The organism is Paraflavitalea sp. (genome assembly GCF_059502485.1).
In genome coordinates this window covers 2,364,534-2,422,204 of sequence record NZ_JCACET010000008.1, presented here as the reverse complement: position 1 = coordinate 2,422,204, position 57,671 = coordinate 2,364,534, and the positions used below count along the sequence as shown (strand labels likewise).

General features: G+C 47.8%; 55 protein-coding genes (2 of these 55 cut by a window edge). 22 read left to right on the top strand and 33 right to left on the bottom strand.

Annotated features, from left to right (window positions below):
• The 5 genes from AC5JBY_RS12295 to AC5JBY_RS12275 form a co-directional block, all read left to right on the top strand.
• Positions 1–369, top strand: the 3' portion of a protein-coding gene (locus AC5JBY_RS12295; RefSeq protein ID WP_495904891.1) for a hypothetical protein. It extends 90 nt beyond the left edge of the window; the window shows 369 of its 459 coding nt (coding positions 91–459); its start codon lies beyond the left edge, outside the window; its stop codon occupies positions 367–369.
• Positions 370–434: 65 nt separating this feature from the next.
• Positions 435–758, top strand: a complete 324-nt coding sequence (locus AC5JBY_RS12290) for a hypothetical protein (protein WP_495904890.1) — start codon at positions 435–437, stop codon at positions 756–758.
• A gap of 12 nt (positions 759–770) precedes the next feature.
• Entirely contained in the window at positions 771–1,640 is an 870-nt protein-coding gene (locus AC5JBY_RS12285; RefSeq protein WP_495904889.1) for a hypothetical protein, read from the top strand.
• Between the two features lie 4 nt (positions 1,641–1,644).
• Positions 1,645–2,319, top strand: a complete 675-nt coding sequence (locus tag AC5JBY_RS12280) for a response regulator transcription factor (RefSeq protein ID WP_495904888.1) — start codon at positions 1,645–1,647, stop codon at positions 2,317–2,319.
• Between the two features lie 2 nt (positions 2,320–2,321).
• A complete protein-coding gene (locus tag AC5JBY_RS12275; protein ID WP_495904887.1) occupies positions 2,322–3,629 on the top strand; it encodes a sensor histidine kinase in 1,308 nt (435 codons plus the stop codon).
• Positions 3,630–3,698: 69 nt separating this feature from the next.
• Here the strand turns inward: AC5JBY_RS12275 and AC5JBY_RS12270 are convergent, their stop codons facing one another.
• From AC5JBY_RS12270 to AC5JBY_RS12250, 5 genes are all read right to left on the bottom strand, one after another.
• On the bottom strand, positions 3,699–4,067 hold the full coding sequence (locus AC5JBY_RS12270; RefSeq protein ID WP_495904886.1) for a hypothetical protein: 369 nt from the start codon (positions 4,065–4,067) through the stop codon (positions 3,699–3,701).
• A 238-nt stretch (positions 4,068–4,305) separates the two neighbouring features.
• Entirely contained in the window at positions 4,306–6,600 is a 2,295-nt protein-coding gene (locus AC5JBY_RS12265; RefSeq protein WP_495904885.1) for a Tex family protein, read from the bottom strand.
• 113 nt (positions 6,601–6,713) lie between these two features.
• Positions 6,714–7,358 carry an alpha/beta fold hydrolase gene (locus AC5JBY_RS12260; protein ID WP_495904884.1) on the bottom strand — a complete coding sequence of 215 codons (645 nt, stop codon included), beginning with the start codon at positions 7,356–7,358 and terminating at the stop codon, positions 6,714–6,716.
• Positions 7,359–7,389: 31 nt separating this feature from the next.
• Positions 7,390–8,292: a hypothetical protein gene (locus AC5JBY_RS12255; protein ID WP_495904883.1), complete on the bottom strand. Its 903-nt coding sequence runs from the start codon at positions 8,290–8,292 to the stop codon at positions 7,390–7,392.
• Between the two features lie 57 nt (positions 8,293–8,349).
• Entirely contained in the window at positions 8,350–8,514 is a 165-nt protein-coding gene (locus AC5JBY_RS12250) for a hypothetical protein (RefSeq protein ID WP_495904882.1), read from the bottom strand.
• A 392-nt stretch (positions 8,515–8,906) separates the two neighbouring features.
• Here AC5JBY_RS12250 and AC5JBY_RS12245 point away from each other — a divergent pair, with 392 nt between their 5' ends.
• Both AC5JBY_RS12245 and AC5JBY_RS12240 read left to right on the top strand, forming a co-directional pair.
• A complete protein-coding gene (locus tag AC5JBY_RS12245; RefSeq protein WP_495904881.1) occupies positions 8,907–10,268 on the top strand; it encodes a pyridoxal-phosphate dependent enzyme in 1,362 nt (453 codons plus the stop codon).
• A gap of 156 nt (positions 10,269–10,424) precedes the next feature.
• Positions 10,425–10,949 (top strand): hypothetical protein, encoded by a 525-nt coding sequence (locus AC5JBY_RS12240; RefSeq protein WP_495904880.1) that lies wholly within the window; start codon positions 10,425–10,427, stop codon positions 10,947–10,949.
• Between the two features lie 1,033 nt (positions 10,950–11,982).
• Here the strand turns inward: AC5JBY_RS12240 and AC5JBY_RS12235 are convergent.
• Positions 11,983–14,355: an ABC transporter permease gene (locus AC5JBY_RS12235; protein WP_495904879.1), complete on the bottom strand. Its 2,373-nt coding sequence runs from the start codon at positions 14,353–14,355 to the stop codon at positions 11,983–11,985.
• An 82-nt stretch (positions 14,356–14,437) separates the two neighbouring features.
• On the opposite strand from AC5JBY_RS12235, the gene AC5JBY_RS12230 reads away from it, so the two are divergent.
• Positions 14,438–15,226: a helical backbone metal receptor gene (locus tag AC5JBY_RS12230; RefSeq protein ID WP_495904878.1), complete on the top strand. Its 789-nt coding sequence runs from the start codon at positions 14,438–14,440 to the stop codon at positions 15,224–15,226.
• A gap of 21 nt (positions 15,227–15,247) precedes the next feature.
• Positions 15,248–16,339 (top strand): hypothetical protein, encoded by a 1,092-nt coding sequence (locus AC5JBY_RS12225; protein ID WP_495904877.1) that lies wholly within the window; start codon positions 15,248–15,250, stop codon positions 16,337–16,339.
• Between the two features lie 24 nt (positions 16,340–16,363).
• Here the strand turns inward: AC5JBY_RS12225 and AC5JBY_RS12220 are convergent, their stop codons facing one another.
• Genes AC5JBY_RS12220 through AC5JBY_RS12210 form a run of 3 tightly spaced genes read right to left on the bottom strand, consistent with a single transcriptional unit; the run spans position 16,364 to position 18,100 of the window.
• Positions 16,364–17,170 (bottom strand): tetratricopeptide repeat protein, encoded by an 807-nt coding sequence (locus AC5JBY_RS12220; protein WP_495904876.1) that lies wholly within the window; start codon positions 17,168–17,170, stop codon positions 16,364–16,366.
• Between the two features lie 40 nt (positions 17,171–17,210).
• Positions 17,211–17,729 carry an exonuclease gene (locus tag AC5JBY_RS12215; RefSeq protein WP_495904875.1) on the bottom strand — a complete coding sequence of 173 codons (519 nt, stop codon included), beginning with the start codon at positions 17,727–17,729 and terminating at the stop codon, positions 17,211–17,213.
• 23 nt (positions 17,730–17,752) lie between these two features.
• Entirely contained in the window at positions 17,753–18,100 is a 348-nt protein-coding gene (locus AC5JBY_RS12210) for a VOC family protein (protein WP_495904874.1), read from the bottom strand.
• A 267-nt stretch (positions 18,101–18,367) separates the two neighbouring features.
• Between AC5JBY_RS12210 and fbaA the strand changes: the two genes are divergently transcribed.
• The 3 genes from fbaA (at position 18,368) to AC5JBY_RS12195 (ending at position 22,236) form a co-directional block, all read left to right on the top strand.
• Positions 18,368–19,435 carry a class II fructose-bisphosphate aldolase gene (fbaA, locus tag AC5JBY_RS12205; protein WP_495904873.1) on the top strand — a complete coding sequence of 356 codons (1,068 nt, stop codon included), beginning with the start codon at positions 18,368–18,370 and terminating at the stop codon, positions 19,433–19,435.
• Between the two features lie 191 nt (positions 19,436–19,626).
• A complete protein-coding gene (locus tag AC5JBY_RS12200; protein WP_495904872.1) occupies positions 19,627–20,685 on the top strand; it encodes a class I fructose-bisphosphate aldolase in 1,059 nt (352 codons plus the stop codon).
• Between the two features lie 162 nt (positions 20,686–20,847).
• Positions 20,848–22,236, top strand: a complete 1,389-nt coding sequence (locus AC5JBY_RS12195) for a glycosyltransferase family protein (RefSeq protein ID WP_495904871.1) — start codon at positions 20,848–20,850, stop codon at positions 22,234–22,236.
• Positions 22,237–22,278: 42 nt separating this feature from the next.
• On the opposite strand, the gene AC5JBY_RS12190 is transcribed toward AC5JBY_RS12195, so the two are convergent.
• From AC5JBY_RS12190 to pafA, 5 genes are all read right to left on the bottom strand, one after another.
• Entirely contained in the window at positions 22,279–22,761 is a 483-nt protein-coding gene (locus AC5JBY_RS12190; protein WP_495904870.1) for a hypothetical protein, read from the bottom strand.
• Positions 22,762–22,927: 166 nt separating this feature from the next.
• Positions 22,928–23,731 carry a M57 family metalloprotease gene (locus AC5JBY_RS12185; RefSeq protein ID WP_495904869.1) on the bottom strand — a complete coding sequence of 268 codons (804 nt, stop codon included), beginning with the start codon at positions 23,729–23,731 and terminating at the stop codon, positions 22,928–22,930.
• A 339-nt stretch (positions 23,732–24,070) separates the two neighbouring features.
• Positions 24,071–26,944 carry a M16 family metallopeptidase gene (locus AC5JBY_RS12180; protein ID WP_495904868.1) on the bottom strand — a complete coding sequence of 958 codons (2,874 nt, stop codon included), beginning with the start codon at positions 26,942–26,944 and terminating at the stop codon, positions 24,071–24,073.
• Between the two features lie 132 nt (positions 26,945–27,076).
• Positions 27,077–29,461, bottom strand: a complete 2,385-nt coding sequence (locus AC5JBY_RS12175; protein ID WP_495904867.1) for an ABC transporter permease — start codon at positions 29,459–29,461, stop codon at positions 27,077–27,079.
• A gap of 282 nt (positions 29,462–29,743) precedes the next feature.
• On the bottom strand, positions 29,744–31,393 hold the full coding sequence (gene pafA, locus AC5JBY_RS12170) for an alkaline phosphatase PafA (RefSeq protein ID WP_495904866.1): 1,650 nt from the start codon (positions 31,391–31,393) through the stop codon (positions 29,744–29,746).
• 230 nt (positions 31,394–31,623) lie between these two features.
• Between pafA and AC5JBY_RS12165 the strand changes: the two genes are divergently transcribed.
• Entirely contained in the window at positions 31,624–32,883 is a 1,260-nt protein-coding gene (locus tag AC5JBY_RS12165; RefSeq protein WP_495904865.1) for an aminotransferase class I/II-fold pyridoxal phosphate-dependent enzyme, read from the top strand.
• Between the two features lie 197 nt (positions 32,884–33,080).
• Complete coding sequence (locus AC5JBY_RS12160) at positions 33,081–33,509, top strand: hypothetical protein (protein WP_495904864.1); 429 nt, start codon at positions 33,081–33,083, stop codon at positions 33,507–33,509.
• Between the two features lie 524 nt (positions 33,510–34,033).
• Here the strand turns inward: AC5JBY_RS12160 and AC5JBY_RS12155 are convergent.
• Complete coding sequence (locus tag AC5JBY_RS12155; RefSeq protein ID WP_495904863.1) at positions 34,034–34,561, bottom strand: thioredoxin family protein; 528 nt, start codon at positions 34,559–34,561, stop codon at positions 34,034–34,036.
• A 42-nt stretch (positions 34,562–34,603) separates the two neighbouring features.
• Here AC5JBY_RS12155 and AC5JBY_RS12150 point away from each other — a divergent pair, with 42 nt between their 5' ends.
• On the top strand, positions 34,604–35,200 hold the full coding sequence (locus tag AC5JBY_RS12150; protein WP_495904862.1) for a UbiX family flavin prenyltransferase: 597 nt from the start codon (positions 34,604–34,606) through the stop codon (positions 35,198–35,200).
• Positions 35,201–35,263: 63 nt separating this feature from the next.
• Here AC5JBY_RS12150 and lolA1 read toward each other — a convergent pair whose 3' ends face one another.
• Positions 35,264–35,938, bottom strand: coding sequence for an outer membrane lipoprotein periplasmic chaperone LolA1 (lolA1, locus tag AC5JBY_RS12145; RefSeq protein ID WP_495904861.1), 675 nt, complete (start codon positions 35,936–35,938; stop codon positions 35,264–35,266).
• A gap of 114 nt (positions 35,939–36,052) precedes the next feature.
• On the bottom strand, positions 36,053–38,593 hold the full coding sequence (locus AC5JBY_RS12140) for an FtsK/SpoIIIE family DNA translocase (RefSeq protein ID WP_495904860.1): 2,541 nt from the start codon (positions 38,591–38,593) through the stop codon (positions 36,053–36,055).
• Between the two features lie 93 nt (positions 38,594–38,686).
• Here AC5JBY_RS12140 and AC5JBY_RS12135 point away from each other — a divergent pair, with 93 nt between their 5' ends.
• Positions 38,687–40,663 carry a sensor histidine kinase gene (locus tag AC5JBY_RS12135; protein WP_495904859.1) on the top strand — a complete coding sequence of 659 codons (1,977 nt, stop codon included), beginning with the start codon at positions 38,687–38,689 and terminating at the stop codon, positions 40,661–40,663.
• A 92-nt stretch (positions 40,664–40,755) separates the two neighbouring features.
• On the opposite strand, the gene AC5JBY_RS12130 is transcribed toward AC5JBY_RS12135, so the two are convergent.
• From AC5JBY_RS12130 to AC5JBY_RS12115, 4 genes are all read right to left on the bottom strand, one after another.
• The gene (locus tag AC5JBY_RS12130; protein WP_495904858.1) at positions 40,756–41,142 is read right to left on the bottom strand and encodes a DUF423 domain-containing protein; all 387 of its coding nucleotides are present in this window, start codon (positions 41,140–41,142) and stop codon (positions 40,756–40,758) included.
• Positions 41,135–41,647, bottom strand: coding sequence for a shikimate kinase (locus AC5JBY_RS12125; protein ID WP_495904857.1), 513 nt, complete (start codon positions 41,645–41,647; stop codon positions 41,135–41,137). The genes AC5JBY_RS12130 and AC5JBY_RS12125 overlap by 8 nt, the downstream gene beginning before the upstream one ends.
• Before the next feature lie 9 nt (positions 41,648–41,656).
• The gene (locus AC5JBY_RS12120; protein WP_495904856.1) at positions 41,657–42,148 is read right to left on the bottom strand and encodes a GNAT family N-acetyltransferase; all 492 of its coding nucleotides are present in this window, start codon (positions 42,146–42,148) and stop codon (positions 41,657–41,659) included.
• 120 nt (positions 42,149–42,268) lie between these two features.
• Positions 42,269–43,453: an acyl-CoA dehydrogenase family protein gene (locus AC5JBY_RS12115; protein ID WP_495904855.1), complete on the bottom strand. Its 1,185-nt coding sequence runs from the start codon at positions 43,451–43,453 to the stop codon at positions 42,269–42,271.
• 216 nt (positions 43,454–43,669) lie between these two features.
• Between AC5JBY_RS12115 and AC5JBY_RS12110 the strand changes: the two genes are divergently transcribed.
• The 4 genes from AC5JBY_RS12110 to AC5JBY_RS12095 all read left to right on the top strand — a co-directional run bounded on the left by AC5JBY_RS12110 (position 43,670) and on the right by AC5JBY_RS12095 (position 46,530).
• Positions 43,670–44,236: an RNA polymerase sigma factor gene (locus AC5JBY_RS12110; protein ID WP_495904854.1), complete on the top strand. Its 567-nt coding sequence runs from the start codon at positions 43,670–43,672 to the stop codon at positions 44,234–44,236.
• On the top strand, positions 44,229–44,855 hold the full coding sequence (locus AC5JBY_RS12105; protein ID WP_495904853.1) for a hypothetical protein: 627 nt from the start codon (positions 44,229–44,231) through the stop codon (positions 44,853–44,855). Before AC5JBY_RS12110 ends, AC5JBY_RS12105 begins: the two co-directional genes overlap by 8 nt.
• Positions 44,830–45,819 (top strand): DUF4097 family beta strand repeat-containing protein, encoded by a 990-nt coding sequence (locus AC5JBY_RS12100; RefSeq protein ID WP_495904852.1) that lies wholly within the window; start codon positions 44,830–44,832, stop codon positions 45,817–45,819. The genes AC5JBY_RS12105 and AC5JBY_RS12100 overlap by 26 nt, the downstream gene beginning before the upstream one ends.
• 276 nt (positions 45,820–46,095) lie before the next feature.
• Positions 46,096–46,530, top strand: a complete 435-nt coding sequence (locus tag AC5JBY_RS12095; RefSeq protein WP_495904851.1) for a YciI family protein — start codon at positions 46,096–46,098, stop codon at positions 46,528–46,530.
• 3 nt (positions 46,531–46,533) lie between these two features.
• Here AC5JBY_RS12095 and pyrF read toward each other — a convergent pair whose 3' ends face one another.
• The 7 genes from pyrF to AC5JBY_RS12060 form a co-directional block, all read right to left on the bottom strand.
• Positions 46,534–47,334 carry an orotidine-5'-phosphate decarboxylase gene (pyrF, locus tag AC5JBY_RS12090; RefSeq protein WP_495904850.1) on the bottom strand — a complete coding sequence of 267 codons (801 nt, stop codon included), beginning with the start codon at positions 47,332–47,334 and terminating at the stop codon, positions 46,534–46,536.
• Between the two features lie 278 nt (positions 47,335–47,612).
• Positions 47,613–48,905 (bottom strand): kynureninase, encoded by a 1,293-nt coding sequence (kynU, locus tag AC5JBY_RS12085; RefSeq protein WP_495904849.1) that lies wholly within the window; start codon positions 48,903–48,905, stop codon positions 47,613–47,615.
• 297 nt (positions 48,906–49,202) lie between these two features.
• Positions 49,203–49,991 carry an SDR family oxidoreductase gene (locus tag AC5JBY_RS12080; protein ID WP_495904848.1) on the bottom strand — a complete coding sequence of 263 codons (789 nt, stop codon included), beginning with the start codon at positions 49,989–49,991 and terminating at the stop codon, positions 49,203–49,205.
• A gap of 79 nt (positions 49,992–50,070) precedes the next feature.
• Positions 50,071–51,000, bottom strand: a complete 930-nt coding sequence (locus tag AC5JBY_RS12075) for a glycerophosphodiester phosphodiesterase family protein (protein WP_495904847.1) — start codon at positions 50,998–51,000, stop codon at positions 50,071–50,073.
• 21 nt (positions 51,001–51,021) lie between these two features.
• A complete protein-coding gene (locus AC5JBY_RS12070) occupies positions 51,022–51,657 on the bottom strand; it encodes an FMN-binding negative transcriptional regulator (protein WP_495904846.1) in 636 nt (211 codons plus the stop codon).
• 83 nt (positions 51,658–51,740) lie between these two features.
• Positions 51,741–51,929: a hypothetical protein gene (locus AC5JBY_RS12065; protein WP_495904845.1), complete on the bottom strand. Its 189-nt coding sequence runs from the start codon at positions 51,927–51,929 to the stop codon at positions 51,741–51,743.
• Positions 51,930–52,072: 143 nt separating this feature from the next.
• Entirely contained in the window at positions 52,073–53,176 is a 1,104-nt protein-coding gene (locus tag AC5JBY_RS12060; protein ID WP_495904844.1) for an Mrp/NBP35 family ATP-binding protein, read from the bottom strand.
• A 100-nt stretch (positions 53,177–53,276) separates the two neighbouring features.
• Between AC5JBY_RS12060 and AC5JBY_RS12055 the strand changes: the two genes are divergently transcribed.
• Positions 53,277–53,918, top strand: coding sequence for a carboxypeptidase-like regulatory domain-containing protein (locus tag AC5JBY_RS12055; RefSeq protein ID WP_495904843.1), 642 nt, complete (start codon positions 53,277–53,279; stop codon positions 53,916–53,918).
• Positions 53,919–54,083: 165 nt separating this feature from the next.
• Here the strand turns inward: AC5JBY_RS12055 and AC5JBY_RS12050 are convergent, their stop codons facing one another.
• From AC5JBY_RS12050 to AC5JBY_RS12030, 5 genes are all read right to left on the bottom strand, one after another.
• Positions 54,084–54,455, bottom strand: a complete 372-nt coding sequence (locus AC5JBY_RS12050) for a hypothetical protein (protein WP_495904842.1) — start codon at positions 54,453–54,455, stop codon at positions 54,084–54,086.
• 404 nt (positions 54,456–54,859) lie between these two features.
• The gene (locus tag AC5JBY_RS12045; RefSeq protein ID WP_495904841.1) at positions 54,860–55,072 is read right to left on the bottom strand and encodes a hypothetical protein; all 213 of its coding nucleotides are present in this window, start codon (positions 55,070–55,072) and stop codon (positions 54,860–54,862) included.
• A 340-nt stretch (positions 55,073–55,412) separates the two neighbouring features.
• Positions 55,413–56,174: a hypothetical protein gene (locus tag AC5JBY_RS12040; RefSeq protein ID WP_495904840.1), complete on the bottom strand. Its 762-nt coding sequence runs from the start codon at positions 56,172–56,174 to the stop codon at positions 55,413–55,415.
• A gap of 105 nt (positions 56,175–56,279) precedes the next feature.
• Positions 56,280–57,047, bottom strand: a complete 768-nt coding sequence (locus AC5JBY_RS12035; RefSeq protein ID WP_495904839.1) for a hypothetical protein — start codon at positions 57,045–57,047, stop codon at positions 56,280–56,282.
• Between the two features lie 169 nt (positions 57,048–57,216).
• Entirely contained in the window at positions 57,217–57,357 is a 141-nt protein-coding gene (locus AC5JBY_RS12030) for a hypothetical protein (RefSeq protein WP_495904838.1), read from the bottom strand.
• A gap of 207 nt (positions 57,358–57,564) precedes the next feature.
• Between AC5JBY_RS12030 and AC5JBY_RS12025 the strand changes: the two genes are divergently transcribed.
• Positions 57,565–57,671: the 5' portion of a hypothetical protein gene (locus AC5JBY_RS12025; RefSeq protein ID WP_495904837.1), read on the top strand. 571 nt of this gene lie beyond the right edge of the window; only the first 107 of its 678 coding nucleotides appear in the window; the start codon lies at positions 57,565–57,567; the stop codon falls past the right edge of the window.

Here is a 57,671-nt window from a genome sequence, read left to right as displayed (position 1 = left end):
AGTACACAGGTTAATACCAATGTGCAGGTAACCAAACCTGCCCAACCCAATGGCCAGGCATCTGCCCAGGCAAGCGCCAGCTCAAGCTCTCAGGCATCGATCAACAACAACAAAGTAAGTAACGACGCGTTTGTTCATACACAGGCTGCAGCTTCCTCTGAAACCGCTGTTACAGCGGCTCAACAAGTAAAATCAGCCAGTGTGAAAAAGGTTCACCAAACAGTTGCCACTGTCCAGGAAACAGGCAGCGCGGTAAAGACCAGGGTGAAAACCAGCGTGCAGAAAGCAGGCAACATGGTGAAGCCTGTACAAGTCAATACCCACGTGCAAACAAGGATCACCAGCGTGGCAAGACTTGGTATTCAATAACAAACGTGGTAACAGATTTTTGCCTTTGCGAAGGTAAAAATCTGTTACTTTTATAAATGGCTATCATGCTGACACGAAGACTCATTTTCATTGTGCTGCTTTTCATCATCCGGCCGCTTACCGGCTTCGGTAATGATGGGGGCATGAAAGGTTTCCGTAACCTGGCAGGCATCTATAAAATGAGGAGTGTTGCTGATACCCTTCCGGAAGTGAAAAAGCCTGAAGAAGAATCGCCATCCCCCACTACCAGGCCAGACAAAAAAATAAAGGAAGTTCCGAAATCCCGCAGGCAGGTCAAACCGGTTCCCTTACCAACTGTTCCGGTAAAACCGATCAAGGTCATCAGGCCGAAGATCATAAAGCCTATTACGGGACTCATCGGGCATTAAATCCGCCTGTTTATGAAATCTATTATTGCCCTTTTAACAACCGCGCTCCTGAGCTCGTATTGTTTTGCGCAAGCCGACAGCGCCCAGGTAGCTCCGGATACAGCCATCGTCAACAAATCCACACTTACGCTGGGTGTATCGTATGCCAACAATGCCAGCTATTATGGCCAGCGTGCGCAGGAAAGCATGCCTTATATCGCTGCCAGCGCTACGTATCAACTACGTTCCGGTATTTACTTTAGCGGCATGGGATATAAATTACTAAATGACTCCGGCGCTGCTGTTTCTGCCACCAGCCTTGGCGCAGGTATATCTTTCAACCTCAGCAAAACGCTTGCTGCCGATATCAGCTATAGCCATACTTTCTTTCCTTCCGGTTCGCCTTTTATACAGGCTGCCAATGCCGACAATGTGAGCGCTTCGCTTACTTTGACTAACTGGCTGAGCACTTCCCTCAACGCTGATTATGCTTTTGGGAAAACGCAGGATGTATTCGTTACACTCGGCACCAGTAAGTTTATCAACCTCGGTAGTTTATTCAGCCCTAAAGATTTTGTGTCAATAACACCTGGTGTCAATGCAGTGGGCGGCACGCAGCATTTTTACGAGACGTATGTGAAAGAAAAGCGTTTAAGGGATAGCTTGCTGGGCGTGCTGCTGCCACCGATATTAGGAGGTGGTCAGAATGGTAGTGAAACGACTACTACCACTAAAACCAGTTTTGACCTGCTTTCCTATAACTTTAAGCTGCCGCTTGCTTACAACCGGGCCAGCTACCTGTTTGAAGTAGCTTATCAATTGTCAGTGCTGGGCAAGAAGCCGGCTGCAGGCACAGAAAGGACGAACTCATTTTTCACCCTTAGCTTTTACTACCAGTTTTAAGCTTATGAAAGTACTGATCGTTGAAGATGAAAGATCGCTGGCGCTGGAAATGGAAGCATTTCTACAGAAAGCCTTCTATCTCTGTGATCTTGCCTTTACAGCGAGGCAGGGGCAAAAGATGATGGAAGAAAACCAGTATGATTTCATTCTCCTCGATCTCGGGCTTCCGGATAAAGATGGGCTGCATGTGTTGCAGGAAGCCAAAAAATGTTGCCCCCATGCTTCTTATATCATATTGACTGCCCGTGGTGATCTCGAAGACAGGATCAAGGGGCTGGACCTGGGTGCTGATGATTACCTGCCCAAGCCTTTTTCGTTACTTGAGTTGCAATCGCGTATGCACGCCATTTCGCGCAGGAAATCGGGCTTGAAGGATTCTCTGGTTGCATTGGGTGATTTTATGGTTGACCTTAGCAAGCGGGCGATCCTTTTTGAAGGACAGGAGATCGAGCTGTCGCGTAAGGAGTTTGACCTGCTCAACTATATGTTGCTGCACAAGAACAGGCCGCTCACCCGCTCACAATTGAGTGAACATATCTGGGGTAATTTCTCTGATGACGATTATGATTCTAATTTTATAGATGTGCATATCAAGAATATTCGTAAAAAGCTGACTGCCTATGCGCCGGCCGAATGGCTGCAAACGATCCGTGGCATTGGTTATAAAATAAAGATCTAAGCTTGAAACTATTTACCAAACTAACCCTTTTCATTACGCTCTCGAAGCTGGCGATTGTAGTACTCTTCGTGCTGCTGCTGCCGCTATTGGTAAACAGGGTCGCTTCTGAATACACCAACTATAACCTGCGCGAACAAAAGAAGAAAGTGCTGAAGGCCATCAACAGCAATGGTATCGATTACTACTTGCAGGGGGAGGACAGTTATGGCAGCTATACCATGCTCAAGGAGGAATATATTTCCCTGGAACCCGACTCTACCGGCTTTTTTAGAGACACTATAGAAACCTCCCGCCGACTTGTAGAAGGCGACACTTTAAACTACAGGATATTACGGCATGTATTTACTTACCAAAACAAGCATTATATCCTTGAAGTAGGCAAAACAACTGCCACCATCAGCCAGTATAACCGGCCTCTGCAGCGGGTGGCATTGTATGTATTGATCGTTCTTATCATTCTTACCATCTTAGTCGATCTTACTTATACGCGCCTGGTATTGCGGCCGCTGGGCACAATCATCCGCACCCGGCTCATCAATACACGGTTTCCTTTTAAGGAGCATGCGCCGCCTGTTAAAACCAGCACTTCCGATTTTCAATACCTCGACCACTCCCTGCTTGAACTGATGGGCAAGATCAAGGAGGCGTTCGATAAGGAGCGGGAGTTTACTTCCAATGCTTCGCATGAGTTGATGACGCCCATCAGCATCCTGCAAAACAAGATCGAGAACCTGATGGTGGATAGCGAGATGGATGAGGAGTTGCAGCAAAAGCTCACGGGCATGATGAAAACCCTGAACAGGCTGAAGAAGATCGTCCACTCTTTGTTGTTGATCTCCCGCATCGAGAATGACCAGTTTGCCCGTACAGATACCATCGATATAAAAGCACTGATAACCGATGTAATGGAAGAGTTGGAGCACAGGGCCACATCGCGGGACCTGCAGGTTACCATAGCTATTCCTGCCGATGTTGTTATAGCCAGGATGAACCATGACCTACTCTTCCAGTTGTTTTATAACCTCATCAATAATGCCATACGGTATAATAAAGAAGGGGGAGTCATTACCATCGCTGCCCGGCGGATCGGCGCTTCCTGGACTGTAGCTATTGAAGATACCGGCGTAGGTATACCACATGAAGAGATCGACACCATATTCAACCGCTTTAAAAAGGCCAACCGCACGGAAGGGGAAGGTTATGGGCTGGGGCTGTCTATTGTGAAGAGTATTGCCCAATACCACAGCATTCGTATCGATGTGCAATCAACAACAGGTAAGGGAACAGTATTCAGTGTTGTTTTTCCGTAGTCATCTTGTTAAAAGGGGTAAACCTGCTGTGCAAGTTTACCCTTTATTATTATGGTCTATCATTCTACATTATGGGCACTCCAAAGTATATGCTCCACCGGTGTAGTTATTCCAAACACTGGCTGAAGGACAGAGATAATTGAAGTTTACAGAAAATACGTTTGCCCCAAAAGAAGGCGTGATAGAAATGACAGAGAAAGGTATTGAACTACCGGCTACTGTGACCTGCTGCAGATAAGCAGTGGTGCCATCACTGGCAATCACTACTTCAATAGGGCCGCCCGGGCTGGTTGGCGTGCTGCCACAGCCAACACTAACATAGCCACAGTAGGTTGTCCAAACTAATTTTTTAACCGCCTTTGCCTCGTATGACTTAGCAGACTGAAGGAAGGGCGTTACAGATAATAGCATAGCGATCAGAAAAATCCTGGTTTTCATGATAAAATTTTTATGGTTAAACATAATGGCAGGATCGATCCGTGCAAATACCCTATATATAGAAGTTATTAAAAATAACTATATCTCTTTTATCTCAGCAAAATATAAGCGGTTATCTGTTAACGGTAATTCACCAGTATTATACCTCAATTATCACCGCTATACTTATACGTGCGCATAAAAAAAAGCCGGTTATACAACCGGCTTCGATACGTAGATATAATTCAGCACTTATACTCTAATCATTGAACTTCTTCTTCAGTTCCATCAGCTTGGCCTGGAAAGGATTGAGCGGCTCCTGCTTCTTAGGCTGTCCTTTACCGCCACCAACGGCAGGCCTGTTGCCACCACCACCTGAGCCTTCGTTCCTGCGTTGCTGACCGCCGCCACCACTGCTTTTCTGCTGATCCTTCATCGTAAGGGCAATGCGCTTGCGGGCAACATCTACTTCCGTAACGGTTACTGTTACTTTCTGGTTCAGCTTCACTACCTGGTTAGGGTCGGACACGAAGGTGTTGCTGAGTTGAGAAATGTGTACAAGGCCATCCTGCTTTACGCCGATGTCTACAAACGCACCGAAGTTGGTGATGTTGGTCACGATACCTGGCACCGTCATACCCGGCTTCACATCTTCGATGGATTTGATCGTATCATCGAAGCGGAACTCTTCAATCTGAGCACGTGGGTCACGGCCCGGCTTTTCCAATTCCTTCAGGATATCAGCAATGGTGAACTCACCAATCGTTTCGCTGATGTATTGCTTTTTATTGATCCTCTTGCGCAGTTCGGATTGCTTGATCAGGTCTTCCAGGGAAGCCTGCAGGTCTTTGGCCATTTGCTCTACCACGAAATAGCTCTCGGGGTGAACGGAGGAGTTGTCCAAAGGATTTTCTGCGCCGGAGATACGTAAGAACCCTGCACACTGTTCGAAGGTCTTTGGTCCCATCATGGGTACTTTCTTCAATTCTGCACGGCTTTTGAAAGCGCCATTTTGAGCACGGTATTCTACAATGTTTTTAGCCAGTGTATTGTTGAGGCCGGATACATACAACAACAGGTGCTTGGAAGCGGTGTTTACATCCACGCCTACATAGTTCACCGCACTTTCTACAACTCTATCCAGTGCGTCCTTCAGTTTGGTCTGGTTCACGTCGTGCTGGTACTGCCCTACCCCGATGGATTTGGGATCGATCTTTACCAGCTCACTCAACGGATCGAGCAACCTGCGGCCAATGCTCACCGCACCACGTACGGTTACGTCCTGGTCAGGAAACTCCTCACGCGCTACTTCAGAAGCGGAATAGATAGAAGCACCGCTTTCATTGACCTGGAACACGCTTACCGGGCGGCCAAAGTCAATGCCTCTTACCAGTTGTTCTGATTCACGGCCGGCAGTACCGTTGCCTACACCAATGGCTTCGATACCATATTTTTCAACGAGGAATTTTATTTCTGCTTCACTCTTCGACCATTCATTTTGTGGTGGGTGCGGATAGATCACGCCATTATATACCAGGTTGCCTTGTGCATCGAGGCACACTACTTTACAACCTGTACGGAAACCCGGATCGAGGGCCAGCACTTTCTTGGACCCCAGCGGAGAGGCCAGCAACAGTTGGCGCAGGTTTTCTGTAAATACATTGATCGCTTCTTCGTCGGCCTTATTCTTACTTACGAGGCGGAACTCGTTTTCGATGGACGATTTCAGCAGGCGCTCAAAGCTATCTTCGATGGCTTTCTTTACTTCCGTGCTGTTGGGATTGGATGCTTTGATAAAGATCCTGTCCAGCTCATCTACAGCCGTCTGCTTATCGATATTGATATCCATCACCAGGTAGCCTTCTTTTTCACCACGGCGAATAGCCAGTACACGGTGAGAAGGGCTGTCCGATAACGGCTCATTAAATTCGAAGTAGTCGCGGTATTTCTGTGCTTCTTCTTCCTCTTTCTTGCTGGTAAGCACCTTGGAGGTGAACACAGCTGTTTCGGTAAACAACTGGCGCACTTTATTGCGTGCCTGCTCATGCTCAGATACCCATTCTGCAATGATATCGCGCGCTCCCTGCAATGCTTCTTTGTTGTCCTTCACCTGGTCGGTAATGAACTTCGCCGCTTCGGCATTGGGATCTTCATTGCCTTGTTCGAACAGCACTTTAGCCAAGGGCTCCAATCCTTTTTCGATGGCCTGGGTGGCTCTTGTTTTACGTTTGGGTTTATAGGGCAGGTAAATATCTTCTAATTCGGTAGCGTCGTAGCAATTCTCGATACGGTCTTTCAACTCGGGTGTCAGCTTCCCCAATCCGTCGATCGTTTTGATCACGGTGTCCTTGCGTTTGTCGAGCTCGTTGAAATAATTGATCTGCTCCACCACATTACCAATCGCCACTTCATCAGCATTGTTGGTTGCTTCTTTACGATAACGTGCCATAAAGGGGATGGTAGCTCCTTCGGCGTGCAGATCGTGGATATTGGTGACCTGTTTTTGTGTAAGGCTTAATTTTTCGGCAATCTTTTGTACGTACTTTACTTCCATGGTCTATTTTTTACTCCTGACATAAATCAGGGTCGCAAATGTAAGTGAAGGAATGAAAGAAAAAACTTTGTTTTATCAACAGGGATTACTGTTCTAAATATGATTTTTAAGTACTATACTGCCAATGCGTTGTGCAATATCCTGTTTACTTCTTCCGGCTGGGACATCACCATCAGGTGACCGGCTTTGGGTATTATATGCGTGGGTGTAGTATACCGGGCAGGCAACACTTCATCGCGGGTGCCATGAATATGCAGTATTGTCTTCGGCATTTCTTCATTCTTCCAGCTCAATACTGCCTCCATGCTCCAGCGGATAAATTTAGAATCACTGCTTTTGATGATCTCCCACAACAGCTTTTTATCTTCCGATTTCTCATTGGTGATGTAGCGTTTCAGACGGGCGGCTGTTTTAACCAACCCGATGGGTACTACTTTGTGCAGCCGCATCTTAGCCACTACCCGGAAATAGCCTGGCAGGTGTGCCGACAGGGGAATGCTGGCAATGAGGATGGTTTTTACAGGTGGGTAGCGCTTGGCAATTTCAGTGACCAGCATGCCGCCGAACGACAGGCCTACCAGTACAAACGGTTCGCTGATATCGATCCTTTCTGCCATTCGGATGGCGTAGGACGACAGGGATTCTTCCTTCTGCGGTGTAATCCACGTAAGGTGTACAATTTCATATCCTTCGGGCAGACGGACATATTTGAATACCCGCTCATCGGCTGCCATCCCACTGATAAAATACGCTTTCAAATGATCAGAAGTTAATCCAACAAAATTACGATTAGTGATATAAAACCGGCTTTATAGAGGTGGATTTTAATGGCTGGTGTGCCTTGTAAGTATCTACCAGTTTTTGAACGGAGGCCGCAGTGGCCCAATGGCTCACGCCAGGCCCTTTGGGAATTTCTTTACTATACTTTTCTGTAAGCACCTGCGCCTTCTTCACTTTTGCCTGCAATGCCTCTGAACCGGCAGGCGAAAAAACCTGTGCCATTGCATAGAGATTCCAGGCTTCCGATACTGATATACCCATTAAAATATCACCAAACTGTTCCAGCAGTTTCGATACTGCCAGATCGGGCGCGGCTGTAAAAGGCAGCCGCTCATGCAACTGGTATGAAAACGAGTTGATAAGTTGAGCCTGTGTTTTTCCGGTCAGTTGTTGATCAGGGATCACCGGGTGAGTTTGCAACCAACCAGGCTCTTTAGCTTCCTGTATTTTTGCTTCCAGTATGGCCAGGTGTATCCATTCGCTGTTGTGGTGTGAATCGGGCCTTATAACGAGGGCTTTGCGCAACCATATAAGGGCGCTGTCGGTTTGTCCGTTCAACTCATAGGCCACGGCAAGATTGGCAATCACATTGTATTCCTCACTCTTTTGTTGTACGAGATAGCGGAATATATTTAGTCCTTCTTTGTAAAACCCCAACTTAAGCAGGTTGGCCCCATAGTTGGAATAATGAGAATGAAAGTAATATTCTTTGTGTTGCCATTTGGTTTTCTGAAACTCCCTACATGCTTTCTTTAAATCCTTTTCATCATGGAACCGGTAAAAATAAGCGAGGTTATCTACGCCACCATTACCGTGTACTCCATGTTCGCTTACATGGTAATAATTAAGACAGGCTGAAAGGGGATGGCTGTAAAAAACAATTAATATGACGGCGGTAATTAGCTTTCGCATAAGAGAGTTTCCTAAATTTACGATCTCTACTCCACACTAAGTAAAGATTGTATGCTACTACTTACCTGACGAAGATTTCCCGGCTGGTTGTATCGCCTTAAAGTATTCGCTGATCAATGCAGTGTACAACTTATTGCTTGTTACGTCCAGCCGTACCTGTGCTGCATGCCTTTGTTCCTCATCTGCCATTATTCTTTGTGCTTCCTCATTGGCTTCTCTCATGATGGTATTTACCCGTTTTTGCTTAGCACTAAGCTTACGGCGACTCATATTCGGGTAGGCGCTAACCACGGTTTTTCGCCATATTGTTTGAACACGATCTGTTTGCCCAGGTGTCCGGACAGCTTTTTCAATAATACATTTTCGCTGATAGCCATAAAAAGTTTTTTATTGTTTAATGCTACTATCCAGCAGGCCTGCTGATATTAGTAACATACGTAATATCTAGGCTTTAGATTGGGTTATCCTATAATTATTTTAGGGTACGAAGCCCTACAAAAGCCTAAAAATACCCTAAGAAAACCCCAGGATGACCCTAAGATGACAGGTTTCTTAATGTAAGGATAAGCCAGGAAGGCAGCCTCTTCACCTCGCTATTTCCTTAACTTTATATAATGAACATCAAGAATAACATCCTGGAAACGATTGGCAATACGCCATTGATAAAGCTGAACAAGATCACGAAGGATCTTCCTGGTACCATACTGGCCAAGGTGGACTATTTCAACCCGGGTAACTCCATTAAAGACCGGATGGCGCTGAAGATGGTGGAAGTAGCGGAGAAGGAAGGCAAGCTGAAACCCGGCAGCACCATCATCGAATGTACCAGTGGCAATACCGGTATGGGGCTGGCGCTGGCTGGTTGCGTAAAGGGATATAAATGTATTTTCACTACTACCGATAAGCAGTCGAAGGAAAAGATGGACATCCTGAAGGCCGTAGGCGCCGAGGTGATCGTGTGTCCTACCAACGTAGAACCGGATGATCCCCGCTCCTATTACTCCGTGGCCCGCAGGCTGGCCAAAGAGATACCGAATTCATTTCTGTGTAATCAATATGATAACCTGGCCAACAGGCTGGCGCATTATGAAACCACTGGTCCTGAACTGTGGGAACAAACAGATGGCAAGATCACCCACCTCGTGTGCACGGCAGGAACCGGTGGCACCGTTACCGGCACGGCCATGTACCTGAAAGAAAAGAACCCCAACATACAGATATGGGCCATCGATGTATATGGCTCATTGCTCACCAAGTATTTCCGTACCGGTGAGGTAGACATGAACGAAGTGCACCCGTATATATCAGAAGGCTTCGGTGAAGATTTTGTGCCCGAGAACTACGACATGAGTGTGATCGATCATTTTGAACAGGTGACCGATAAAGACGGGGCGGTGATGGCCCGTCGCATTGCCAAAGAAGAAGGTCTCTTCTGTGGTTATAGCGCCGGTAGTTGCCTGCAGGGCTTGATGCAACTGAAAGACCGTCTTAAAAAAGACGATGTAGTGGTTTGTATATTTCATGACCACGGCAGCCGCTATGTAGCCAAGATCTACAACGACCAGTGGATGATGGAAAGGGGCTTCCTGGATGTGAAAACGTTCAGGGACATTGTAAATGGACGGCCTGTGAAGCAAAAGCTGGTGACCGTAGAACCTAAGCATACGGTATCCGATGCCGTGGAACTGATGAAAAAGCATGATATCGAGCACATCCCGGTAGTCAATGGTAATGGCCCTATAGGCGCCATCAGTGAGAGTGGTCTTTTCCAAAAAGTATTCTCCAATCCCGATATAAAAAATGCCACCGTGGAAAGTGTTATGGAACCGGCCTTTCCCATAGTCGAGTTCAGTACACCACTCGAAAAATTACGTACGCTTATCAATAAAGATAATGGCGCCGTATTGAGTAAAGATGAAGCCGGCAACTTCCACATCGTTACCAAGTATGATGTAATACAGGCGCTGGGCAGTTAACACCACCTGCTTTCATGACTACAGCAAGGCTAATGCATACAGCATAAAGGGCCACTACCGGAATTCCAGTAGTTACAATTACTCGTCTTCCGGTATTGTTTGCCCTTAAGGACCGAAATAACTTTGGCCACTTATTTTTTATCTAAATCGGTAGTCATGAAAAAAATCGGTGTTTTATGCTGTGCTTTATTCCTTTCCTTACTGGCAGGCGCCCAGAATGGTGGTTATGCCAAAGGTGACAAACTCTTAAACGTGGGTGTTGGTATCAACTCCTACTATAGTGGCGGTATTCCCTTCGGTGCTTCTTTCGAGGTAGGCATTACAGACGATATCAGCGTGGGTGGTAATGTCGATTATTTGTCTTACAAGTACAAGGAGCTTGGCAACTTCAAGTTCACTGCGCTGTATTTCGGCGCCAGGGGTTCTTATCACTTCAATACGTTGTTGAACATCGGCAATGAAAAGGTTGACTTATATGGTGGCGCTGCATTGGGCTACCGGGTATTCAGCTGGAAAGACGATTATAGCGGAGGAGGATTGAAATCTTCTTATGGCAGCGGCGTATACCTCGGTATTTTTGCCGGTGGAAAGTATTACTTCGCCAGCAATATTGGCGCCTTTGTGGAACTGGGAGCGATCGGTTCTACCAATGCACGCCTTGGCGTTGCCTTTAAACTCTGATCTGGCATCCCCCCTTACCTAATATGATGGGGCTGACCTTTAAGGTTAGCCCTTATTTTTTGGCGTAAAGACTTGTTTACTTGTTGTACCTGCAGAACGACTAATAGGGAGAAATAAAAATGGGCTGGTGTTACTCACCAGCCCACGGAAATCTTTTAATCAGAGACCAAATACTGAGTTCTTCAGCTCCTTTATCAAGTTTCACTTATTGAGGAGGGTATAGGGGGTTAAAAAGGGTTCCTCAAATAATCTGATACAAAGATGGGCCGCAAAAGGCTGAACCTGAACTTTATTCGATCAATGCGCTTTGTTGGCCGTTCAATGACCCTAAAATGAAGGGGAATTAAACAGTCTTAAAAACGGATTAAAGTTTTTTCATATGGCTGTGTATATGTGGATAACACGTAACTTACAGTAGACTTCTTTTGATGCCGATCAACGAAATGGCCATTTCCCCGGGGCAAAAACGTAGTATTCCCATACTACCTTCGTTATCTTCCCATGTATTCCCTGAAACACTTACGATTTTTGCAGTAAATACCGAATAAATTAAATCGAGAATTTCTGCTCTTGTTAACATTTCGATGTGGATATATCTTTGTTATCGAAGTTGATTGATAGCTTATCAATCATATCCAATATCCGATGTAAAGATCAAGACATCATCCAATATCCAGAAAATCCATAAAATCCAGTATCAATCAACTTCTTTTTCCTTTTAAAATCCAAGAGTCCAATGTCCTTGTGAACCGTCCAATGTCCAACGATTGCCAGTCCAGCCTGTGAAAAACCAACGTCCAAGTCCAAGTCCTTAAACCGTCCAAGTCCAACGTCCGAAAAAGAACCAAGTCCAATCGTATCCTTGAAAAAACCGTCCATAAGATCCAACGTCCGAGAAAAAACCAATTGAGTTCCAATTCCTGTGTGTTAAGAACCGCCTGCAAATTCCAATACCCTCCTGCTAGATGATCCTTATTCTATTTAGCAGGAGGCAGCAGCGGTCTCCTCCACACCTTTTCAATCTCCGTTTTCTTTATTCACTATCCAGACTTTTTACCGGATTCGCGATTGCCGCTCGTATCGCCTGAAAGCTCACTGTTATCAATGTTAGTATAGCCACCGAAACGCCCGTTACCAGGAAGATATCCACCCCGAGGTCGATATGCCAGGCAAACCCGTTCAGCCAGCTTTGCATCATCCACCAGGAAAGTGGTATAGCGATCAGCAGGGCAATGCCCACCGCCCGCAGAAAATCTTTCGATAACAACATTATTACCTGCCCTACCGTAGCTCCCAACACCTTCCGTACCCCTATTTCTTTGCGCCTTTTCTCAGCTGTAAAGGATGCCAGCCCAAACAGGCCCAGGCAGGAGATGATTACAGCCAGTATGGCAAAGTATTTAGAGAGTGTTGCTACGCGTTTTTCGGCCACATATTGGGCCTGGTAATCTTCATCCAGGAACTTATAGTCGAGCGTAAAGCCGGGGTTGTATTTTGCGTAGAAAGACTTCAGCTGATCGATGGTCTCTTTTTCCCTGGCCGTATTGATCTTCACCATCACTGTGGTGCCGGGCGCATCCAGCTTGAAGAACAGGGGTTTTACTGCTTCATGCAGGGATTGGAAGTGAAAGTTCTTAGCCACACCGATGATTTCCCTGTCTCTGCCATCGAATTTAATCACCTTACCTATCGGGTCTTTAATACCCATGAGTTCGATTGCCGCTTCATTGAAAATAAGTCGGGCTGTATCCATACCCCAGGCAGTAGAGAATGCACGTCCCTCTTTCATTTCAATGCCCAGTGTTTCTATCATACCGTAGTTGACCAGGAAGGGCCTGAAAGGCACCACCTCGTCTACTCCATCTTTTTGAAAGCGATTGCCTATGTTAGAAGGTCCGCCCAATACATTGCCTGCCATGCTGGACGCATTGACCACACCAGGTACTTGCTTCAGTGCTGCCAGGAAAGCATCTATGCCGGTGCCCACACTACCCTCTGCATCGAAATAAAGCACCTGGTCTTTATCATAACCTGTTTTATGGGATTGTACAAAGGCTATCTGCCGGCACACCACCAATACTGCTACAATGAAGATGACCGACAGCGTAAACTGAAAAACGACCAATCCCTTGCGTGCCCACAACACACCTGCAGCGCTTTTCAGCTTTCCTTTTAATACTGCCACCGGGTGGAAGCCTGACAAGTAAAAGGCCGGATAGCTGCCCGCCAGACAGGCTGTGACAATAGTAATCCCCAACAGGGTGAACACAAACCCTGCATCGACCTGTACTGTGAGTTCTTTACCGGTAATATGGTTAAAGGCTGGCAGGAAAAACAGTACCATTAACAAGGCCAGCAGCATGGAAGCCAATACCAGCAAGAAGGATTCAGAGAGATATTGCGCGATAAGGGAAATACGTCCGGCGCCCATTGTTTTACGAACACCTATTTCCTTCATCCGGCCGGCAGTTTTAGCAGTGGCGAGGTTCATGAAGTTGATGCAGGCTATGACCAGGATAAAAATAGCGATGAGCGAAAAGAGCCGCACGTACGTAATACGCCCGCCAGACTGTACACCATTTTCATAACTACCATACAGGTAATTTTCTGCATATGGTTTCAGGAACATTTGCCGTGCCTGCCCATTGCTATAGCCTTTCATAAAGACACTCAGCTTTTCATTGAAGGCCGCCACCTCTGTACCCTCTTTCAAGACTATATACGTAAAGAAGGGACCGCCATTCGATGCCGGACTTAGTGGCCCCTGCATGTTCATCATCTCTTTAAACAACCCAAAGGATAACAGGAAATCGAATTGTATAGATGAGTTAGCCGGTGTTCCCTTAAAAACACCTGTTATAATACTGTTCCGTTTTTCGGTAACGAATTGCCAGGTGATGGGTTGTCCTATTACATCTATGCGGTTGAATAAGCTCATGGCCAGTTGTTCCGATATCACCATACCATCCTTGTTCGCCAGCGCTTCTTTGGCATTACCGCTGATGAAGGGATAGGAAAACACGTCGAAGAAATGCTGATCAGCAAAGACCCCTGTGCCTCTCGCATTTTTATTGTCTGTAGACAGTGCTACGCGGGGAAACCAGGAAGGAGGTGTAATAACCGTTGCTTGTGCCACTTCGGGCATCACCGCAGGCAACGTTTCGGCCAGGTGGGGAGATGTTTCCCGGGAAGTGATGATGCCGCTGGAAAGGGATCTGTTCTCCATCACCTGAAACAGCTGTGCTTCGTTTTCATGAAACCTGTCGACCGACATTTCATCCCTCACCCACAACCAGATGAGTAGCGTACAGGCGAGGCCAGTAGACAAGCCAACAATATTGAGGATCGTGAACTGCCGGTTCTTCAGCAGGTGGCGCCAGGCAATGGTGAAGTAGTTCTTAAGCATAAGCAGGATTAGGCCTGTAAGATGGGAAACCTGTTTTTTTCCATACCGCGCTGCATTATTTCTTTACACAGTAACTTGCGCTATGCCATCATTCACCGATCAGTTGAACAGGACCATTACGCTGCCAGGCGTTCCCCAAAGGATCGTTTCGCTGGTGCCGTCACAAACGGAGTTGCTGGCTCATCTGGGGCTGGACAATGAAGTGGTGGGCATTACCAAATTCTGTGTGCACCCCGAAGCCTGGTTCCGTTCTAAAAAAAGGATCGGCGGCACTAAAAATGTGCACATAGATTGGGTGCATGATCTTCAACCTGATCTTATTCTCGCCAATAAGGAAGAGAATATGCAGGACCAGGTAGAAGAACTGGCCCGGCATTACCCCGTGTGGGTGAGTGATGTGAATACACTGGAAGATGCACTGGCTATGATCCAATCTGTGGGTGAGCTTACAGATACAACGGCTAAAGCTGCAGCAACTATTCACGCTATTGAAGCTGCTTTTGCTTCTTTCACCAGTGGGCCTTCTGTGAAGACAGCCTACCTGATCTGGAGAGATCCTTACATGACCATCGGCAACGACACCTTCATCCATTACCTGCTGCAACGCTGTGGACTGGTGAATGTTTTTGCACATAAGACGCGTTATCCTGTCATTAGTGTAGATGACCTGCGAGAAGCGGATTGCGAACTGCTGCTCCTTTCTTCAGAGCCCTACCCTTTCAAGCAGCCCCACATCGATGAATTGCAGGAATACCTGCCCGCTACGCGCATCATGCTGGCGGATGGAGAAATGTTTAGCTGGTATGGCAGCCGTCTGCTCGAAGCGCCCGGATATTTTAAGGAGCTATTGAATAGCATACAGATCAGTTAGTTTTATGTAATTTGAAGGCCAATGGTACCCAATTTCACACCGGAAGAGAATAATAAACCATCGCGCAAGAAACCCATGTTTCCTGTGCCCGACCGCCTGCGTCAATATCTTAAAATACATGGCCGCGAGGTAAAGCTGCCGGTATCGTACAACGACCTGTTACGCATTACCTACTCTATTCCCCTGAAAGATAAATATGGCAAGGACACCTTGTGGGAAAAGGTGGTGTATGACATGCGCGACTGGGAATATATCCGCGAAGGGCTGGTAAAGATGTATGCCTTCCTGAAAACGGAGGGAGACCTTACGTTTACTGCTCACCTGGACGTGGCGCGTATCGATTATTGCAGCTTTGGCAACTCGCATCCTTTCCGTATTCGCATCATCAACAAGTTCAACGATAACTACGACCACTTTTATATCAAGATTGCTGATGCCTCGCGCATTTATGGGCTGGAGCTGGAGCACTTGTTATCGCCCAACCGCATCACTTATCTTACGCACAGCAATACATTGGTGGAAGAGCATATTCCAGGCATTCCCGGTGATTTGTTTATCCAAACCCATCTGAACAGTCCAGCCACCAATAAGATCAGGCTGGCAAAGGAGTTCGTGAAGTTTAATGAACGTTGCTTTGTGCGGCTGTTGGGTGATATGCGTTCTTATAATTTCGTGATAGATATTACGCCGGATATCGAGGATTATCAATACCGCATCCGGGCCATCGACTTTGACCAGCAATCTTATGAAGGCAGGAAGAACCTGTACCTGCCACAGTTCTTCAAGGAAAATATTGAGCTGGTGCACCTGTGCAGCAAATACCTCAACAAAGAATCCATAGATCAATACCAGGCAGAGGAAAGGACCATGATGGCTTTCCGGGTGGCCTCTACCCGCTTCCGGCTGATGGACCTGCTGAATACCATGGCTGCAGACAAGATATCAACCCCCGAGAAACTGCTGCAATTAAAAACAGAGTTGGGCGAGTACTTCCATACTACAGGCTTTGCCAAATGCAAGTCGATGGGACAACTGGTAAAGCGCCAGCTGAAGCAAACGCTGCAGAAGAACCTGGCGCTTATTCAAAAGAACCTGGGGAAGTTTGAGGATTAATATCCATCTTATTCTGTAACAAGGTTACTCACAATATTTTTTATAGTACTGTGCTACATCCTGCCGGCCGAGTTGAATGAGCCGTTGGAGATCGGCACAGGCACCGGCTTTGTCTTTTTTGTTCATCCTGGCATTGGCCCTGTTGATCAGTGCCACCTCATATTTGTCCCAGATGGCCAGTGCCTTATCGAAATATTGAATTGCCAGGTCAAACTTCCCTTGTTTGCTGTAAATATTGCCGATGTTGTTATGGGCTTTGTACTCGGTACTGTCGAAAAGGATTGCCTGTTTGTAATAATACAACGCAGAATCGACAGCGCCCTGGTCATTGTGATTCATCCCCAGGTTAAAAAGAGCATTCGCCCAGTTGGGCTTTATTACCAACGCCGTCCTGAAATCTTTTTCAGCTTCTTTAAAAAGTTTTAAATACTGAAGGATGATACCTCTGTCGAGATAAGCCCACTCAAACGAAGGGTTCAATCGGATAACTTCCGTAAAATCAATATAAGCGTCACTGGCTTTATTTAGCCGTTGCCTTACCGCGCCCCTTTTATAGTAGTAATTGTACTCAGTAGAGTCCAGGGCTATTGCCCTCGTAAGATCAGCTTCAGCATCGGCCCACCGCTCCACATCATTGAGCAAATAGGCTCTTGTGAAATATAGTCTTTTATCGTTGGGTGCTTTTTTGATACTGTCTGACACCAACACTATCTTTTTCCTGAGCGAAGCATACATAGTCGTATCTCCTCTGTAAGTAGTTTTTTCCTGTGCTGTCAGGGTGGATATTGCCAGGATGAATAAGGTTGCTGTCAATAGCACTTTAGGGATCATGGTTCAGGGTTTAGTTCAAGGAGTCGGTTTATTGATACAATCAGAGTTTTATTTTAAGGTTGAACTCTTTCTTCATTGTCAGCAAGGCTTCTGCATTTCCTTTCGCGTCATCAACCGGGTTGTGGGTATGTTTTGTTTGCCGCAGGTGCTTGAAGTTCTTGAACGTGTCTTTGATAATCCCTTTATACAAACTGCCCAGGTTGTAGGAACTAAAGCCAAAAGGATTACTGCCGGTGAAGTGGTGAAAGTACCAGCAGATAAACATCCAGTCGAAGCCATTGTTATCACTTATAAAGACGGGTCTGTCTTTAACGGCTTCTTTCATCCAGGCAGCAAACTTTTCCATGACAGCTTTGGGATCATCGAAATCCTGCGTTTGCTCTCTTGTAAAACCGGAAACAGCTAACGCTTCGGGAATGAACTTATCCGATATGGGTTTTAGTTGTCCGTAGAATGTTTTATTTAATCCTTCCTCTACTACCACTGCTCCAAAACAGATCATGGAGTAGTCGCCCGGAATAGGGCCATCGCTTTCTATATCGACCATTATATAGGCCATAAATCAACATGTTTAATTCAAAGTCATTGTTTATATATCTCTACTTTCCTTCCATCAGGGTCCACGATCACTGCCATGTAACCGAAATCGGTTTGCGCTGGTTCCATGGAAAAGACAACCTGATTTTCCCTTAGCAGGGTGATCTTTGTATCAAAATCGTCGATACCCAATCCCAGGCGGAAATGATTGTCTGCTTTTTCCTGCCCCTTAGCCAGTGGGTATATCTCCAAAACAGCAGACCCAATGGTTGTGGAGTAATGATAAGGAGAGTTGCCGTGTTTATGGTAATCAAATACCAATCCCAATAAGGTATAAAAGCCTGCTAACTTTTCCGGGTCACCTGTCCGGACTACCATAAGTCTCAATTCCATGTGTATTAGATGTTTGGCTGCCTGTATATTCTGCTGAAAATATCATTTTCTACCGGCTCCTGCAAGGCGGAAGGGTTATGTTTTTAATTACTTCCCGGCCTACAAGATGCTGCTAACCAGTTAAAAACATAAATTTTAACGGATATTCTCCGCCACCCCACTATTTCTTATCTTCGCCGCACTATTTAAGAAAACTAATCCGTTCTTGAATAAATTGCAACGTTCGTAACTCTTTATTAATTAATTAAAAGATAAAATAGCAGAATCATGAAAAAATATAAAGCCGGGGTGCTTTTTGGCGAAGAATTAGAAGCCTTGTACAAAGATGCAAAAGAGAACCAATTTGCCCTGCCGGCAGTAAATACCATTGGTACCAACACCATCAATGCTACTCTGGAAACAGCGGCCAAGGTGAACTCCCCCGTTATTATCCAGTTTTCCAATGGCGGTGCGCAGTTCATAGCTGGTAAAGGCATGCCTAACGATCAGTTGCAAGCCAATATCTCGGGTGGTATCTCCGGCGCCCTGCACATCCACAATGTGGCTAAATACTACGGCGTACCTGTAATTCTGCACACTGACCACGCTGCCAAGAAATGGCTGCCCTGGGTTAGTGGCCTGATCGACGCCGGTGAGCAATTCTATAAAGAGAAAAAACAACCTCTTTTCAGCTCTCACATGCTCGACCTTTCTGAAGAGCCTATCGAAGAGAATATCCATACTTCTGTTGAATTTTTCAAGCGCATGCAGCCCCTGGGCATGGCCATCGAGATCGAGCTGGGTGTAACCGGCGGTGAAGAAGATGGTGTTGACAACAGTGGTGTTGAAAATGACAAGCTTTATACTCAGCCTGAGCACGTAGCGTTTGCTTATACCGAATTGAGCAAAGTAGGCCGCCTGTTCAGTGTAGCAGCTGCCTTTGGTAACGTACACGGTGTTTACAGCCCCGGCAACGTGGAGCTGCGCCCTGTGATCCTCAAGAACAGCCAGGACTATATCGAAAAGAACCTGAAGACTGGTCCTAAGCCCGTTTACTTCGTATTCCACGGTGGTAGCGGTTCTCCTCAACACCAGATCCGGGAAGCCATCGGCTACGGTGCTATCAAGATGAATATCGATACCGATCTGCAGTGGTCTTTCTGGGAAGGCGTGCTCAATTATTACAAGAAGAGCGAAGCTTACCTGCAAGGTCAGCTGGGCAATCCTGAAGGAGCTGAAAAGCCTAACAAGAAATACTACGATCCCCGTGTATGGCTGCGCAAAGGTGAAGAAACGTTTATCAAACGCCTGGAAGTAGCTTTCGAGGACCTGAACTGTATCAATAGGAACGCATAAAAATTACAAAACATTCATTGACAGGCTGGTTAACTTGATACCTGTTAATGGAAATGCCTAAATACTTAAAAGTCCTGCTGCATAGCAGGACTTTTTTTATTATTTGTTAACCCGCAGGGCCAGCACGGATATCGCAGTGGTTGTATTTTCATAATACGTCCCGCGTTGCGGGATCAAATACTACTTCGATTATGCCATCCAAGAAAATTACAGACCTGCTGGGCGACAAGGCCGCTTATTTGTTAGAGCATCAATGCAAGACCATTGACAAATCAACGCTCTCCCTCCCTTCTCCCGACCATGTAGAAAAGAGCTGGATCAACAGCAACCGTAGCAATCCTGTACTGCGCAGTATTCAAACGTTGCTGGGCCATGGCCGGCTGGCCAATACCGGCTACTGCAGCATTTTCCCGGTAGACCAGGGTATCGAGCACAGTGGCGGTTCTGCCTTTGCGCCCAACCCTATTTATTTCGATCCCGAGAATATTGTGAAGCTGGCTATAGAGGGTGGCTGCAATGCTGTGGCGTCTACCTACGGTGTGCTGGGCATCATGAGCCGCAAGTATGCTCACCGCATTCCCTTCGTGGTAAAGATCAACCACAATGAGTTTTTAAGTCTGCCTAACCGGTACGACCAAACCATGTTTGGCACCGTGCGCAGCGCGTGGAATATGGGGGCTGTGGCTGTAGGCGCTACCATCTACTGGGGCTCTGCTGAAAGTGCCCGCCAATTGAAGGAAGTAGCAGAAGCTTTTGAGCTGGCGCATGAGCTGGGCATGGCCACTATCCTATGGTGCTATACCCGCAACAATGGTTTTAAAGTGGATGGTGTGGACTATCATACTTCTGCTGATCTTACCGGTCAGGCCAATCACCTCGGCGTTACGTTGCAAGCCGACATCATCAAGCAAAAGCTTCCTACCAATAATGGTGGTTATCTTGCTACCAAGCACGGCAAAACATCGCCACTGGTTTATGAAAAGCTGACTACCGATCACCCCATTGACCTTTGCCGTTACCAGGTATTGAACTGTTATAGTGGTCGGGTTGGCCTGATCAACAGTGGTGGTGAAAGCAAGGGTGCCAGTGATCTGCAGGATTCCATCTACACCGCCGTTATCAATAAGCGCGCCGGTGGCATGGGCCTCATCCTGGGCCGTAAAGCTTTCCAACGTCCTTTCAATGAAGGTGTGGAGCTGCTGCAGGCTACGCAGGATGTGTACCTGGATAAGGATATTACTGTTGCCTAAACTATAGCTCATGGTAAAAGAGGTGATGTCTTTTTGAAAAGGCGTCGCCTCTTTTTTGTATTTTTCCGTTTCATGCCAAGCACTCCATTACTTACACGTTTATCACGGCTATTGCCCATTGTATATTTATTGGTTACGCTTGCACTCTGGTTATTTGTGCGAATGCATGCTTTTCGAATGGACATGACGCACGATGAAGCATACTCCTTCAAGTTGATAAAGACCAACTACTTTATTGCCATGTTTGGATCGGCCAACACGCATTGGCTGAACAGTATCTGCATGAAAATATCCGACGTGCTATTTTATAATACGCCAGGCTGGCTACGTCTGCATTCCGTAATGGCCTTCCCTTTTTTCGCCTGGGCCATTTACCGGTTGGGAAAACTCATGAAAGGCATGCCTGCCCGGATCATCTTTTATGCAGCAATATTATTCAACCCGTATGTACTGGATTTCTTTTCACTGGCACGCGGTTACGGGCTGGCCATGACTTTTCAGGCCTGGGGCCTTGTTTATTTTATAAAAGCTGCCACTAATGAGTTCCGGTATCGCAACTGGTTGTGGATGTTCATCCTGAATGCGCTGGCCATTGCTTCCAACCTTTCTTATTTCTATACAGTTGTTGGCATGGCAGCGTGGTATGCCTATACCATACTTATTCCCAAACCGAAAGGATATACCATAGACCGGCGAAATATAAGGTTATTGTCTTTTTATATTTTACTGCTGCTGCTTACTGTTGGCGATCTCCTGTTCATTAAATATTACGGTAACGATCTCGGTTATGGTGGCGATACCGATCTTATCAGCTCTTTGTTTGGCACCGTGTGGGAAGGAAGTTTATATGGAGCAAACTATGGCCAGTTGCTGCCTGTACTTACGCAGGCTTCTTTTTATTGCCTGGTATTAGCCTGTGTTTATTATGTTTTTCACTTCCTGCGCAGCAAGGTAGCCAGTACCGGTTTCCTGCTCAGCATTCCCTTACTAAGCATCCTGCTATTGAATATCTTTTTTCACTTGTCGTTTAAAACGCCTTTTCTATATGGCCGCACAGCTTTGCAATGGTATATACCCGGTATGCTACTTATCTGTTTTGCGGCTGGTGAATTGTTGTCGCTCTCTAAAGTATCCCGGATAGCAGGTGCAGGTATTGCGGCCATTCTGCTCGTACTGATCGTTGTGCACCTTAATAAACAGACGGACAGAGAACTGTGTTTTGAGTGGTCGCTGCAGGCAAATACTTCCAGCGCTATTCGGGAATTGTACGATCAAAAACCTCAACGTCCTGCCGTTGGTTTTTCAATGGGAGGCGTGTATGAGAATTATTATAGCCTGCGAAACAATAAACTATTACCTGTCCCTACCAATTTACCCGACCAGGAACAGGATTGTTCCAATCCCCAGATGAAGCAAGTGCTACTAAACAGCGATTATATTATCACTGCCTACCCCACTACGCTGTTGTGCCTGCAGCAACTGGGTCTTCACTATGAAGTAATAAGCAGTTATCCGCCCAGCACTAATCAACTGATCAGGATCTATCATTGATCAAAAAGCCCCGCTTAAAGCGGGGCTTGTATGCTATGTAGATTAGTTCCAATCTCTATCATGTCCTCTGCCACGTCCGCGGCCACGATCATGTTTATGACCCCGGCGGTGACCACGATCGTCATCATAGTGCCTTGGTCCGCGGTGATCACGGATACATTCCTGGCGACCGCGCCATCCTCTGTACCGTGCATACCTGTTGCGGTGGTCGTAGAAGTGATCATAGGGCCTTGCTTCGTTGATGACTACTTTATACCCGCTGTAAAGATCATAGCCCCGGTATCTTCCCGGCAGGTTGGCGGCGAATACCCAACGGCCGGCATCGAGGTAAATGAATTGCTGGCGTGGTACGTAGTAATAAGCTTCCACATCGGGCAGGTAGTAATAATCCACCCTGTCATATCCTGATGGTCCCCACATGGGTTGGGAACCTATGTTGACACTTATACTAACCTGTGCTGTGGCTTGCATCGAAGAAAGGGAACATCCTGTAACGATTAATAACGCAACTGCTATCCTTTTCATAATACTATTGATTTGGTTCTGCTCTTATAAATCCAAAGCATATGCCTCTTTGTATTGAGAATTTGTTAATACAGAAAGCCTTAACAAAGTGTATTCATAAAAAAAAGCCGGTAATTAAACTTACCGGCTTTTGTGTAGTCGTGGCCCCGCATACGGGGGATTTTGATTAATAGATGTAGTTCAAAGCAGTGATATCACTGCTGATGAACGGACGGTTTACGCCATTGCCTATACAGGCCAGCATCCAGGAGCCGGATACCGCGTTAGTAGTAGGCGTACCGGGAATGTGGATAGCGCCCACACCACCTGATCCTTCATTAACGGCTGAACCACCGCAACTGTAAGCGCGGTTGGCATAGTCCGTATGACGGAAACCGATACAGTGGCCTACTTCATGTGCGATGATGGAAGTAACTGTATTGATGTTCCAGGTGTCGAGGTAGCTTCTGTTTACCAGTACTGAGCTATATGGGTTGCCACTGGATGTTGGGAAACCTGCTGAGGCGAGGTAACCAGCGCCGGAGGGTGCCGGGTTGATCACGATGTTGCCACCGGAGGTAACCCGGGAGAACGTGATACGCAAGCCCAATGCATTGTAACGGCTGATCGCTGAATTAAGCGCCGTAGTATACCGGGAGGGCAAAGATGAATTGAGGCGGATGGTAATGTTGCGGGGAAGACCTGTTACCGTATTGGTAGTACGGTACTGTTCTTCATCGCCTACGCGGATGAGCTTGCGATCGGGTGTTTCACGCAGGTCATCTTCGGTAATTACAATGTCACCTTCTACCAGGTACCCTTCCGGATGACGGACAACGTTCTTGTTGCCGAATCCTAATTCATAGATCTTGGTCAACACATCTTGCGCGATCTCCTCTTGCTGAGGTGTTTCCTTTGCATCTTTTTTACAAGAAAATACTACAAGTGCGAGCAGGGCAAACAAAGCTGCCACTTTTAGAAGACTTCTCATGTGCTTTTGTTTTTTTTGGTTAACAAAAATAGAATGACAGGTATGCAGGGTTATACTACACACAAATGTTACGAGGAGGAGTTGCTAATCAGAGAGATGTTGCTAAGTGAAAATTTCGAATGCTTAGGGGGAAAGAATTGTTGATCCGGCTATACTTGTAAGTTATGACGAAAAATAAAATGTCAAAATACTTTTATAGCAACTCTGTTGCAGAGACAATGCCATAGTGGATTTACTATACCAATCGCATAAGGGCAAAGAAAAAGCCCTGACAATTGCTTGACAATTATCAGGGCTCTCTTATTATGTTCTTAACTTCTTACTGCATGCGATTGTGCATCAGAAGCCTTTCTTCGGTGTTTCGCCACCCGGGGTCTTGCCGGTGTAGTTCTCAGGCATCTGCACAGCATAGAATTGGTTCTTGCCGTCCAGAATGATCTTGGCTACCTGTTGTATATCTTTTGTGGTCAGGCTCTTGATATACTTCTCAGCATTGACAAAACGATCGGGGTTATCGCCTTTGAATTTGATATCCAGCAGGGCTTCCAGCCAGGTGCCGTTTTCTTTCTTCTTCACTTTATTCTGCTCGATCCATTGTGTCTTTACTTTGTTGAGGTAGCTGGTATCGGGGCCTTTGGCAGCGATATCGGCAAACTCTTTTCTAACTGCTTTGAGGAGGGTATCTACTTTTTCGGGACCGCAAGGCAGTTGGAGTACAAAGCTGTAGTTGGTGTAAGGATATTTCTCGATGCCGGCAAAGGTGCCACCACCGTAGATGCCTTGTACTTTCTCGCGCAGCTCTTCAATGATGCGGATGTTCAATACTTCGCTCAGGGCCTGGGCTTTCAGGTCCATCTCTTCGCTGTAGGGCATTTCGCCTGAATAGAAGGCCAGGATAAGGCTTTTCTCTTCTTTGCCTTTATTGACATTGAGCTGTTGCTTGCCACTTACAGGACGTACTTTGTTGTCTACGAAAGAGAACTTCTTAGTAGTCGCAGGCAGGCTGGCGATGTATTTCTCGATATAAGGGATGATCTCTTCTTCCTTGAAGCTACCCACGAAAGCGAAGTTCATACCGTTTGCATCACCAAAACGCTCTTTATAGATGGCCAAGGAACGGTCGAGGTCTACCTCGTCGAAGAACTTGCTGTTGGGAACGGTTATCGGCGCCAGCGGGTTGTTGTTGAACATGGTTTTGTACATGGTATCAATGAACACCGCTTGCGGGTTAGCGCTGATGTTGGCATACTGCGATTTGTTGCGCTGGATATAAGAACGGAAGAGTGCTGTGTCCTTACGGGGCGCTGTGAAGTACAGGTAAGTGAGCTGGAACATAGATTCCAGGTCTTTTACACTGGAGCTGCCGCGTACGCCTTCTGATATAGCAGAGAAGTTGGGGTTCACATTCACTGTTTTACCAGCCAGTGCCTTGCGCAGGTCGGTGGGAGAAAACTCTCCTACGCCCATGGTGGCCACTAATTGCACTGCATATTCTGCATTGTATTTGTCAGCCAGGCCGTAGTTATTTTTGCCACCAGGACGGCTGGCGCCCATCAGGATCTGGTCGTTCTTGAAATCGGTAGATTTCAGGGTAACTGTTACACCGTTGCTCAGTTTCAGCTCAGTGGTGCCCAGTGCTGCATTCTTTGTTTTGGTAACAACCTTTCCTGCTTTGGGGGCAGAGTTTAACAGGTTAGTGGCTACTGCTTTTTCTTCATAAGGCTTGATCTCTGCTTTTTCTTTAGCGTCGATAGCAGCCAGCAGTTCTTTGCCTTCGGGCAGTTTGGTTCCTTCTTTAGCCTCGGGGCCGGTTACATATACAAAGCGGTTCTTATCGTCTTTAAACTTCTTAGATACCGCATTTACCTCTTCGAGGGTGATGCCGGGCACCAGTGTTTTTACGTATTCGTATTCTTTGTCGATACCGGGAATGGGTTCCTGCTGGAGGAAGTGGTTCACGTATTCATCGACATAGTTATCGGATTCTGTTTTATCGCGATTGTTCCAGGCACGCTCGTAGTTGGCTTGCATGGTTTTCTTGGCACGCTCCAGTTCAGCAGCAGTGAATCCAAAGCGTTTTACTCTTTCGATCTCTTCTACTACTGCATTGAGGGCTTTGTTCACATCACCAGTACCGGCAGCGGCGAAGGCGCCAAAGGCGTCATATCCGCGGGCATAAGAACCAAAGCTCACTGAACCAAAGAGGAATGGAGGGTTTGCCTGTTGGGTAAGCTCCTGCAGACGTTGGTTGGTGAGTGATACAAACATTTGTTTTACCAGGCGATCGCGGTAGCTGCCTACAGTGGAAGAAGGAGCATCTTTGAAAGCAGGATAGTTGATAGAAACCGTATAGCTGGTCGCTTCTTTATCGGTAATCACCATTGCATCGCTGGAAGCATAAGCCGGTACATCAGCGTATTCTCTTTTGCGGGGCGCCGTAGGATTGGTGAGGCCTGCAAAATGCTTGCGGATCAATTCTTCGGCTTTGGCAGGTGTTATGTCTCCTACCACGATCACCGCCATCAGATCGGGGCGGTACCAGTCTTTGTAGAAACGACGGATCACATCGGGCTTGAAGCCGCGGATGATGCTATCCTGACCGATCGGTAAACGCTTAGCATATTTGGAACCTTCAAAAAGTTTGGGGTAGATCTTTTTGAACATGCGGTCGTTGGCGCCTTTACCCATACGGCTTTCTTCGAGGATGATGGGCTTTTCGCTTACAATATCATCATCGAGGTAGGTAACGTTGTGGGCCCAGTCTTCCAATACCTGGAAGCCTTTTTCAAGGTTACCGGGTTTATCGGTAGGAATGGGAAGGATGTACACTGTTTCATCGAAGCTGGTATAAGCGTTGAGGTCGTTGCCGAAGCCAACACCAATATCCTGCAGGAAGGAAACGATATCATTCTTCTTAAAATGGGTAGTACCGTTGAAGGCCATGTGTTCGGCCATGTGGGCCAGGCCCTGCTGATCATCGTCCTCATTGATAGAACCGGCATTGAGCACCAGGCGCAGCTCTACTTTTTGTTCGGGCTTTTTGTTCTGACGAATGTAGTAGGTAAGGCCATTGTCGAGCTTACCAATCTTCACTTTAGCATCTACCGGCAAGACAGCCTTGAGATCGGTAGTTTGGGCCATAGACGGCCCCGTAGCAATAATGACGGCCAAGAGCAACAGCCATCGGGAGAAAGCAACAAAGGGTTTTTGCATAATCATGTATGTTTTTAGCCGTACAAAAATATCAGTACAGCGGAACAATATACAGCCTTTCATAAAAATGAGGCAAAAGTTGGGGTATTTACCCAATTACCGGCAGATCATGGTAATTATATTATATGAGGATTATTCTGTACGCAAGCTTTTGACCGGGTTGGCCAGTGCTGCTTTGATGGCCTGCACGCTCACCGTGACCACGGCGATGCATACGCCAATTAGTGCCGCTATCGCAAACAGCCACCATTGGATATCAGTGCGATAGACAAAGCCTTGCAGCCATTGCTGCATTACCCAATAACCGAGAGGCACTGCTATAAGGGTACCCAGCAATACCGGCTTCAGCAGGTCTTTGGTCAATAGCAGGATAATGTTGCTGATAGAAGAGCCCAGCACTTTGCGTACGCCGATCTCGCGTGTACGTTTTATGGCTGTGTAAGAGGCCAGGCCAAACAAACCGAGGCATGCAATGACAATAGCAATGATGGAAAAGATACCCAACAGGGTTTCCTGTCTTGCTTCTGCCTTGTATAACCTATCAAATCTTTCGTCGAGGAAATCGTATTCGAATGGATGGTCGACTGCGTTGGCCGCATATATCTTCTTTAAGCGTTCGATGGTTGCAGGCAATTCTGTCGTACGCAGTTTTATCAATGCCAGGCGCCTATCGTTCTTTTTGGAGGAAATTACCAGTGGCCCTATCACTTGTTTCATAGAAGTGAAGTGATAGTTTTCTATCACACCTACGATCGTGCGGCGCACGGTATCATTTGTTATATTCTTTATCCATTTTCCAACGGCCTGCTCAGGCGTGTAGCCTAATGTTTCAGCTGCCTTCCGATTGATCAATACGGAGTAAACAGAGTCGGTAGTGTGCTGTGGTGAGAAATCACGACCGGCGATAATTTTCAATCCCAGGGTACCAGCATATTCGAAGTCGGCAAACTCTGTATTGAGCATGATCTTCTCTCCGGGTTTGGCTTCTGCTTCAAAGCCATACATGTCGTGGAAGCCGCCTGGCTCGCCCGTCATCAATGACACGTTCACTACAGACCTATCTGCCCGTAGCTGGTTCTTGAAGGTTACCCTGTTGTCCCTGATCTTGCTGTTATCGAGCCTTACGATCATGGACTGTTCTTTATCGAAACCCAGGTTGGCAGTTCTTACGTAATGCATCTGTTTCATCACAATGGCTACGCATACGATCAGCAACACGGAGATACCAAACTGGAATACCACCAACACTTTGCGGAACATGGCGCCTCCCTTCCCTATCCTTAGTTTTCCTTTCAGGGATTCTATGGGTGAGAAGGATGACATCAGCAGGGCCGGATAGCTGCCTGCCAGGAGTCCTACTACGAGGATGATGCCTACTATGCAGGCATAAAACCAGGGATTGGTCCAGCCAGACGGCAGGTCGTATCCCAGGAAGCTATTGTAGGCCGGCATCAGTAATCTCAATGTCCCCAATGCCAGTACCGCCGACACCGTAGCCATCAACAGTGACTCGAAAATGAACTGGCTGGCCAGTTGTTTCTTTACGGCGCCCAACACTTTTCTGAGTCCCACTTCTTTTGAGCGATCGGTAGCTCTTGCAGTGGCCAGGTTCATGAAGTTGATGCAGGCAATGATGAGGATGAGCGCGGCAATGCTCATAAATACATATACGGTCTTACGGTTGCCATGTTTTACGGGATCAAAGGTTGATTCTCCATCGAGGTAGATGCCTTTCAGTGGCTTAATGGTAAGGTCCATTTTAAAACCATTTTCTCTGTAATAGGCGCCCAGGTATTTGTCCATAAATGCAGGAAATTGTTTTTCCAGCTCCTGGGGCTTTACAGCAGGGTTTAACTGCACATAAGTATACAACCCGTTATTGGGCCACTGTGTGTAAAAGGGTGAGTTGTGCCAAAGGGTATTGGGGATCACGATATCGAACTCCAAGTGGGAGTTGACGGGTGCATCTTTGGCAATACCGCTTACTTTGAAGCGACGATTTTTATTGAATTCGATCTCTTTACCAATAGGATCTTCATTACCAAAATACTTTTTGGCAGTGGTCTCCGTCATTACGATACTCGAAGGATCATTGAGCACGGTGGCAGGATTTCCTTTCAATAACGGAAAGCTAAAGAAGGTGAAAAAGTTACTATCAACCGATACGATCTTTTTTTCGTTGAAAGAAATGTTCTTATAGGTGATCAGGTCATTGTCGGGAGACACACGCATGGTCTGTACCACCGCATCGGGATAAGCGTTGCGGAGGGTTGGCCCATACATGGGCGAAAGCCAGGCGATATGGTTTGGTGAACCTGACTGATGGCTTACACGCATCACCCGGTATATGTTGTCACCATTTTTGTGGAAGTTGTCATAGCTGAACTCGCTCATGATGAACAGGAAGATCATGAGGCAACAGGTAATGCCTACGGTGAGACCCAGGATGTTGATGAGGGAGAACATTTTTTGTTTCCGGAAATTCTTGACTGCGAGCAGCAGGTAGTTTTTCAGCATGACAACTTGGTTTTACTGTGTTACAGAAAGTCTTCGTACTTCAAAGGGAATGCCGGAATGCAGGGGCTTATTTATCATGTATTTATGTAGGTGAAAAACGGGCCAGTGTACGGTTTTGTTACAGTAGGGTGTACGGTGTTGGATAGGGCCAAAGGCCCTGGAATAGGGCTGCGAGACTACAAGTCTCGCAGAGCAGTACACCTTTACACCGGAGGCTATAAAAAAAGCGGGCGATGATTTACTCATCGCCCGCTTTTTTGCTCGTAGCTAATAGCTCGCAGCTTATTTCAATACTTCTTCGACTGCTTTGCCAACAGTGCCGCTGGGCATTTGGATGTGCAATAAAGCAGCGATGGTGGGTGCGATATCGCTCATGTAAGTTTCACGGTTGGTTCTGCCGGGTTTGATGCCCCAGCCGTAGAACACCATGGGAATGTGTGCATCGTAAGGATTCCAGAGGCCGTGTGTGGTACCAGTAGCACCGCCATCGAGCCAACCGGGTTGCAACACGATCTGGATATCACCATCGCGACGGGGATACCAGCCGTTGACCATCATGTCGCGTTGTTTGGCCGTAAGCGGCACGGTCATGATCTCATCGATGGCAAAGGCGCGGGATATGCCTTCCTGTTTGCCCAGGTAATCAACTATCCATTGCTGTATGGCTTTCTTGTCCAGCTTCAGGGAATCGATCTTCTTGTGGTCGAGGTGTATCTGGTAGTTGTAGTTGCTGGTGATCAGTTTCTCTGCGCCAAATTTATCCTTCAGGCCCTGGGCTAATTCTTTGCCCCAACGATCGTCGTCGATAGTGCCTCCTGGAAGTTTGTTTTCTTTCATGAAGCCGGGTACATGGGCCACACCATGATCGGCACTGAGGAATACGGTGTACTGTCCTTTGCCTACTTTCTCATCGAGGAAACGGAAGAAGTTGCCAAAGGTAGTATCAAGGCGCAAGAAGTCATCTTCCTGTTCTATTGAGTTAGGTCCAAAAGAGTGTCCAACATAATCGGGTGAAGAGAAGCTCACAGCCAGGAAATCGGTGATATCATCGGCGCCCAGTTGCTCATTGATCACCGCAGCTTTGGCCATGTCGGCAGTCATGGAGTTGCCATAGGGTGTGCTGGCAATGGTGCCATAGTTTTTACCAATGAACTTTTTAAGGTCATATGGGAAGCCTTTCTGGTCAGCGCCGAATGATTTGCCTTCGTAAGGCTTTTCATCAGCCGTACTTTGTACGTATGTCTCTTTGGGATACATCAGGTTCCAATCAAGTGCGTAATATTTATCTGCGACTTTCTGTGTATTGAAGTCTTTCACCCATTGTGGCAGGTCGTTCATGTAGTAAGTGGAAGTGATCCAGTCGCCCGTGCGGCTGTCATACCAATAGGCAGCATTGGCAGAGTGGCCTGCGGGCAAGATGCCGCCACGGTCTTTGATCGCGATGCCTACTACTTTGCTTCTGAAGTTAGTAGCAAGGCGCAGTTCATCGCAGACAGTAGTAACCAGCATATTGCGGGGACTCATTTCTCCATTGGCGCCTGTAGAGCCTACAGACTTCACTGTTTTATCTTCTGTGCAGTATACGCTACGTTGTTGTTCTCTATCCCACCAGGCATTGCCGGTGATACCATGAATAGCAGGTACACTGCCTGTATAGATACAAGTGTGGCCACAAGCCGTAATCGTGGGCGTATATGGAATAAAGGCGTTATCGCAGGTAAACCCCTGCTTCAGCATGCGTTTGAATCCGCCGTCATCTTTGTAACGATCGTAATAGCGATAGAGATAATCCCAACGCATCTGATCGACCACGATGCCTACTACCAGTTTAGGGCGTACGGGAATATTTACATCGGTGGTTTTGGCTTTACGCTGGGCAAGTGCAACGAGGGAGAGGATACTCAAGAAAGTACCAAGAAGGAGTTTTCGCATTACCTGGTTATTTTTCCGGCAAAGATATAGGCAGGTTGGTTTTGGTGTATTAAAATTTGATCAACAATCGGTTGCCTGTTTTTTTAACATTCTACCAACGAATCGATGAAAAGCAGCGCCCTGCCGGTTATCGGGACATATTGTTGACAAGCTCTATACATCCCATTGGCCCAAAAACGTTATTTTTGCGACTTGAGATGATCATAATCAACCTTTAACAAATCCATCATATGGCAGACATTTTCGAAAGATTGTTGAAAAACTATGGCCCTATAGGCCAACACCGTGAACGTGCGCATGGATATTTTGCATTCCCCAAGCTGGAAGGTGAGATCGGTAGCCGCATGAAGTTCCGGGGTAAGGAGATGATAGTATGGAGCCTGAACAACTACCTGGGGCTGGCTAACCACCCCGAAATACGCAAAGCCGACGCAGACGCTGCTGCTCAGTTTGGCCTGGCCTCTCCCATGGGCGCCCGGATGATGAGTGGCAATACCAATTATCACGAGTTGCTGGAACAACAACTGGCCGAGTTTGAGAGCAAGGAAGATGCCATCCTGTTGAACTTTGGTTACCAGGGTATGGTGAGCATTATCGATGTATTGTGTGGCCGTCATGACGTGATCGTATACGACGCTGAGAGCCATGCCTGCATCATCGATGGTCTGCGCCTGCACCCCGGCCACCGTTATGTATTCAAGCATAATGATATAGAAGATTTCGAAAAGCAACTGCAACGTGCCACTGCACTGATCGAGAAGCAAAAGGCAGGTGGTATCCTGGTGATCACGGAAGGTGTGTTTGGCATGGCCGGCGACCAGGGCAAGGTGAAAGAGATCGCTGCGCTGAAGGGCAAGTATGATTTCCGTTTGCTGGTGGATGATGCTCATGGTTTCGGTACATTGGGTGAGACTGGCGCCGGCGCCGGTGAAGCGCAGGGTGTACAGGACGACATCGATCTGTATTTCTCCACTTTTGCCAAATCTATGGCCTCTATTGGCGCCTTTGTAGCTGGCCCCAAGTCTATCATCGATTATATCCGTTATAATATCCGCAGCCAGATCTTCGCCAAGAGCCTGCCCATGCCGCTGGTAATGGGTAACCTGAAGCGCCTGGAGCTGCTGCGCACGCGCCCCGAGCTGAAGAACAAGTTGTGGGAGAACGCGATGAAACTGCAAAAGGGGTTGAAAGAAAAGGGCTTTGATATTGGAAAAACTGATTCGGTAGTAACGCCTGTGTACATGAAGGGTGGCGTTGAAGAAGCGACTGCCATGGTGATGGACCTGCGTGAGAACTACGGCATCTTCTGCTCTATCGTGGTATATCCCGTCATTCCCAAGGGGCATATCATTTACCGATTGATCCCTACAGCTGCTCACACTGACGAAGATATCAGCCGCACGCTGATCGCTTTTGAAGAAACAAAGAAGAAGCTGGACGCCGGTGAATACAAGGTAGAAGCCATCCCAGACATGGCCGAAGCAAACTAATATCGATTTGACATAAAGCAAAGGGTCATTCCACGAATTGGAATGACCCTTTTGTTTTTAGCTTATATCAAGCGATTTATCGTCATAATCATACAATTCATCGTTTTTACGCTTAGTTACTGGCATAAGCCGGAATTTATGTGTACTTTTTACCCCGGATACACACTAAAGGCGATGTTTTGTAAAATCCAACTTCTATGAAAGAAGTTATTATGGTTATGGTATGCTGTCTTTCTGTCGGTGCTCCTTTGTTTGCGCAAAAGAAACAACCTTCCGACAGTGTAGATGTTGTTATCCGTCTCACCAATGCTTCCCGCACTCCTTTTACCGATTCTGTTCTTGTTGTTTTTGACCGCTACGACCACAGCGGCGCTGGTATCATCAAAAAGGTATTTTATCCCGTCAATAATCAGATCGTCATCGTCAAGGTTCCTCCTGCACGTTATTATATCGAGATCTCATGCCTGAATGCGCATCGCGAAAAGTTTACGGAACTGACGTATGTAAATTATCGCCACCCCAATGTATTTTCTTATCGCGTGCGTAAGTCGGATACTTTTACTCCCGGCCTTGCCGTGATTCCTGTTGAGCCTATCGACTTTAGTAAGCTGACGATACTGCAGTGAAGTTGACAGGTTGAAAGGTTTATAGGTTGATAAGGTTAGGGTAGATCATGAAAGTTTACAATTACTTCATTGTTTGTAGCTATTCGCATTACGCTGGGATGTTATCTTCACTGCGGAGGTTGATGAGGTAAATACAAGCCTGGGATGAAATGTTAAAGTAGCTATAAAAAAAGAGTCCCGCCTTTCAGCGGGACTGCACTAATCAAATACCATTAACCATTAAACCTTATCCTATGAAAATTCAAATATAAGATGCTGGTGTTGAAACAATGGTTGCACACTGCAATTTTTTTTGGAGTAATTGATCTAAATCAACCCATAAATAGGTAAGTTCCTACCGATATTATTCTCTCCTATAATGTATCTGCTTATATCCCCTTACGCAAACGTTTGCGGTCAAATCGTCTCACTATAAATTCCTTGCTAAACCGTTATTCTTATCATGTTTCAGCGAATGACGGATATTCACCTGCACTTAACATATTTTAACATTGGCAGGTTAGTTACCACCCGGATTCAATGCACTACCAACTTGTTTTAAAGCTCTTTTGGTACTCCCTAAAATCGGTCTTTCCGTAGTGGCCTTCACCAAAATATTTGACGAGCAATTCGAGCTCGGGTGGTGTGAGGTATCCGGGAATGGCCTGGGGTTCGCCATCAACCGGTATGATGACTGTTGTGGGATAAGAGAGTTGCCCCTGGGTGAGGTAAACAGCAAAATCGTTGGTGCGATAATTCGAATTAAAGGTATAGGTCTTGCCTTTCCACGTAATCGCGTTACGGGATTCAGCATCGACTTTGGCGGCATAGAATTTCTCCTGCAGGTAGGCGCCTACTTTTTTGTTGGCGTATGTTTTTTTATCCATGACTTTACACCAACCACACCAATCGGTATAGAGATCAATCAACACGGGTCTTTTTTGCTTTTGCAGGCTATCGGCCACCTGCTGCAATGTGAGCCATTGGGTTTTGGCTTTTCCTTCCACCGGCCGCTGTCCACAGGAAAAAACAGTGATCCAGGTAAAGAAAACAACCAGTTTGAGGGTTTGCATGTTTACTTTTGTTTGTAGTATCTTAAAGTTAACTCAATTATCATGCATAAAATTGTGCTGGCCATTACGGGTGCAAGTGGCTCGATCTATCCGCAATTGTTATTGAATAAGTTGCTGGGAATTGCCGATCAATGGGAGGACCTGGCCGTGGTGATGACAGAAAATGCGAAACAGGTGTGGGAAACGGAGCTTGGCAACGCGGATTATAAGAAGATGGAAGCCAATTTTGCTGATCAGGGCAATGTGAAGGGTAAACGTGTCAAGTTCTACCATAAGATGGATTTCAATGCGCCGTTTGCGTCGGGCTCGGGCCGGTTCAATACGATGATCATTGCGCCCTGCTCGATGGGTACGCTGGGCAGGATCGCTACGGGGGTATCCAATGATCTGATCTCCCGGGCGGCCGATGTGGTGCTGAAAGAGCGCCGCAAGCTCATCTGTGTTGTGCGGGACACGCCTTATAACCTCATTCATATCCGCAATATGGAGACCGTGACGCTGGCGGGGGGTATTATCTGCCCTGCTTCTCCGTCGTTTTACAGCCGCCCTACTACCATCGAGGAAGCTGCCGCCACTGTGGCCGACCGGGTGCTCGACCTGGCTGGGCTGGACATCAGTACGTTTCGCTGGGGATCGTGAAAACAGGTGTTAGCTGTTGGCGTTTAGCCTTTAGCTAAAGGCCAATACCTAATAGCTAACTCCTTACCTTAAATCTACTTCTTCTACACCGGGATATTTGCTTTTGTCGAAGGCAAACATCGCATCTGTGAGGGGCGCTTTACCGTTGAGTGAGCTTACTGTATAAGATATCTTAGTGCCGCTCTTGTCGAGGATGCGGGTGCTGTAGATAGACTTGGTGGTCTTATCTACCAGCAGGAATACTTTATGGAAAGCTTTTGTTTTATCTACGGGCGTCATTTCGATCTCTACCAGGGTCTTTCCGGCTTCTTTCTTCTCGCCATTCAATTTGTAGAGGAAGTCTTTATCGTAGAAGTTGGTGAATAATTTCTGGGGGGTGATCATGCTGGAAGAGCCTTCCAGCTTGGTGATTGTCACTTCGTTAGCGCCTTTGTCGTAAGTCCAGATGTTGGAGCCGTCGCAGAAGATCTCGGCACCGCCAACCAAGCTTACGCGGTATTTGGAGCCTTTCATGGATACGGTTCCTTTCTTATTGTCGAGCACTTTGCCTTTGGCGTCTTCATTCTTCAGGGAGAAAGCGGCCTGTACAGCCTTGTAGGTCTTGAACTTGGCACTTACCTCATCGAGTACTTTTTTGGCAGCCGGATCGCTGCTAACTGGTTGTTCACCAATCTTATTTTGTGAAAATCCTGTTACCCCAGCCAATAATAAACTACAGAATAAAAGTGCTGATCTCATTTATAGGTATTTGTGATTGATACATATTTAAAGGCGGCAAAGATACCCCTTTGTGTCAGAAACTTAGACGTCGATTATCCCCGGTCCGTTTATTCGTTAGGAAATAATTAACAGTTATTGAAAGTTGGCAAGGTGTTGTTCGAGGTCCATTTCGGTTTTGATGAGGACGTCGCGCGCCTTGCTTCCCTGGCTGGGGCCTACGATGCCGGCTGCTTCGAGCTGGTCCATGAGACGACCGGCGCGGTTGTAGCCAAGTTTCATACGCCGCTGTAGCAGGGAGGTGCTTCCGATCTGGCTGTTCACGATCATGCGGGCTGCATCTTCGAAGAGGGAGTCGCGATCGGAAAGGTCGAAGTCTTTTCCTTCGAGTTCTTTTTCATCGACATACTCGGGCAGCATGAATGCATTGGGATAACCGCGTTGAGCGCCGATGTTGTCGCACACGCTTTCTACTTCGGGTGTATCTACGAACGCGCACTGGAGACGTGTCAACTCACCATTGTAGGAGATCAACATGTCGCCTTTACCAATGAGCTGTTCGGCACCACCTGTATCGAGGATCGTGCGGGAGTCGATCTTGGAGGATACTTTGAAGGCGATACGCGCCGGGAAGTTGGCTTTGATCGTACCGGTAATGATGTTTACTGAAGGGCGCTGGGTGGCAATGATCAGGTGGATACCCACCGCCCGCGCCAACTGCGCGAGACGTGCGATCGGCATTTCCACTTCTTTACCGGCTGTCATGATCAGGTCGGCAAACTCATCGACTACCAACACGATGAAGGGCAGGAACTGGTGTCCTTTCTCGGGATTCAGCCTGCGCTTGATGAACTTTTCGTTGTACTCACGGATGTTGCGGGTGCCTGCTTCTTTGAGCAGGTCGTACCGGTTGTCCATTTCAATACAGAGTGCGTTGAGTGTATGTATTACTTTCTTGGTATCGGTGATGATGGCTTCTTCTTCGCCTGGCAGCTTCGCCAGGAAGTGGTTCTCGATCGTGCGGTAGAGCGTAAGTTCTACTTTTTTAGGATCGACCAGTACCAGTTTCAGTTGTGACGGATGTTTTTTATAGAGCAGGGAAACGAGGATGGCGTTGAGGCCAACTGATTTACCCTGACCCGTGGCACCTGCCATCAGCAAGTGGGGCATGGTGGCCAGGTCGACGATGAAGTTTTCGTTGTCGATCTTTTTACCAATGGCTACCGGCAAGCTGAAGCTGTTGGCCTGGAATTTCTCGGATGCCAGCAGTGTCTTCATGCTCACCACTGTTTTCTTCACATTGGGCACCTCGATACCAATGGTTCCTTTACCTGGTATGGGCGCGATGATACGAATACCCAGGGCCGCGAGGCTCAAGGCAATATCGTCTTCGAGGTTTTTGATACGGGAGATGCGCACACCCGCCGCCGGTACGATCTCATAGAGGGTAACGGTGGGCCCTACGGTAGCGCTGATCTTCTGGATATCGATATCGTAGTTCTTGAGGGTGGTGATGATCTGGTTTTTGTTGGTTTCCAGTTCAGCCGCATCCTGTATGATCTTCTCACTGCCGTGCTGTTCCAGCAAATCGAGTGAGGGGTATTGGTAGTCGCTGAGGTCGAGCGTGGGCTCGTAGGGCGTAGTGATGATTGGTTTCTTTTCTTCTACCTCCTCCCCTGTTTCTTCTGCCACTTCTTCGCCTGCCGGTTCTTCGGGCATGGATTTGATCTCCAGCTCGAGTGCAGCGGCGGCCTGCTGGGCCTTCTCCATTTTCTTGCTGACCGGCGGCGTTACGGGTGGTATCACTACCGGTGGCTTCACCGGTAATGGTTCCGGCTCTGTAACGTCGAATGGTGGCTCGTCGTCTTCTGGTCGCTCTACCAACTCCATTTCATCCAGCAGCTCTTCGTCTATCTCCAACTTAGGCGCCAGCAAGGGGGCTGGTTGTTCGCCTTTCTTGAGTTTGTTCGTCTTTTTGGGTTTGGGCGCCGGCTCCTGTTCTTCTTCATTGACGGGCAATACCGGTTCGGGTACTGCTGCGGCTTTTTTAGCAGGCAAGGCGGGTACTTTGAATACCGGGTTGAAACGCCAGATGAAGTAGGCCAGGCCGCCAAGCAGTAACACGGCGGCTGTTCCTATTTTGCCGATGAGGCTCACCAGCCAGTCGCTGATCATGGTGCCCATGGCACCGCCCCAGGCGAATTGGTTTTTACCGGCAAAGAAGGCAAAGGCCACGCTGAAGAAGAGTATGCCTACGATGAGGTAGCGCACGTTTCTCCAGACTGAGAATATTTTTTTGCCAAAGAGTGCATTGACTCCCATCACAAAGAAAAGTGTGCAGAACAGGAAGGAGGCAAGCCCAAAGGCGTTGTAGAAAAACTGGTGTGATATGTAGGCGCCAATGTTGCCCAGCAGGTTGGTGGTTTTGACACCGGCTGAGGGCCACAGTATGGAGGCTCCTTTAAAGACTTTGTCCTGGTCTTCGCGCCAGGTAAACAGATAGGATGCAAAGGCAATGAACAGGAAGAGGCTTACCAGCAGGGACACCGTGCCGGCAATTTTGTGGGTACGCTCGTCTTTGACTAATTGTTTGACGGTTACCTGCTCTTCTTTTTCAGGTTTCAGTTTGTCGGTATCAGCTGCTTTGTTTTTGCCCGATTTTAAGCGATTGGCCATGAGTACAAAGATAAGTAGTTGAACAAAACTGTGGTATAATCAAATAAAAGCGTGTGGTGCTGGTAAATATTGTATTTTAGAAGGTCAAACAACATGAAATTCCGGGAGCACCAACGTTTTACATCGGTCAGTCACCCACCCTGCCGTTCTCGTGTGGCTACGGTCCTGTTTACCGGGATGTTTTTTCTGTTGCTTTTATCCAACTTCAATAGTTACGCTCAAGCTGATTCAAACGGCGTAGATATCGCCAGCATCCGCTTTTTCCGGTCGGAAGACCTGCACCTCCATTTTGAAGTTGCTGTGCAGCCCATGGGTTCCGTGCAGGACAATGCTATTGGTTCTCTTTCTTATCAGCGGCTCAGGAAAAGTTTGCCGACCAACTATATCGAAAAGGATATTTTCGAGCGGTTCACGCTTACGAACAGCAGTGATTCGGTCAGAAGTGTTTTCTTTTTGCCCGGTTTTTATTGTAAGGATATCCGTTTGTTCAGTGCCGACTCCGGCAATCTTTCTGCTCCACCGGTTTTAATACCAGATACGTCCAATCTCAAAAAACCGCTGGGTGCCAGGCTTATCACGCTGCAACCGCATGAAACGCGGACGTTTTACTGCCGCTTCAACTTCATGCGTTCGAATGTGAATAATATCATTCCGCGCCTTATTGAGAAGGATTATTTCAGGCAATGGCGGTCGTCGATCTTTGATGGTGACTATCTGCTGAACACGATCACTTATGTTGCGACGGGCATCCTGCTGATGATGATCTTTTATTCTTTGGCGGTGTATCTGCAGAGCCGTGCGCGGGAATTCATTTTTTATGCGCTGTATACTTTTTGTACAGCCGCGCTGTTGTTCCTGAAGTCTTTTCTTACGTTATCGGGGTCAGACTTTCATTTCTTTTATGAGGAGTATCTCGACTTCATGGTGATGACGGCGAGTGTATTCACTTACCTGTTCTTCGTACGCCAATTCCTCAACACCAAGGTGCTGCATCCTCAACTGGACCGGTTCATGCGCTGGGCCAAGGGAGTATTGACCGTATTCTTCATTATTTATTCCCTACTTTATTTCTTCACTGACAAATATGTAGTGCTCAACATCCTGGAAAATGTGGTGATGAAGGGTATATTCCTGGTGATCGGCATCGTTTTCATCGTTTTCAGCATTAAAAAGAAGGATACTTTATTGAATTACCTGGCGCTGGGCAACCTGTCGCTGGTCATATTCTCGCTTCTTTCACTGCTGATGATGCAGTTTAAACTAAGTTTTACTGATGTCGATTCTCGTTGGAATCTCCTCAACCGTTCTTTACTGTATTACGAGATCGGACTGGTGCTGGAGCTGGCTTTCTTCCTTTCGGGCCTTGCGTATAAGAACCGCCGCGACATCGTGGAAAGGGTGAAGGAGCGGGAAAGGCTGAAGCTGGAGAACGAGCGTAAGGAATTCGAAAAGCAGATGGCTGTGGTGACTGCCATGCAGGGTGAGCGTGACCGGATTTCGGCGGACATGCATGATGAACTGGGCTCGGGTGTGACGGCGATCCGCCTGATGAGTGAGATCCTGAAGACCAAAATGAAGAGTCAGTCGATCCCTGAACTGGAAAAAATATCGAGCAGTGCGAATGAATTGCTGGGCAAGATGAATACCATCATCTGGACGATGAAGAGCTCGAATGATACGGTGGAAAGTCTCGTGGCTTATATCCGGGCGCATGCCATTGAATATTTCGACAGCACGCCTATCGACTGTACTGTAAAGCTGCCCGCCCTGATACCGCAAGCCGATATCAGCGGGGAGAAGCGGCGGAACATTTTCCTGAGTGTGAAGGAATCGCTCAACAATGCCATGAAGCATTCACAGGCTACGCATCTGCAAATCGATATTTCTACTAAAGATAATTCTCTTATCATCCGCGTATCTGACAATGGCGTAGGCATCAATACCGAACAGCTTCGCCGTTTCGGGAATGGGCTTAGCAATATGCGCCGCCGTATGGAGAGCATTGGTGGCTCGTTCCTTATCGAGAGTAATAAGGAACAGTGTACGGTGACGTTTGAAGCTCCGCTTTAAGCTGCGAGCAAATACACTTTTGCTTCGATAGGGCCAGAGGCCCTACAATAGCCTCACTCGCCAGAGGCGAGCGAGTGAAAAGCATTTAATATTTACTTCTTCATTATTGAGACAAACATTGCGACCCAGCCGGCGATGAGGAACAATCCTCCGAAGGGAGTGATGGCACCAATACCACTCAACCCAACCGTGTTGGTAGCTTTGAGGGTGGTGAGTATGTATAGGGAACCGGAGAAGAGGATGATGCCAACGATAAAGCAGATGCCGGCATAGCGCATCCAATCGGCGGAAAACTTATCATAGAGTATAGCAACTGCGAGGAGTGCAAAGACGTGGTAGAACTGGTAGCGTACGCCTGTTTCGAAGGTGGTGATGGTTTCGGGCGGGACCAGTTTTTTGAGTCCATGGGCGCCAAATGCGCCGAGTGCTACGGAGAGGGCGCCCAGGAGGGTGGCCGTCATCAGAAATCCTTTATGCATGTAATACTGTTTGTATGAAATCGTTCATCGAGATCGCGTCTTCTTTATCGAGTATAACATCGGCCTGCTCGTAATACATGCGCCGTTCGTTGAGCTTGCGGATAATGAATGTGCGCAATCCCTCGTCGTCGATGTCTTTGATCAATGGCCGCTTCGCCTTTTCTTTGAGCAGGCGCTGCAAAATTACATCGACATGGGTGTTGAGCCATACCACAATGCCTACTTTTTTCATGTATTCGATGTTGTTGAAGAAGCAGGGGGTGCCTCCTCCGCAGGAGAGTACCATGGATTCGTTGGCATCGACCAATTGTTCCATGATGTCTTTTTCTTTTTGCCGGAAGTATTCTTCTCCTTTGGTGGCGAAGATATCGGTGACGCTGGTATCGTTTTCTGCTTTCACTACTTCTTCATCGAGGTCGAAGAAGGGTAACTGCAGGCGGTGGGCCACCTGTGTTCCCCAGTGTGTTTTACCTGACCCCATGAATCCTATCAGTATTATTCTCATAGGCAAGAATTATTTGTCAAATGTATAGGTATAGAATATCGTATCCAACGGCATGGTGGGAAATGTGACAGGCAAATGTAGTTTATCGATCACGCGGAACCCGTTTTTTTCATAGAAACGATGGGAGGCTTTGAATTGTTCGACCGTGCCGAGGTAAATGTGTTGCACGCCCTGCTGACGGCCCCAGCTAAACAGTTCATCCATGAGGCGTTGTGCCACGCCTTTTTCTTTGCCGCGGTAATCGGGGTGTACGAACATTTTGCGCAGGGCTGTTTCGTTGTTGCCAATGTCGATGAGGGCGATGGAGCCGGCTACTCTCCCATTATCGACCGCGATCCAGAAATTTCCTTTGCCTTGCTGGTAGAAGGTGCTGACCTTGCGCAGGTCGGGCTGGTCATCGGCTGTGATGGGTAGTCCAAACTCTCCTGCCTGGATGCCTACTATCAGGTTGATCGTCTCTTCCTCGTATGCCTTATCGTATTGTATGATCTCGATCTTCATTGTTCGTTCTTTTTCGGCAATCGGCAGTCGGCAATCGGCAATGCGTTTGCTTCGATGGGCTTCGACAAGCTCAGCCTGACAAGCTCTCCTACCAACTTTTCAACTTATTAACTTACCAACTTATTTAAACGCATTCAAACCAGTGACGTCCATACCTGTGATGAGGAGGTGGATATCGTGGGTGCCTTCGTAGGTGATGACGCTTTCTATGTTCATCATGTGGCGCATGATGGAGTATTCGCCGGTGATGCCCATGCCGCCGAGCATCTGCCGGGCGTCGCGGGCAATGGTGGCGGTGATTTCGCAACCGTTGCGCTTGGCCATCGATACCTGTTGTGGCGTGGCTTTGTGTTCGTTCATCAACACGCCCAGCCGCCAGTTGAGGAGTTGTGCTTTCGTGATCTCCGTGATCATTTCTGCCAATTTCTTCTGCTGCAGCTGGAAGCCGCCGATGGGCCTGTCGAACTGTACGCGCTCCAGGGAGTAGCGCAGGGCCGTGTCGTAGCAATCCATGGCTGCTCCTACTGATCCCCAGGCGATGCCATAACGCGCCTTTGTCAAACAACTCAGTGGTCCTTTCAGGCCTTTTGCTTTCGGCAATATGTTTTCTTTGGGTACGTGTACATTGTCGAATACCAACTCACCTGTAGCGGAGGCACGGAGGCTCCATTTGCCGTGGGTGGTGGGGGTGCTGAATCCTTTCATGCCGCGCTCTACTATAACGCCGCGGATGTCGCCTTGTTCATCTTTGGCCCACACCACGGCTACCTGTGAAAAGGGGGCGTTGCTGATCCACATTTTGGCGCCGTTGAGGATGACATGGTCGCCGGCGTCTTTGATGTTGGTGAGCATGCCTGCCGGGTTGGAGCCATGGTCGGGCTCGGTGAGGCCAAAGCAGCCCAGCCATTCGCCGCTGGCGAGCTTTGGGAGGTATTTTTTGCGTTGTTCTTCGCTGCCGAATTCGTAGATGGGGAACATCACCAGGGAGCCTTGTACGGAGGCTGTGGAGCGTACGCCACTATCGCCTCTTTCCAACTCTTGCATCATGAGGCCGTAGCTGATGTAATCGAGGCCGCCGCCGCCGTATTCGACCGGGATGGTGGGTCCAAAGCAGCCCAATTCGCCCAGCTGTTTGACTATATGTTCCGGAAATTCAGCGCGTTGTGCATAGTCTTCTATGATGGGGGATATCTCTTTTTTGACATAGTTGCGCACGGACTCGCGGACCAGCTTTTGCTCTTCGGTCAATAGTTCATCCAGGGCAAAGTAATCGGGGCTAACGAACTGATCGGTTTTGGCGGCCATAGTGATTGGTTTTGTTCTCTTTATATGTTCTGCTAAAGTAGTAAAAATAGCTAATAGGTGTTAGCTTTAGAGAGGCAAGCTTTAGGCTATAAGTGACCTGTTTTTGCCATGGGGCTGAGGTCACTGAATAGAAATTTCTAAATTAATTTTAATTGGTATGCAACATGTGTTAAGTACCTGTGTCTCTTACTATGAACAACAATTAAATCATTCATTTTGGAGCTGACTGCAATCATCCGGGATGAATTGGTAGAACGTTGTAAGCAGGGTGACAGCCTGGGTTACCAACAGTTATACCAACGCTATTCCAAAGCCATGTACAACACCAGTCTGCGGATTGTAAACAATTCAGCGGACGCCGAAGACGTACTTCAGGAAGCATTCCTGGACGCCTTCCGCTCATTAAACGATTTTCACTACCGCTCTACCTTTGGTGCGTGGTTGAAGAAGATCGTGATTAATAAAAGTATCAATACCCTGCGTAAGCGGCGGGCGCATTTTGTGGAGATCGACGAGAACAGTGAGACGGGCGTGCATACGCTGCCGCAGGATGAAACGGTAGACGAAGCGCAGGTGCAATACCAGGTAGCCGAAGTAAAGAAGGCTATCCAGAAGTTACCCGACGGCTACCGTACCGTGATCAGCCTCTACCTGCTGGAGGGTTATGATCATGAAGAGATAGCAGGCATATTGAGTATTTCGCACAATACCGTGCGGACACAGTATGTGAGAGCGAAACAAAAACTACTGTCGATTATAAAACAAGGTTCTTTCTATGAGTAGTCAATTTGAACAGTTTATGCGTGACCACCGGGATGAGTTTGATAATGAAGATCCGGCTCCCCAGGTGTGGTCGAAACTTGAAAAAGAGTTGATCCCTGCAAAACAGGAAGGGAAGGTAGTGTCCATGAAAAGCACCATGGCTATGAAGGTGATGCGCTGGAGTGTAGCGGCGGCGATTCTTGTGCTGGCTGGTTTTGGTGTGTTCCATTTATTGGGCCCCAAACCTAATGTGCAAGGTCCTGCTGTGGTAGATGCCAAACCTCCTGTGAAAGATCAGCCATCTGCCGATCCGATGTTGAAGGACATCGATCCTACGTATGCTAAAGAGGTGTATCATTTTACACAACTGATCGAACTTAAACAAAGTGAATTAAAGCAGCTGGAAAAGGATAACCCTGCTTTATATAAACAGTTCCTCGGCGATATCAACAAACTGGACAGTTCATACAAGGTATTGAAGAATGAACTGCCCACGAATGTGAACCGGGAACAATTACTGGAAGCTATGATTCAGAATTTGAAGCTGCAGACCGAATTACTGAACCAGCAGTTACAGATTATTCAACAAATCAAACAATCTAAATCGGGAAGTGATGAAAGTAATTCTAAGAGCATATAGTTCGGTATTGTTGTTAAGCTGCCTTGCCCTGAATATACCGGCCCTGGCCAATGGCGACCCGCTGGTGGAGAAGAAGAAGACGTACTCTAAATCGTATACTTTATCCAGCACAGACAAGGTGTCTCTGCGCAATCAGTTTGGCGAAATGAAGATCGCCACCTGGGATAAGAACGAAGTGAAGGTGGATGTGACCATCGTGGCCGAAGCCGGCACTGATGACCGTGCACAGCGCTTGCTGGATGCTATTCAGATCCAAGACAGCAAGGATGGTGGCACCGTGTCTTTCCAAACGAAGATCGGGAATAACAACACCAATAACCGTGGCAAGGGTGAAAGGCAAAGCTTCAATATCGACTATGTCGTGTATCTGCCATCCGGCAATAAGCTCGATGCACGCAATGAATTTGGTCCTATGACCATTGGTGATTATAAAGGGAAAGTATACCTGGAAAGCAAATTCGGCAGCCTGACTACCGGTAACCTGACGGGCGATGCCGATGTGAATGTAGAATTCGGTAAGGCTACCATCGGCAGCATGGGTAATGGTGAGGTGTCGATCAAGTTCTCCAAAGGCATTGTGCAGAAGCTCACGGGTGATGTGCGGGCCAACTTCGAGTACAGTGGTGTGAAGGTGGGTATCGACAACAATGCGAAGAACGTGGACATCCGCAACAGCTATACGCAGCTGCTGCTGGACGTGAACACGAACTTCTCTGCCAACTGGAACATCAGTACCAGCTTCTCTGAAGTGCGGAACAAGACGGGCTTCGCTATCAAAAAGGAAGGTGAAGATGATGACCACGGGCCGAAGTTTGACTTCAAATATGCTGGTAAGTCGGGCAGTGGTAGTGCAGCGGTGAAGGTGAAGGCCAGCTTTGGTGATGTGACGATCGGACATAACCTGCCGTTCGATGTGGATGAGGATGATAAGAAGGGGAAGGGAAAGAAGACGAGGAATATTTGAGGCGGCAATCGGCAGTCGACAATCGGCAATGCGTTTGCTTCGTGATGCGAGTAAAGCTATAACTAACAGATATATTCTAACTTTTGCAGTCAGCAGAGTCGAAGACTCTCTACGACGGGGTACCTGGAAGCAGGGCCCCGTTTTTTGTTTGTTACAGGTTTCAAGTTACAGGATGGGATGGTGATGGTATCGATCTATCGGGTGTTTTACAGGGTTTGTCCGTTGTGCTTTGTTTTGGGGTATATGATGGTTTATCTTTATTTCAAATTGATCTGCATGAAAATGATCGCTCCTCTCCTGCTGTTTGTTGTAGTGTTTATTGCGTTGTCACCTTCGGTGACGGCACAAGCTTCCTCTCCTGCTGCTAAACCGGCCGTAGAACAGATCCGCCAATACTGGCTGGTGGTGCTGACCAAGGGCGCCAACCGCAGCCAGGACTCTACCGGTGCGGCTGCTATTCAAAAGGCTCACCTGGATAATATCAACCGGTTGTATAATGAAGGGAAGATCAAAGTTGCCGGCCCCTTCGGTAAGAACGAAAAGGGCTGGCAGGGTATTTTCATTTTTGACTGCGCTACGCGGGAAGAAGTAGAAGCTCTTTTACAGAGTGATAAGGCGGTTTCTTCGGGTAGGCTGGCATTCGAAATTCTTCCATGGTATACGGCTCCCATCGGCAGTTTTGTGCCGGGGAAGCCGGAGAAGACTTTCTAATAGTTACAGGTAGGTAGCCATTTCCTGTTGATAGGACTGGGCCACTTCGGTGGCTTTGGCGGCGAAGTCTTCTTTGTCGGAGGCATAGATGACCGCGCGGCTGGCATTGACGAGAATGCCTACGTCTTTGTTCATCGCTTTTTGGGAAATCTCTTTGAGGCTGCCGCCTTGTGCGCCTACGCCGGGTACAAGGTAGAAATGATCGGGTGTGAGCTTGCGTACTTTCTCAAACCAATCGCTTTGTGTGGCGCCTACTACATACATGAGGTTGCCGGGATTGCCCCACTGTGCTGCTGTGGTGAGCACTTTTTCATAGAGTAATCCTTCGCCTGCCTGCTGCAGTTCGAAGTCGGCTGCGCCACTGTTGGATGTGAGGCCCAGCAGGATGGTCCATTTGTCCTTGTATTCGAGGAAGGGCTTCACGCTGTCGGCGCCCATGTATGGTGCTACGGTGACTGCATCGAAGTTCATGGTTTCGAAGAATGCTTTGGCGTATTGGGAGGAGGTATTGCCAATATCTCCGCGCTTGGCATCGGCGATCTTGAAATGGGTATCGGGAATGTAATCAACTGTGCGTTCCATCGCTTCCCAGCCGATGAGGCCGAGGGCTTCGTAGAATGCGGTGTTTATTTTGTAGCTGACGCAGTAGTCTTTTGTGGCATCGATGATGCGCTTATTGAATTCGAATATGGGCTCGGGGTTTGACAGCAGGTGTCGTGGTATCTTCGTGATGTCGGTGTCGAGGCCTACGCAGAGGTAAGATTTCTTTGTTCTGATCTGTTTAACTAATTCTTCGCGCGTCATTGTTTATCTTTTTGCTTTCTGTTCTTTTTTCTGTTTTTTGCTTTTGAGGGTTGGCGCCTGCGGCGCGCTTTTCTCTCGTTCTTTACCTTACTTTTTTGCTTATGCAAGGGTTTCGCGCTTTTCGCGCGGGGATTGTCACTTTCTTTTCCTTGATGAAAAGAAAGTAACCAAAGAAAAATCAAGTCAGGCCCGATCGCTCCGCGCGGCCTGACAGGCCAACGCCTCTCCAAGGTGTAGCTTTCCTTACTTATTTTTCTTTTGCCCTTTCCTCCTACTTTTTACTTAGAAGCATGGTTTATAAGGGTCTTCAGGGTTTCTGCGAACTGCCAAACTTCTTCAAAGGTATTGTAAAGTGGTACAGGGGCCAAGCGGATGACGTTGGGTTCGCGCCAATCGACCATGATGCCTGCTTCTGTGAGCTGGTCGAATGTTTCTTTTTCTTTTCCTGCGCGCTGCATGAGCATGGAGACCTGGGAGCCACGATCGACTTCTTGTTGAGGGGTGATGAGGGTTATGGATTTTGCTGCGGTAGTTTTGTTGAGGTCGTCTAATAAGAACCACAACCAGCTGTTGAGCTTTTTTCTTTTTGTCTGTATGTTCTCCCACCCTGCTTCATTTATGATTTCCAGGGCAGCTCTATGGGCAGCATAGAGTAAAGGGGATGGCGTGCTGAGCTGCCAGCCTTCGGCGGATGGGGTGGGTACAAATCCTTTCTGCATGAGGAAGCGGGTGGCTTTGTTGTAGCCCCACCAACCGGCAAAGCGCTGTACATCGGCCGCCGTGTGGTAACGCTCATGGATATATGCGCCTGCAATGGCGCCGGGACCGCTGTTGAGGTATTTGTAGCTGCACCAGGCCGCGAAGTCTACATTCCACTCATGCAACTGTAACGGTACATTGCCGGCTGCATGGGCCAGGTCGAAACCTACTTTGGCGCCTGCGGCGTGACCTGCCGTGGTGATGGCGGCCAAGTCGAAGAGCTGCCCGGTGTAGTAGTTGATGCCGCCCCATAGTATCAGTGCAACCTCTTCTTTGTGCTGTTCAATTGTTTGTAGTATATCTTCTATCCGGATGTTGTGTTCTCCTTCGCGTGGCGCGACTTCTATGATGGTTTCTTCCGGATTGTAGCCGTAGTGTTTTACGTGGGTCTCCAGCATGTATTGATCGCTGGGGAAGGCTTTGGCTTCGCAGATGATCTTGCGGCGTTTGCCTTGCGGCCGATAGAAGCTGACCATCAGCAGGTGGAGGTTCACCGTGAGCTGGTTCATCACCACTATTTCATGGGGGTGTGCGCCTACGATGGTGGCTAAAGTACCTGTTAGTTTGTCGTGGTATTCGAGCCAGGGTTTTTCGCCCATGAAGAAGGCTTCTACGCCGTACTTCGCCCATTGGTCGAGGACTTCCTGTAAGTAGGATTTTGTTCTTTTTGGTTGTAGACCTAAAGAGTTTCCTAAGAAATATATCTGTTCTTTTTCGTTGTGGGTGGGGATGAGGAATTCTTTCCTGAAGGAGTTGAGTGGATCTTCCTGGTCGAGTCTTTTTGCGTGTTCGAGTGTGTTTTCAAATGTCATATGGGTCGTTTGCTCTGATAGCTTTTTTTACTTTACTTTTTTTGCTTACGCAAGGGGTTCGCGCTTCTCGCGCGGGATTGTCACTTTCTTTGCCTTGGATGCAAAGAAAGTAACCAAAGAAAAATCAAGTCAGGCCCGATGCCTCCGGCCGGCCTGACGGGCCAACGCCTCTCCATGATGTAACATTCTTCACTTATTACTTGCAACCTTAGCTTTAAATGGCTGACGAATTGATACATTGATTCTTCACTACTTTTATGTAATTCGCCACTACATAATTCTACACTATGCAATTCATTATATAGAACCGGTTTTACCGCCGTCGACGGGGATGCTGGTGCCGTTGACGTAGGCGGCGGCGGGGCTGGCGAGGAAAGCGGCTACAGCTGCCAGTTCGGAAGCATCGCCGAAGCGCCGGGCTGGTATCTCGCTGAGCATTTCCTGTTCGATGACAGCTATGTCGACGTTTCTTTTGCCGGCCTTGTTTTGTATCAGGCTATCGAGGCGCTGTGTTTTGGTATAGCCGGGCAAGATGTTGTTGACCGTGATGCCGAATGGCGCGAGTTCGTTAGACAATGTTTTGGCCCAGGAGGCTGTTGCGCCACGCATGGTATTGGACACGCCGAGGTTGTCGACGGGTATGCGTACGGATGTGGAAACAATATTGATGATACGGCCGTAACCAGCTTGTTTCATGCCCGGCACTACTGCTTTTACCAATATCTGGTTGCAGATGATGTGCTGGCTGAATGCTGCCAGGAGGGCTTCTTCTGTTGCTTCTGTAATGGGGCCGGGTGGCGGTCCGCCGGTATTGTTGATGAGGATGTGTACGGGTGTAACATCTACTATTGATTGAATGGCCTTACGCACCTGTTCGGGTTGCGCGAAGTCGGCCACTTTGTAGCTGTGATTTTGATGCCCTCCCGTATTCAATTGTCTTTGCACAATCTGCCGCATCATCATTTCATTGCGCGCCAGCAGGATGCAGGTGGCACCCATAGCAGCCAGCTCCTGCGCGATGGCGAGGCCAATGCCTTGTGTGCTGCCGCCTATGACAGCGGTTTTTCCTCTAAGATCGATGTTCATTGCCATTCGGTTTTAAACCGGGCAAAGATATGTCTGAACCGGGATTTATTGGATTTTAAGGATTGGTGGAAATGTTCAATTAAAAGAGATTGGGATAATCGGTGATGATGCCGTCGACACCCTGGGATTTAAGTTTTTCGATGGTGGGCTTGTCGTTGACTGTCCAAGGGAGTATTTTGATCTGTTTTTTGTGGCAGGAATCAACGAGTTCGGGCTTTACGAGGGTGTACAGGGGGCTGTAGATGGAGGGTAAAAAGCCTAATTGTTTGAGGTGTTCTTCGAGGCCGCGGGCGTCGGCTACCAGTGCGGCTGTTCTTACCTCGGGGTATTTGGTATGTAATACTTGTAAAGTGCGGAAATCGAAGGACTGTATGATCACGCGGTGCTCGATGTGCTTTGACAGGATCACTGTCATCAGTTTTTCAACAAACTCTTCGGGTGCGGGATGGTATTGGTTGTCGGTCTTTGGGTTGCTCTTGGTTTCGATGTTGTAAAATACGGGCGCCTGTTTTTTGCTTTTGGTGTAAGCTTCGACTGTATCAATGACAGCGCTGAGCAAGGGCTTGGTGGCTGCGAATTTCTGCTGGTCTTTAAATCCGGGATTGACTGCCAGGCCTACGTCGTAGCGTTGTGTTTCGGCAAAGGTCATCTGGTAAATGTTCAGGCTGCGCTCTTCGGCGGCGGTTACGCGTGTGCCGTCGGGCTTTGTGGCGATGGCTGCACTGAAGAATGGCTCGTGGGAAAGGATGACTTGTCCGTCTTTGGTAATCACTGCATCCATTTCAAGGGTGGTGACGCCTATGTCGATGGCGTTCTTCATGGCCGGGATGGTGTTTTCGGGCATGAGGCCACGGCCTCCGCGGTGTGCTTCTTTATCGAATGCAGGCAAGGCTGCCGGTGTTCTGAGGTCTTTGGTGGTTTTGCGGGTGGCGTGACAGCTTACTACTAATAATACGATCAGGGCCAGTTCGAAGAATTCTCTCATTCCTTTCATATCCCAAGAATACATGATGTTTGGTTTATGCCGGTCTTACTGTTGTTTAAATAATTGTGATGTTCTTTGTTCCATTTCGGCCGCAATGTACCGGGCATCGGCTGATCCTTCTTTGAGTTTGCCAATGATCGTGTGGTAGCTGGCTTCGTCGCGGTTCTGGCTGAGTTTGAAGACTGCATCGAGGGCTGTGACCGTGATCTCGAACCCTACAATGGCTTTTGCCATCTGCTGTACATATTTTTCCGGCAGTGTATCGTAGGCTCCAAGGGTGTTTGAAGCGCCTTCGAAGTGGGTGGTGGTATCGCGGAGTATTTGTAATAGTTCGTTTGGCTCGAGGAAACGTATTGTCCCTTTTGCGTGGACCGTCATGTAGTTCCAGGTGGAGCCTTGCTGCGGGTTGCTGTACCAGCTGGCGCTGACGTAGGTGTGCGGGCCGGGGAAGAGTACCAGCACGTTGGGATTCTGTACAAATGCTTTGTGGTGGTCGGTCTGGCGCATGAGGTGGGCGCGGAAGGTGAGCTTGCCTTCTTTTTCGGTGATGAGTACCGGGATCTGGGTGGCTACCGGGTTCTGGTTTGCGTCGACACCGGTGATGATGGCGAAAGGATGGGTTTGTATAAAGGACTTGATCTTAGCGTAGTCCTTTTCCATGAAATAAGGCAGTTCGTACATGGGACGAAGGTAACCAACTTGCGTTTAGGTGGATAGAGGAAATGTGTAGATGGGACAGATTGGGGTATGAGTTGCTTTTTCTCTTATTGTTTCTTCTGTTGGCCGGGGGCGTAGGGTTTGGCGGATTTGGAGCCGGTGAGTTTCTTGGCTTGTCCGGGAGGGAGGGGTTTGTTTACTACGTAGGTTTTGTGGGTGCAGCTGGTGGCCGTTGTGATTGTGGATAATGCAAAGGCTATGGTGAGGCAAAGCAGGAGGCTGTTTTTGGGTTTCATAGTGTTCATTTAGGATTTTATGTTCAAATATAATGCCGTGGTAATATTGGAATTATGTGCCTGTAAATCAAGCGGCGGGTGGATTGGGGTCCGCCCGCCGCTTGGTATTTATAGTTACATTTTGTTGGGTATTGTTTGCTCCCCTACTCGATCACTTCCGCTACGCGGCTGGCGCCGATGTTGGCGTTGCGCATGGAAATGGAGCGGATGGTGTTGCCGGCGAACTCTTCAAAGGCTTGTTTGGTGACAGGATCGTCGCCGACCATGGCCGGGATGCCGTAGTCGCCGCCTTCGCGGATGGACTGTACGAGGGGTATCTGGCCCAGGAAGGGGATATCGTATTCTTCGGCCAGCTTCTTACCGCCTTCTTTTCCGAAGATATAGTATTTATTATCAGGCAGTTCGGCAGGTACAAAGTAGCTCATGTTCTCTACGAGTCCGATGAGGGGTACTTTGATCTGGGCCTGGCCAAACATGGCGATGGCCTTTTTGGCGTCTGCCAGGGCCACATCCTGCGGGGTGGTGACGACCACGATGCCCGTTACCGGGGCCGTTTGCAGGAGGGTGAGGTGGATATCGCCGGTGCCGGGGGGCATGTCGATAAAGAGGTAGTCCAGCTCGTCCCAGTCGACATCGGTGACGAACTGGCGGATGGCGCTGCTGGCCATGGGTCCGCGCCAAACGACGGCGTTTTTCTCATCGACCAGGTTGCCAATGCTCATGATCTTGATGCCGTAGCGCTCGAGGGGTACGATCATGCCTTTTTCCTGTCCTTCCACCTGGCGCATCATGGGTCGCTCGCCACGCACGCCAAACATGATGGGTACGCTGGGTCCGTAGATGTCGGCATCCATGAGGCCTACGCGGGCGCCACGTTTGGCGAATGCGAGGGCCAGGTTGGCGGCTACGGTGCTTTTGCCCACGCCACCTTTACCGCTGACTACAGCGATAATGTTGTTGACACGGGGAAGTATGGCGCGGGTATCGTTGCGTTTGGTGGTTGTATTGGAAGTGAAGTTGACTTTTACGACGGCATCCTTATTTAATATGAGTTTAATGGCGTTGACACAGGCCATTTTGATCATGTCTTTCATGGGACAGGCCGGGGTGGTGAGGACTACGGTGAAGGATACGAAATTTCCTTCGATGAGTATGTCTTTCACCATATTAAGGGTAACAATGTCTTTTCCAAGATCAGGTTCCTGCACATTACTCAAAGCCTCTAAAACTTTGTCGGGGGTCATCATCTAATTGTTTTGTTAAAATGAATCGGATTGCTGCAAAATTAACCAATAACGGGGTCATTTTGTTGATCTTATTTGGGGTTATCCTGTATATTTGAACCGCATGAAGAGACATTTACTACTCGCCGTTTTGTTTGCTACCGCTTTTCCGTTCCTGGCCGATGCCCAATTCGAAAAGCTGAAGGATTCCGTGATCCAACTTTACGGTGTGGTAATGACTGCTGACAGCCTGAAAGGCATTCCTTCGGTAAGTATTACTATTAAAGGTGAGCGCCGCGGTACCCAAACGAATGAGCAAGGGGTGTTCTCGATCGTGGTGCAGAAGGGTGATATTATAGAATTTACTTCTATCGGTTATAAGCCTAAGCTGGCGGAAATTCCCCGTGACCTTGAGGGCAATCATTATAGCATGATCCAACTGCTGGTGACCGACGCGGATTACCTGCCGGTGACGATCATCAAGCCAAGGCCTACGAAGGAGCAGTTTGAGCGTGATTTCGTGAATATTCCTGTTCCGGATGATGACCTGGAGACCGCCCGCAAGAACAATGATGAGACGAAGCGCCGCATCATTGCCCGCAACCTGCCGCGTGATGGTGGTGAAAATTCGAACATCTTGCTTAATAATAATGCCCGCCGGGCTACTTATTATGGTCAAACGCCTCCGCAGAATATCTTCAATCCGTTTGCGTGGAGTGAGTTTATCAAGGCGTGGAAGCGGGGGGATTTTAAGAACAGTAAATAGAGTTCAGCGTCGTGAGTCAGGTTTAGGTGTTAGCTTTTAGGTTTTAGCAGTTAGCAATTAAATCTTTTTGATATAGCGAAACTGCCGGCATGTGCCGGCAGTTTTCTTTTTGAGCGAGGGTACAGTCGTGGCTTTCCTATTATGACTTCTGTGTGTGCCTGGTTTTTATTCTACCCAGTTGGCGAGGGTGCATTTGTCTTCTTTGATGACTTCGGTGGTTTCGGGCCACTCGGCTACTTCTTTGCCATCTTTGTATTGCAACGCGTATACTTTGTGGTTGCCTACCGATAGTTTGATGGCTGCTGCAATTGGTGAGCTGGCATCTCCGCACACGGGTTTGGTGGTGTAGGGCTTGGTGATGGTGCCTGCTACTTTACCGTCTACGATGATGTCGATGCGGTCGAAGGTGGTGGACTTGAGGTTGGTGTAGTTGAGCAGGGTGCCCGTTGGCGTTGTGTCTTTTTCTTTCTTACAGCCTACACCCAGCGATACGATCGATGCGCACAGGATGAGTGCGGATAACATTTGTTTTTTCATGACTTTACTTTTGTTGTTTGTTTTGAGGTTGCAAACCTATTGTGGGATGATTGCGTGTTGAAATGTATGTGGATGAAACGGGTGTGAAGCGCAAAGAAGTGTAGCGTGGAAGGAATGAGGCGTTCGTCTTCAGGTATTAGCTTTTAGCCTTTAGCGGTTAGCATTGGGGTAACGATAAACTGCCGGCGTGAAGCCGGCAGTTTTTTGTTGCAACAAGCTCTAATCAATAACCGATGACCTTGTACAGTCAAAAAGGAAAGGTTTACGCTTCATCAGTACGTGAAGTTTGATGCGTATCTGTACCGTTGCTACTAATCCTGAGTCTAACCATCATCACACTTCTTATGGTTGGGTCCGTTGCCCGATCTGGCCGCTACCCGTGACGAGCATGGATAGTTTGTTTTTTACTGTTTTTTCCAACCCAGTTTTGCCAATACAAACTCCAGCTTCAGCTTCGTATAGAGGAGGAAGTCCTCCAACGTAATAGGCTGGTGTTTTTCTTTGTCAAAACGTTTTCGCATGCGACTCATGGTTCGCCTGGCTGTACGGTCGTCGACTTCCAGTACTGTTGCTACATTAGCCGCATTTATGATCCGGTGGTAATGACCATCACTCATGGTAAATGTTTTTTAAGATGATGAAATGGTTTGTACAGCGCATGGGAGGGCTACCCTGGCAGTTTTGAGGAGGAGAACTGCGCATAGGTGTGTTATAGCCTACAACCGTAAGTGCAGCCAATCATACTGCTACCTGCCGGTCATCCAGCGTGTATCATTGTAACTCAGGGAATAAAAGCGTTTACCAGAAATGAGGTGATGCGTAAGGATACGGTTAGGTTTAGTTTTGTTGCTCTTGTGTGATGCTTATTACTTCAACGTAAGTGTGATGCTATCCAAAACTAAATTTTGTTTTTGAATTTTCCATGCGGGTTCTACTCATTTTTTTGGAAAACCACTTTTAATCTTTTTTTAATGTTTTTGGTGTGACCAAGGTATGGGTCAATCGTATTATGCCTGGCCAAACGCTTCGTTGCAGGGTATTGCAGGCATTGCTCCTGCCATACCATTCCACTCCCATCGCCAACAAGTGGAGCTGTCCTTCTTCTTTTTTGACATTCGTCATGAGGGGTTTTAGCTGTATAGTGCTATTACAACAGGGAATGATGGTGGTGCGTGCCTTCTGTGTGCTATAGGTGTAATTACCGACATCTATAGACGCGCACAGGGTGTATATTCTGCTATGGGTTATTTCCAGCGGCGGGTGGATGACGGATGCGGGGATGATGGCCGGGAAGGTGACGATGAACTGCTGTTGCTGCGGGACAACCTGTATGCCGGGCGTGACGCTTATTGCTGCGTGCCATGGGTTGGCGGGATCGCCTTCGAAGTTTTGCAACCATGCCCAGCCGGCTTCTGCCGGGTTGCTTGTGTTTAGCTCGCCTATCGTATCTGCATTCAATGCTTTCTTCACCAGGGGGATGATGCGCGGTAGTGTTTTTTTGATGCCGCTTGTACGGAAAATAGCATCGTTGATGGTCTTCGCTACTTTAACGATGTGTGTAAACTTTCTGGCTTCGCGGCGTGTGTTGTGGAAGGCCGGATCGGTTTTGACGCGCTGGGCTGTGAGGCCGATGTGACGAATCTGGTAGTAGCCATCGCGTGGATGGAGGGTGACGCCGGGGATGCAGCGTTTGGTGACGCGGGGTTCGCTTTTTTTCATGATTACTTTTTTTAGTAGTTACAGGTTGCAGGTTTCAAGTTTCAGGGATCATTGGTTTTATAAAGGGAACCGGGACGAACCCGGTTCCGTGTGGTGGATGGAGGATCAGATCTCCTCTGCGGGCGGCACATCGACTGCCACGATCTGCAGGGCATTTTGTCCCTTGCTTTGTTCGTATACTTTACCGTTCACGATCTTCATGAACTCAATGCCCATGACCAGGAATACCGGAAAGGGGCTATTGGGGGTGAAGGTGAGGGTTAAGGTATCGGCAGCGGTTTCCGTGTTATCGTATACCAGGTTGCCTGTGTTTTGCCGGTTTGTGATCACCGCATCGCTTGCAAAGTCGATGGCGGCCACTGCAGCGAAAATGTTGTAGTGGGTGGTGCCATCGGGCGAGGCGATGTCTTTTTCGGGCGTGTAGGCCGGCAAGGTGATGACCGCCTGACCCGTGGTACGATTGATACTGATCGTTTGGCTGGGCTCAAAGATGCTGTCGAGCGACACTTTCGCATTGAAATCAAAGCCGAGGAGTGAAGACGGGTTACCGTTTTCCACTTTGCGGTATCCGTAATCGCTTACCGTGTCGGTTTGCAATATGGCTACCATTGCTTTGGTGATGCGACTGGTGACGCGTGAGTCGCCGGCTTTGGCCATCTCCGTTTTCCAGGCGGAGCGGAAGAGGTTGCCTGCAATGCCTCCTATACCAAACTCCTGGCCGTTGAGGCGTGTGAGCCTGAACTTCGGATCGTTTTTGATCCGCTCGGCACTGACGCCTCCTTTTCTACGGGCCATGAAGCCATCTTCGGAGGTATAGAACGTGAAATCCTCCATGGTGCCTTTGAACTTGACAAGGCCTATTTGTTTTGCCATTGTTTTTGTTTTTATAGGTTTCGAATTATGGTACCTGCCGCTGCCCGCGGTGCAACGGCTATCAACGTGCTTTTGCTTTTGAGCAGGGGCGCCAGCTACCCTGCTTATATTGGCATAAGCTGTTGTTTTTTATGTAGTACGCTATTTGCATGCTCTATCCATGGCGTATCTATGGAGCATCTATGGAGTAGCCATGCTCTATCCTGCCTTTGTGTTGTTGTCTGATCCTGTGTTTGCTTTTTATCATCTGTTGTTGTGCGCCCTCTTTGTTCTTCTTTTTTGCGTTGTTGTTGTTCTTCTGTACAAACATACAGCTGCTGTTTACCAGTTTCCAAATGTGGGTGACCGTTATTGGTCGTTTTGTCCAAAGTGTCCGAAATGTCCGGACAATTCGGACACTTTGGACATTATGGCCATTTTCGGACAAGGTGATTTGGAAATGGGTTGGTTGGTGTTGTACGTTTGTATCGAAGCGCTATTAACGCTCCACTTTTTTATCACTACAAATACTCCGTCTATGAAAATCCTTGCTGAACCTTTCTCTCCGTATTTGCCCCGCGTAGCGGAGAATGCTTTAGAATTTGGCCGTGCGGCGGCTGGTTCCCGGTTGTTGTATGCCGCGTT

Bases quoted from the DNA above. Each gene is read 5' to 3' on its own strand.
- AC5JBY_RS12290 (WP_495904890.1), top strand. From the start codon at position 435: ATGCTGACACGAAGACTCATTTTCATTGTGCTGCTTTTCATCATCCGG.
- AC5JBY_RS12285 (WP_495904889.1), top strand. From the start codon at position 771: ATGAAATCTATTATTGCCCTTTTAACAACCGCGCTCCTGAGCTCGTAT.
- AC5JBY_RS12280 (WP_495904888.1), top strand. From the start codon at position 1,645: ATGAAAGTACTGATCGTTGAAGATGAAAGATCGCTGGCGCTGGAAATG.
- AC5JBY_RS12270 (WP_495904886.1), bottom strand. From the start codon at position 4,067: ATGAAAACCAGGATTTTTCTGATCGCTATGCTATTATCTGTAACGCCC.
- AC5JBY_RS12265 (WP_495904885.1), bottom strand. From the start codon at position 6,600: ATGGAAGTAAAGTACGTACAAAAGATTGCCGAAAAATTAAGCCTTACA.
- AC5JBY_RS12255 (WP_495904883.1), bottom strand. From the start codon at position 8,292: ATGCGAAAGCTAATTACCGCCGTCATATTAATTGTTTTTTACAGCCAT.
- AC5JBY_RS12250 (WP_495904882.1), bottom strand. From the start codon at position 8,514: ATGAGAGAAGCCAATGAGGAAGCACAAAGAATAATGGCAGATGAGGAA.
- AC5JBY_RS12245 (WP_495904881.1), top strand. From the start codon at position 8,907: ATGAACATCAAGAATAACATCCTGGAAACGATTGGCAATACGCCATTG.
- AC5JBY_RS12240 (WP_495904880.1), top strand. From the start codon at position 10,425: ATGAAAAAAATCGGTGTTTTATGCTGTGCTTTATTCCTTTCCTTACTG.
- AC5JBY_RS12235 (WP_495904879.1), bottom strand. From the start codon at position 14,355: ATGCTTAAGAACTACTTCACCATTGCCTGGCGCCACCTGCTGAAGAAC.
- AC5JBY_RS12230 (WP_495904878.1), top strand. From the start codon at position 14,438: ATGCCATCATTCACCGATCAGTTGAACAGGACCATTACGCTGCCAGGC.
- AC5JBY_RS12225 (WP_495904877.1), top strand. From the start codon at position 15,248: ATGGTACCCAATTTCACACCGGAAGAGAATAATAAACCATCGCGCAAG.
- AC5JBY_RS12220 (WP_495904876.1), bottom strand. From the start codon at position 17,170: ATGATCCCTAAAGTGCTATTGACAGCAACCTTATTCATCCTGGCAATA.
- AC5JBY_RS12215 (WP_495904875.1), bottom strand. From the start codon at position 17,729: ATGGCCTATATAATGGTCGATATAGAAAGCGATGGCCCTATTCCGGGC.
- AC5JBY_RS12210 (WP_495904874.1), bottom strand. From the start codon at position 18,100: ATGGAATTGAGACTTATGGTAGTCCGGACAGGTGACCCGGAAAAGTTA.
- fbaA (WP_495904873.1), top strand. From the start codon at position 18,368: ATGAAAAAATATAAAGCCGGGGTGCTTTTTGGCGAAGAATTAGAAGCC.
- AC5JBY_RS12200 (WP_495904872.1), top strand. From the start codon at position 19,627: ATGCCATCCAAGAAAATTACAGACCTGCTGGGCGACAAGGCCGCTTAT.
- AC5JBY_RS12195 (WP_495904871.1), top strand. From the start codon at position 20,848: ATGCATGCTTTTCGAATGGACATGACGCACGATGAAGCATACTCCTTC.
- AC5JBY_RS12190 (WP_495904870.1), bottom strand. From the start codon at position 22,761: ATGAAAAGGATAGCAGTTGCGTTATTAATCGTTACAGGATGTTCCCTT.
- AC5JBY_RS12185 (WP_495904869.1), bottom strand. From the start codon at position 23,731: ATGAGAAGTCTTCTAAAAGTGGCAGCTTTGTTTGCCCTGCTCGCACTT.
- AC5JBY_RS12180 (WP_495904868.1), bottom strand. From the start codon at position 26,944: ATGCAAAAACCCTTTGTTGCTTTCTCCCGATGGCTGTTGCTCTTGGCC.
- AC5JBY_RS12175 (WP_495904867.1), bottom strand. From the start codon at position 29,461: ATGCTGAAAAACTACCTGCTGCTCGCAGTCAAGAATTTCCGGAAACAA.
- pafA (WP_495904866.1), bottom strand. From the start codon at position 31,393: ATGCGAAAACTCCTTCTTGGTACTTTCTTGAGTATCCTCTCCCTCGTT.
- AC5JBY_RS12165 (WP_495904865.1), top strand. From the start codon at position 31,624: ATGGCAGACATTTTCGAAAGATTGTTGAAAAACTATGGCCCTATAGGC.
- AC5JBY_RS12160 (WP_495904864.1), top strand. From the start codon at position 33,081: ATGAAAGAAGTTATTATGGTTATGGTATGCTGTCTTTCTGTCGGTGCT.
- AC5JBY_RS12155 (WP_495904863.1), bottom strand. From the start codon at position 34,561: ATGCAAACCCTCAAACTGGTTGTTTTCTTTACCTGGATCACTGTTTTT.
- AC5JBY_RS12150 (WP_495904862.1), top strand. From the start codon at position 34,604: ATGCATAAAATTGTGCTGGCCATTACGGGTGCAAGTGGCTCGATCTAT.
- lolA1 (WP_495904861.1), bottom strand. From the start codon at position 35,938: ATGAGATCAGCACTTTTATTCTGTAGTTTATTATTGGCTGGGGTAACA.
- AC5JBY_RS12140 (WP_495904860.1), bottom strand. From the start codon at position 38,593: ATGGCCAATCGCTTAAAATCGGGCAAAAACAAAGCAGCTGATACCGAC.
- AC5JBY_RS12135 (WP_495904859.1), top strand. From the start codon at position 38,687: ATGAAATTCCGGGAGCACCAACGTTTTACATCGGTCAGTCACCCACCC.
- AC5JBY_RS12130 (WP_495904858.1), bottom strand. From the start codon at position 41,142: ATGCATAAAGGATTTCTGATGACGGCCACCCTCCTGGGCGCCCTCTCC.
- AC5JBY_RS12125 (WP_495904857.1), bottom strand. From the start codon at position 41,647: ATGAGAATAATACTGATAGGATTCATGGGGTCAGGTAAAACACACTGG.
- AC5JBY_RS12120 (WP_495904856.1), bottom strand. From the start codon at position 42,148: ATGAAGATCGAGATCATACAATACGATAAGGCATACGAGGAAGAGACG.
- AC5JBY_RS12115 (WP_495904855.1), bottom strand. From the start codon at position 43,453: ATGGCCGCCAAAACCGATCAGTTCGTTAGCCCCGATTACTTTGCCCTG.
- AC5JBY_RS12105 (WP_495904853.1), top strand. From the start codon at position 44,229: ATGAGTAGTCAATTTGAACAGTTTATGCGTGACCACCGGGATGAGTTT.
- AC5JBY_RS12100 (WP_495904852.1), top strand. From the start codon at position 44,830: ATGAAAGTAATTCTAAGAGCATATAGTTCGGTATTGTTGTTAAGCTGC.
- AC5JBY_RS12095 (WP_495904851.1), top strand. From the start codon at position 46,096: ATGAAAATGATCGCTCCTCTCCTGCTGTTTGTTGTAGTGTTTATTGCG.
- pyrF (WP_495904850.1), bottom strand. From the start codon at position 47,334: ATGACGCGCGAAGAATTAGTTAAACAGATCAGAACAAAGAAATCTTAC.
- kynU (WP_495904849.1), bottom strand. From the start codon at position 48,905: ATGACATTTGAAAACACACTCGAACACGCAAAAAGACTCGACCAGGAA.
- AC5JBY_RS12080 (WP_495904848.1), bottom strand. From the start codon at position 49,991: ATGAACATCGATCTTAGAGGAAAAACCGCTGTCATAGGCGGCAGCACA.
- AC5JBY_RS12075 (WP_495904847.1), bottom strand. From the start codon at position 51,000: ATGTATTCTTGGGATATGAAAGGAATGAGAGAATTCTTCGAACTGGCC.
- AC5JBY_RS12070 (WP_495904846.1), bottom strand. From the start codon at position 51,657: ATGTACGAACTGCCTTATTTCATGGAAAAGGACTACGCTAAGATCAAG.
- AC5JBY_RS12065 (WP_495904845.1), bottom strand. From the start codon at position 51,929: ATGAAACCCAAAAACAGCCTCCTGCTTTGCCTCACCATAGCCTTTGCA.
- AC5JBY_RS12060 (WP_495904844.1), bottom strand. From the start codon at position 53,176: ATGATGACCCCCGACAAAGTTTTAGAGGCTTTGAGTAATGTGCAGGAA.
- AC5JBY_RS12055 (WP_495904843.1), top strand. From the start codon at position 53,277: ATGAAGAGACATTTACTACTCGCCGTTTTGTTTGCTACCGCTTTTCCG.
- AC5JBY_RS12050 (WP_495904842.1), bottom strand. From the start codon at position 54,455: ATGAAAAAACAAATGTTATCCGCACTCATCCTGTGCGCATCGATCGTA.
- AC5JBY_RS12045 (WP_495904841.1), bottom strand. From the start codon at position 55,072: ATGAGTGATGGTCATTACCACCGGATCATAAATGCGGCTAATGTAGCA.
- AC5JBY_RS12040 (WP_495904840.1), bottom strand. From the start codon at position 56,174: ATGAAAAAAAGCGAACCCCGCGTCACCAAACGCTGCATCCCCGGCGTC.
- AC5JBY_RS12035 (WP_495904839.1), bottom strand. From the start codon at position 57,047: ATGGCAAAACAAATAGGCCTTGTCAAGTTCAAAGGCACCATGGAGGAT.
- AC5JBY_RS12030 (WP_495904838.1), bottom strand. From the start codon at position 57,357: ATGTTTGTACAGAAGAACAACAACAACGCAAAAAAGAAGAACAAAGAG.